Annotated in this window: 53 protein-coding genes, 2 tRNA genes and 3 pseudogenes (2 of these 58 only partly in view); 32 read left to right on the top strand and 26 right to left on the bottom strand. The window is 58.0% G+C overall.

The features are described 5' to 3' along the window. The 4 genes in view from EGT36_RS20630 to EGT36_RS20615 are tightly spaced (at most 45 nt apart) and all read left to right on the top strand, a layout consistent with a single transcriptional unit that may run on beyond the window. A protein-coding gene (locus EGT36_RS20630) for a restriction endonuclease subunit S (RefSeq protein WP_210211235.1) crosses the window boundary here: on the top strand, window positions 1-332 show its 3' portion. The gene continues 949 nt to the left of window position 1, outside the view; 332 of the gene's 1281 nt are visible here — the last part of the coding sequence; its start codon lies off the left edge, out of view; its stop codon occupies window positions 330-332. Next, on the top strand, window positions 329-1072 hold the full coding sequence (locus tag EGT36_RS20625; RefSeq protein WP_125270952.1) for a DUF6615 family protein: 744 nt from the start codon (window positions 329-331) through the stop codon (window positions 1070-1072). Before EGT36_RS20630 ends, EGT36_RS20625 begins: the two co-directional genes overlap by 4 nt. A gap of 45 nt (window positions 1073-1117) precedes the next feature. Beyond that, complete coding sequence (locus EGT36_RS20620) at window positions 1118-3250, top strand: GmrSD restriction endonuclease domain-containing protein (protein ID WP_125270951.1); 2133 nt, start codon at window positions 1118-1120, stop codon at window positions 3248-3250. Between the two features lie 20 nt (window positions 3251-3270). After that, complete coding sequence (locus tag EGT36_RS20615) at window positions 3271-6465, top strand: type I restriction endonuclease subunit R (protein WP_125270950.1); 3195 nt, start codon at window positions 3271-3273, stop codon at window positions 6463-6465. A 24-nt stretch (window positions 6466-6489) separates the two neighbouring features. On the opposite strand, the gene EGT36_RS20610 is transcribed toward EGT36_RS20615, so the two are convergent. The 3 genes from EGT36_RS20610 to istA all read right to left on the bottom strand — a co-directional run bounded on the left by EGT36_RS20610 (window position 6490) and on the right by istA (window position 9743). Further along, window positions 6490-7269 carry an HNH endonuclease gene (locus EGT36_RS20610; protein ID WP_125270949.1) on the bottom strand — a complete coding sequence of 260 codons (780 nt, stop codon included), beginning with the start codon at window positions 7267-7269 and terminating at the stop codon, window positions 6490-6492. A gap of 157 nt (window positions 7270-7426) precedes the next feature. Continuing rightward, complete coding sequence (gene istB / locus EGT36_RS20605) at window positions 7427-8221, bottom strand: IS21-like element helper ATPase IstB (protein WP_125270475.1); 795 nt, start codon at window positions 8219-8221, stop codon at window positions 7427-7429. Further along, window positions 8211-9743, bottom strand: a complete 1533-nt coding sequence (gene istA, locus EGT36_RS20600; RefSeq protein ID WP_125270476.1) for an IS21 family transposase — start codon at window positions 9741-9743, stop codon at window positions 8211-8213. Before istA ends, istB begins: the two co-directional genes overlap by 11 nt. A 50-nt stretch (window positions 9744-9793) precedes the next feature. Here istA and EGT36_RS20595 point away from each other — a divergent pair, with 50 nt between their 5' ends. After that, window positions 9794-10213, top strand: coding sequence for a hypothetical protein (locus EGT36_RS20595; RefSeq protein WP_286084233.1), 420 nt, complete (start codon window positions 9794-9796; stop codon window positions 10211-10213). Next, window positions 10210-10413 (top strand): phage tail assembly chaperone, encoded by a 204-nt coding sequence (locus EGT36_RS31340; protein WP_125271429.1) that lies wholly within the window; start codon window positions 10210-10212, stop codon window positions 10411-10413. The genes EGT36_RS20595 and EGT36_RS31340 overlap by 4 nt, the downstream gene beginning before the upstream one ends. On the opposite strand, the gene EGT36_RS20585 is transcribed toward EGT36_RS31340, so the two are convergent. Continuing rightward, entirely contained in the window at window positions 10410-10895 is a 486-nt protein-coding gene (locus EGT36_RS20585) for a YbjQ family protein (RefSeq protein WP_286084232.1), read from the bottom strand. The two genes, EGT36_RS31340 and EGT36_RS20585, sit on opposite strands and share 4 nt — an antisense overlap. A gap of 14 nt (window positions 10896-10909) precedes the next feature. Here EGT36_RS20585 and EGT36_RS20580 point away from each other — a divergent pair, with 14 nt between their 5' ends. Together EGT36_RS20580 and EGT36_RS20575 are read left to right on the top strand one after the other, a co-directional pair. Next, a complete protein-coding gene (locus tag EGT36_RS20580; protein WP_125270948.1) occupies window positions 10910-13255 on the top strand; it encodes a phage tail length tape measure family protein in 2346 nt (781 codons plus the stop codon). A gap of 97 nt (window positions 13256-13352) precedes the next feature. Further along, complete coding sequence (locus EGT36_RS20575; protein WP_125270947.1) at window positions 13353-14375, top strand: DUF2806 domain-containing protein; 1023 nt, start codon at window positions 13353-13355, stop codon at window positions 14373-14375. A 218-nt stretch (window positions 14376-14593) separates the two neighbouring features. Here EGT36_RS20575 and EGT36_RS20570 read toward each other — a convergent pair whose 3' ends face one another. Then, complete coding sequence (locus tag EGT36_RS20570; RefSeq protein WP_111788264.1) at window positions 14594-15088, bottom strand: YciE/YciF ferroxidase family protein; 495 nt, start codon at window positions 15086-15088, stop codon at window positions 14594-14596. An 84-nt stretch (window positions 15089-15172) separates the two neighbouring features. Here EGT36_RS20570 and EGT36_RS20565 point away from each other — a divergent pair, with 84 nt between their 5' ends. From EGT36_RS20565 to EGT36_RS20535, 7 genes are read left to right on the top strand one after another with little or no spacing between them, the layout of a single operon-like run. Next, window positions 15173-15817: a hypothetical protein gene (locus EGT36_RS20565; protein ID WP_125270946.1), complete on the top strand. Its 645-nt coding sequence runs from the start codon at window positions 15173-15175 to the stop codon at window positions 15815-15817. A 9-nt stretch (window positions 15818-15826) separates the two neighbouring features. After that, complete coding sequence (locus EGT36_RS20560) at window positions 15827-16492, top strand: hypothetical protein (RefSeq protein ID WP_125270945.1); 666 nt, start codon at window positions 15827-15829, stop codon at window positions 16490-16492. Next, window positions 16492-16920: a GNAT family N-acetyltransferase gene (locus EGT36_RS20555; protein ID WP_125270944.1), complete on the top strand. Its 429-nt coding sequence runs from the start codon at window positions 16492-16494 to the stop codon at window positions 16918-16920. Before EGT36_RS20560 ends, EGT36_RS20555 begins: the two co-directional genes overlap by 1 nt. A gap of 58 nt (window positions 16921-16978) precedes the next feature. After that, on the top strand, window positions 16979-20125 hold the full coding sequence (locus EGT36_RS20550; RefSeq protein ID WP_286084225.1) for a phage tail protein: 3147 nt from the start codon (window positions 16979-16981) through the stop codon (window positions 20123-20125). 18 nt (window positions 20126-20143) lie between these two features. Beyond that, entirely contained in the window at window positions 20144-20365 is a 222-nt protein-coding gene (locus EGT36_RS20545) for a hypothetical protein (RefSeq protein WP_125270943.1), read from the top strand. Beyond that, entirely contained in the window at window positions 20365-22164 is a 1800-nt protein-coding gene (locus EGT36_RS20540) for a pyocin knob domain-containing protein (protein WP_125270942.1), read from the top strand. Before EGT36_RS20545 ends, EGT36_RS20540 begins: the two co-directional genes overlap by 1 nt. Before the next feature lie 2 nt (window positions 22165-22166). Continuing rightward, on the top strand, window positions 22167-22679 hold the full coding sequence (locus tag EGT36_RS20535; protein ID WP_125270941.1) for a hypothetical protein: 513 nt from the start codon (window positions 22167-22169) through the stop codon (window positions 22677-22679). Here EGT36_RS20535 and EGT36_RS20530 read toward each other — a convergent pair. Continuing rightward, window positions 22676-23803 (bottom strand): acyltransferase family protein, encoded by a 1128-nt coding sequence (locus EGT36_RS20530; protein ID WP_125270940.1) that lies wholly within the window; start codon window positions 23801-23803, stop codon window positions 22676-22678. The two genes, EGT36_RS20535 and EGT36_RS20530, sit on opposite strands and share 4 nt — an antisense overlap. A gap of 337 nt (window positions 23804-24140) precedes the next feature. On the opposite strand from EGT36_RS20530, the gene EGT36_RS20525 reads away from it, so the two are divergent. The 3 genes from EGT36_RS20525 to EGT36_RS20515 all read left to right on the top strand — a co-directional run bounded on the left by EGT36_RS20525 (window position 24141) and on the right by EGT36_RS20515 (window position 25765). Then, window positions 24141-25067: a glycoside hydrolase family protein gene (locus EGT36_RS20525; protein WP_125270939.1), complete on the top strand. Its 927-nt coding sequence runs from the start codon at window positions 24141-24143 to the stop codon at window positions 25065-25067. After that, window positions 25064-25303 (top strand): hypothetical protein, encoded by a 240-nt coding sequence (locus EGT36_RS20520; protein WP_125270938.1) that lies wholly within the window; start codon window positions 25064-25066, stop codon window positions 25301-25303. Before EGT36_RS20525 ends, EGT36_RS20520 begins: the two co-directional genes overlap by 4 nt. A gap of 117 nt (window positions 25304-25420) precedes the next feature. Beyond that, on the top strand, window positions 25421-25765 hold the full coding sequence (locus EGT36_RS20515; RefSeq protein ID WP_125270937.1) for a hypothetical protein: 345 nt from the start codon (window positions 25421-25423) through the stop codon (window positions 25763-25765). A 373-nt stretch (window positions 25766-26138) separates the two neighbouring features. Here EGT36_RS20515 and EGT36_RS20510 read toward each other — a convergent pair whose 3' ends face one another. Beyond that, a complete protein-coding gene (locus EGT36_RS20510) occupies window positions 26139-27173 on the bottom strand; it encodes a porin (RefSeq protein ID WP_125270936.1) in 1035 nt (344 codons plus the stop codon). A 371-nt stretch (window positions 27174-27544) separates the two neighbouring features. On the opposite strand from EGT36_RS20510, the pseudogene ligD reads away from it, so the two are divergent. Together ligD and EGT36_RS20500 are read left to right on the top strand one after the other, a co-directional pair. Further along, window positions 27545-28598: pseudogene (ligD, locus tag EGT36_RS20505) on the top strand (non-homologous end-joining DNA ligase). Window positions 28599-28628: 30 nt separating this feature from the next. Next, window positions 28629-28895: a DUF982 domain-containing protein gene (locus tag EGT36_RS20500; protein ID WP_125270935.1), complete on the top strand. Its 267-nt coding sequence runs from the start codon at window positions 28629-28631 to the stop codon at window positions 28893-28895. Window positions 28896-29296: 401 nt separating this feature from the next. On the opposite strand, the pseudogene EGT36_RS31100 reads toward EGT36_RS20500, so the two are convergent. The 6 genes and pseudogenes from EGT36_RS31100 to EGT36_RS20470 form a co-directional block, all read right to left on the bottom strand. Beyond that, window positions 29297-29572, bottom strand: a pseudogene (locus tag EGT36_RS31100) (flagellin); the annotation flags it as partial. A gap of 1014 nt (window positions 29573-30586) precedes the next feature. Continuing rightward, window positions 30587-31147 (bottom strand): annotated as a pseudogene (locus EGT36_RS31095) (flagellin N-terminal helical domain-containing protein); the annotation flags it as partial. Between the two features lie 236 nt (window positions 31148-31383). Next, complete coding sequence (locus tag EGT36_RS20485) at window positions 31384-31755, bottom strand: hypothetical protein (RefSeq protein ID WP_286084222.1); 372 nt, start codon at window positions 31753-31755, stop codon at window positions 31384-31386. 94 nt (window positions 31756-31849) lie between these two features. Then, window positions 31850-32050 (bottom strand): dehydrogenase, encoded by a 201-nt coding sequence (locus EGT36_RS20480; RefSeq protein WP_125270932.1) that lies wholly within the window; start codon window positions 32048-32050, stop codon window positions 31850-31852. 73 nt (window positions 32051-32123) lie between these two features. Next, window positions 32124-32363: a hypothetical protein gene (locus EGT36_RS20475; protein WP_125270931.1), complete on the bottom strand. Its 240-nt coding sequence runs from the start codon at window positions 32361-32363 to the stop codon at window positions 32124-32126. A 185-nt stretch (window positions 32364-32548) separates the two neighbouring features. Next, window positions 32549-32803: a helix-turn-helix domain-containing protein gene (locus EGT36_RS20470; RefSeq protein ID WP_125270930.1), complete on the bottom strand. Its 255-nt coding sequence runs from the start codon at window positions 32801-32803 to the stop codon at window positions 32549-32551. A gap of 119 nt (window positions 32804-32922) precedes the next feature. On the opposite strand from EGT36_RS20470, the gene EGT36_RS20465 reads away from it, so the two are divergent. From EGT36_RS20465 to EGT36_RS20460, 3 genes are all read left to right on the top strand, one after another. After that, entirely contained in the window at window positions 32923-33240 is a 318-nt protein-coding gene (locus EGT36_RS20465; RefSeq protein WP_125270929.1) for a hypothetical protein, read from the top strand. Between the two features lie 242 nt (window positions 33241-33482). Beyond that, window positions 33483-33560: transfer RNA gene (locus tag EGT36_RS30370), tRNA-OTHER, on the top strand. A gap of 181 nt (window positions 33561-33741) precedes the next feature. Continuing rightward, on the top strand, window positions 33742-33939 hold the full coding sequence (locus EGT36_RS20460; protein WP_125270928.1) for a hypothetical protein: 198 nt from the start codon (window positions 33742-33744) through the stop codon (window positions 33937-33939). A 219-nt stretch (window positions 33940-34158) separates the two neighbouring features. On the opposite strand, the gene EGT36_RS20455 is transcribed toward EGT36_RS20460, so the two are convergent. After that, a tRNA-Gln gene (locus EGT36_RS20455) sits at window positions 34159-34232 on the bottom strand. 122 nt (window positions 34233-34354) lie between these two features. Continuing rightward, a complete protein-coding gene (locus EGT36_RS20450; RefSeq protein ID WP_006698144.1) occupies window positions 34355-34792 on the bottom strand; it encodes an Lrp/AsnC family transcriptional regulator in 438 nt (145 codons plus the stop codon). 130 nt (window positions 34793-34922) lie between these two features. Here EGT36_RS20450 and rocF point away from each other — a divergent pair, with 130 nt between their 5' ends. Together rocF and ocd are read left to right on the top strand one after the other, a co-directional pair. Next, complete coding sequence (gene rocF, locus EGT36_RS20445; RefSeq protein ID WP_006698143.1) at window positions 34923-35843, top strand: arginase; 921 nt, start codon at window positions 34923-34925, stop codon at window positions 35841-35843. A 13-nt stretch (window positions 35844-35856) separates the two neighbouring features. After that, on the top strand, window positions 35857-36912 hold the full coding sequence (gene ocd, locus EGT36_RS20440; protein ID WP_034500187.1) for an ornithine cyclodeaminase: 1056 nt from the start codon (window positions 35857-35859) through the stop codon (window positions 36910-36912). 23 nt (window positions 36913-36935) lie between these two features. Here the strand turns inward: ocd and EGT36_RS20435 are convergent, their stop codons facing one another. The 5 genes from EGT36_RS20435 to EGT36_RS20410 all read right to left on the bottom strand — a co-directional run bounded on the left by EGT36_RS20435 (window position 36936) and on the right by EGT36_RS20410 (window position 42405). Next, on the bottom strand, window positions 36936-37817 hold the full coding sequence (locus EGT36_RS20435) for a DMT family transporter (RefSeq protein WP_004437576.1): 882 nt from the start codon (window positions 37815-37817) through the stop codon (window positions 36936-36938). Window positions 37818-38109: 292 nt separating this feature from the next. Further along, window positions 38110-39102, bottom strand: a complete 993-nt coding sequence (gene iolG / locus EGT36_RS20430) for an inositol 2-dehydrogenase (RefSeq protein ID WP_112637385.1) — start codon at window positions 39100-39102, stop codon at window positions 38110-38112. A gap of 232 nt (window positions 39103-39334) precedes the next feature. After that, entirely contained in the window at window positions 39335-40585 is a 1251-nt protein-coding gene (locus EGT36_RS20420; protein WP_125270927.1) for an adenylate/guanylate cyclase domain-containing protein, read from the bottom strand. Between the two features lie 231 nt (window positions 40586-40816). After that, on the bottom strand, window positions 40817-41047 hold the full coding sequence (locus EGT36_RS20415; protein ID WP_004437583.1) for a helix-turn-helix domain-containing protein: 231 nt from the start codon (window positions 41045-41047) through the stop codon (window positions 40817-40819). 248 nt (window positions 41048-41295) lie between these two features. Further along, window positions 41296-42405: an RHE_PE00001 family protein gene (locus tag EGT36_RS20410; protein WP_108081731.1), complete on the bottom strand. Its 1110-nt coding sequence runs from the start codon at window positions 42403-42405 to the stop codon at window positions 41296-41298. Window positions 42406-42697: 292 nt separating this feature from the next. Between EGT36_RS20410 and EGT36_RS20405 the strand changes: the two genes are divergently transcribed. Further along, window positions 42698-44002, top strand: a complete 1305-nt coding sequence (locus EGT36_RS20405) for an MFS transporter (RefSeq protein ID WP_006698138.1) — start codon at window positions 42698-42700, stop codon at window positions 44000-44002. A gap of 61 nt (window positions 44003-44063) precedes the next feature. Here the strand turns inward: EGT36_RS20405 and EGT36_RS20400 are convergent, their stop codons facing one another. The 5 genes from EGT36_RS20400 to EGT36_RS20380 all read right to left on the bottom strand — a co-directional run bounded on the left by EGT36_RS20400 (window position 44064) and on the right by EGT36_RS20380 (window position 49413). Next, window positions 44064-45401, bottom strand: coding sequence for a sensor histidine kinase (locus EGT36_RS20400; RefSeq protein WP_125270926.1), 1338 nt, complete (start codon window positions 45399-45401; stop codon window positions 44064-44066). Between the two features lie 21 nt (window positions 45402-45422). Then, window positions 45423-46076, bottom strand: coding sequence for a response regulator transcription factor (locus EGT36_RS20395; RefSeq protein ID WP_004437591.1), 654 nt, complete (start codon window positions 46074-46076; stop codon window positions 45423-45425). Between the two features lie 66 nt (window positions 46077-46142). Further along, window positions 46143-47810 (bottom strand): phosphoethanolamine transferase, encoded by a 1668-nt coding sequence (locus tag EGT36_RS20390; protein ID WP_125270925.1) that lies wholly within the window; start codon window positions 47808-47810, stop codon window positions 46143-46145. A gap of 186 nt (window positions 47811-47996) precedes the next feature. Then, the gene (locus EGT36_RS20385) at window positions 47997-48260 is read right to left on the bottom strand and encodes a spike base protein, RCAP_Rcc01079 family (protein ID WP_125270924.1); all 264 of its coding nucleotides are present in this window, start codon (window positions 48258-48260) and stop codon (window positions 47997-47999) included. 241 nt (window positions 48261-48501) lie between these two features. Continuing rightward, window positions 48502-49413 (bottom strand): LysR family transcriptional regulator, encoded by a 912-nt coding sequence (locus tag EGT36_RS20380; RefSeq protein WP_125270923.1) that lies wholly within the window; start codon window positions 49411-49413, stop codon window positions 48502-48504. Window positions 49414-49600: 187 nt separating this feature from the next. Between EGT36_RS20380 and EGT36_RS20375 the strand changes: the two genes are divergently transcribed. The 6 genes from EGT36_RS20375 to EGT36_RS20350 all read left to right on the top strand — a co-directional run bounded on the left by EGT36_RS20375 (window position 49601) and on the right by EGT36_RS20350 (window position 56743). Then, a complete protein-coding gene (locus tag EGT36_RS20375; protein ID WP_125270922.1) occupies window positions 49601-51733 on the top strand; it encodes a TonB-dependent siderophore receptor in 2133 nt (710 codons plus the stop codon). 28 nt (window positions 51734-51761) lie between these two features. Next, a complete protein-coding gene (locus EGT36_RS20370) occupies window positions 51762-52664 on the top strand; it encodes an iron-siderophore ABC transporter substrate-binding protein (protein ID WP_172965681.1) in 903 nt (300 codons plus the stop codon). Then, window positions 52661-54625, top strand: a complete 1965-nt coding sequence (fhuB, locus tag EGT36_RS20365; protein WP_125270920.1) for a Fe(3+)-hydroxamate ABC transporter permease FhuB — start codon at window positions 52661-52663, stop codon at window positions 54623-54625. Before EGT36_RS20370 ends, fhuB begins: the two co-directional genes overlap by 4 nt. Window positions 54626-54659: 34 nt before the next feature. Beyond that, on the top strand, window positions 54660-55469 hold the full coding sequence (locus EGT36_RS20360; protein ID WP_022563412.1) for an ATP-binding cassette domain-containing protein: 810 nt from the start codon (window positions 54660-54662) through the stop codon (window positions 55467-55469). A 249-nt stretch (window positions 55470-55718) separates the two neighbouring features. Beyond that, window positions 55719-56246: a DUF992 domain-containing protein gene (locus tag EGT36_RS20355; RefSeq protein ID WP_004437608.1), complete on the top strand. Its 528-nt coding sequence runs from the start codon at window positions 55719-55721 to the stop codon at window positions 56244-56246. A 98-nt stretch (window positions 56247-56344) separates the two neighbouring features. Next, a complete protein-coding gene (locus EGT36_RS20350; RefSeq protein WP_172965680.1) occupies window positions 56345-56743 on the top strand; it encodes a c-type cytochrome in 399 nt (132 codons plus the stop codon). 2 nt (window positions 56744-56745) lie between these two features. Here the strand turns inward: EGT36_RS20350 and recX are convergent, their stop codons facing one another. After that, on the bottom strand, window positions 56746-57180 hold the 3' portion of the coding sequence (recX, locus tag EGT36_RS20345) for a recombination regulator RecX (protein WP_004437614.1). It continues 156 nt past the right edge of the window; only the last 435 of its 591 coding nucleotides appear in the window; its start codon lies off the right edge, out of view; the stop codon is at window positions 56746-56748.

Here is a 57180-nt window from a genome sequence, read left to right as displayed (position 1 = left end):
TCCTGCGATCCAGGAAGGGTGTTCCTGCTCCTTTCGCCTATCTACTTGTTCGACATCCCGAGTTTCGCTCTGCAGCGATTGCAAGCATGACTGGGACATCGGGGCGACAGCGGGCTCAGGTCGACCAACTGGAAGCTTTCCCCTTTGCTGAACCGCCAATGGAATTGCTTGGAGAGTTTGGCAAATTCATCTTGCCTATGTTCGACAAGATCACCGCGAACGGTTGTGAAGACCGGACCCTTGCAGCCACCCGCGACCTGCTCCTCCCTAAGCTAATGTCTGGGGAAATCCGCCTGTCCGAGGCGGAAGACCTGATGGAGGCGGCGCAGTGAAGCCGTCAGCTAAATCGCTATGCAGAACTTTTCTGGAGCTTGGGGATGCCGTCTCCAGAAACCTGCATCTGGCTTACGGATCGGCCATTTCTTACGGCGAAGAGACAATCACGGAGAGCACGCTGCTGGAGATATGGCGTCGCCACTCAAAGATAGTGAAGATCCGAACGTTCACAAAACGACAGGAGGCACGCAACGGTGCCGACTGGGAATGGCACCTGATAGGCCGTAAATATACGCTGAAGATGCGGGTGCAAGCAAAACGCCTGCCAAAGAATACACTGCAGTTTCCAGGACTGTTTACCTACAAGGCGAAGTCGGCACCGCATCCGCAGGTTGATGTGCTAATCGCAGAAGCCAAGCGCGATCGATTGCTGCCCATCCTGTGCTTTTACTCAGAAGAGAGCGCGAAGTCGCGTTGGCGAAAATCAGCCATGCCATCACCTTACGAGGCGGGATGCTTAATCGGCCCCGCTCGCACAATCAAGAGACATGGCCATCAAGATCTTGCCTCGTTGGAAGCGCGATGCGTGCCTTGGCATTTCCTGGTTTGTTCGCAGCAAGGCAGAAGTCTCTTCATTCCAAGTGTAGGGAAACTGAATGGCCAGACACCTATGCGTGACGGGACACTTCCTCCCTATATCGTTCCAACCGATGGATATTTCTCTCGGCCTATTCGAGAGCCAGAGGGCGAACACGGTCCAATAGGATTGGTGACAATCGATTGTCGAAATCCGTGAGCCGGCTTGCCACCAACGAATTTTGATTAAGGATCAACTCGCATCATGAAAATCAACAGCATTCTGGAAAAGATCGACGAACGGCAGCTCTTCGTGCCGGCGTTCCAGCGCGAATATGTCTGGAAGAAAAAAGACGCCAAGCTGCTGATCGACTCGATGATCAAGGGCTATCCGACAGGCACCATCCTGACTTGGGATACCAACCAGCCGCCGGAGTTAAAGGGCGAGCACGTCTATGATCCGCTTCAGGGAGCCATCAAGATCCTGCTGGACGGTCAGCAGCGCGTGACGACGCTTTACATGCTGATCCGCGGCGAACTGCCGCCTTACTACACGCTCGAGGAGATCACCGAGGATACCCGCGGGCTGCATGTCCACGTTCAGACGCGCGAGGTCGAATATCGACAGAAGCGCATGGAAAACGATCCGCGCTGGATCAACCTGACCGACATTTTCAAGAAGAAGGTTCGGGCCAAGGACGTTGATAAAGCGTTGGGGGAGGCGGGACGGCAACTCTCAGATGAGGACTATGACCGCATCGACGATACGTTCGCCGCGGTGCAAGGCATATTGGACCGGGACTTCCCCGAGCAGAATATTCCGATCAAGGCGTCACTGCGTGAGGCCATCGACATTTTCTACATCGTCAACGCAGGTGGCGTGGCGCTGACGGACGCAGAACTCGCGCTGGCGCAGATCTCAGGATACTGGCCACAGGCCCGCGAGGCCTTCAAGAAGAAGCTCGATACCCTGAAGGCAAACGGCTTCATCTTCAAGCTGGATTTCATCGTCTACGCGCTGCTTGCCATTCTGCATCAGGGCGGCTCCGACATGCGCAAATTGCATTCGGCGGAGAATAACGATGCGATCCGCGGCGTCTGGAAGGCGCTTGACGGCAAGGTCTTGGACTATGTGGCGAACCTGCTTCGCGGCCATGCCTTCGTCGATCATACTGACGAGATAAACTCGATCTATGCGGTCATCCCGATCGTAGCCTATTGCCACCGAACGAACTGCAATCTCAGCCATAACGACATCCAGAAAGTGGTGAAGTGGTTCTACTATTCCCAGGTTCGCCGGCGCTACGTCAGCCAGCTTCCGCAGAAGCTGGATCATGACCTCAAGATCGTCGCGACATCAGAAACGCCCTTTGATCGATTGCTGGATGTGATCCGCGAGGATCGCGGCGGCAACATCGCGATCACACCGGACGAGTTCGTAGGCAGCGCCGTGCAAAATCCTCTGTTCGGCCTGTTGCGCTGGCATCTGAAGAGCAGAGGCGCAAAGTGCCTCACGACAGGCGTCTCCATTCACCAGCCGATGGGCGAGAAATACAAGCTGGAATATGATCACATCTTCGCCTTCGCCAACTTGAAGGCAGCCGGATATGGCCAGGAGAACAGGCTCCGCTATCAATTGGCGCAGGAACTGACAAACCGCGCCATTCTGACCCAGACCGCCAACCGATCCAAAGGAGCGAAGGAAACAGAGGCCTATCTGTCCGGCGTCGCGGAGAACCAGCCGAAAGCGCTTGGCTTGCAGCTCATCCCGGAGGATCGGGAACTGTGGCAGATCGACAATTACGAGCTCTTCCTCAAGACGCGCCGTAAAATGCTGGCGGACAGCTTGAATACCTGGCTCGAGGCTCTGGCAGAGACCCATGCCGTTGCCGAAAAAATCTCGCTGGAGGACTTGATCGCGGAGGGGGAGAACGAAGAGGTCGAATTCAAGCAGACCCTGCGCTGGGATATCAAGCTCGGCACCGTGAACAAGGAACTGGAAGGCGTGATCATGAAAACGATTGCGGCTTTCGCGAATGCGCATGGCGGCACGCTCCTGATCGGCGTTTCCGACAATGGCGAGATCACGGGTCTCGACAATGACTACAAATCGCTCAACGGCGGCAATCGCGACAAGTTCGAACTCCATCTCAAGACGCTGATCATCAACACCTTCGGAGAGGCCTTCGCAGCAACGAAGGTCAAGCTTGCCTTTCCCGAAGTTGATGAGAAGGAGATCTGCCGGGTCGACATCCTGCCTGCCAACAAACCGATCTACATCAAGCTGGCCGACAAAGGCGGCGCTGTGCAGGATCGGTTCTACGTCCGTAATGGCAATTCCTCGCGCGAGATGACAGGTGACCAGGCGATTGCCTACATCAAGGAGCGCTTCGTCTGAGTTAGGCGGCGGGGGGAGCCATGGAAGACATTCTTTATCAGCAATCTTCGTCATCACCTTCGGGCTTTTCCGAAGGCCTTGTTGAAGAAGTCGTTCTCTCGACCTTCCAGGAGCTAGGCTACCTCTATCAGCCTTCGCAGGTCATTTCCCCGGATGGCTCGGCTCCAGCCCGTCTAGCCTATGGCGATGTGCTGCTTTCGGATGTGCTGGCGGTTGCCGTGGAGCGATTGAACCCGAACATTCCCGCAGATGCCCGCGACCAAGCCATTCGCCAGCTTTCCATCAGCGAAACGCCATCTCTGGTCGAAGAAAACCGCCGCATCCATCGCCTGATCACCGAGGGCGTCGATGTGGAATTCGGCATTGGCGATGGGGAGGTGAAGGGCGACAAGTTGTGGCTGATCGACTTTGAGAAGGCTGAGAACAACGACTTCTGGGTTACCAACCAGTTCACCGTGGCCGAGGGCAAGTACACGCGTCGCCCGGACGTGATGGTTTTCGTCAACGGGCTGCCGCTCGGCATCATCGAGCTGAAGAACGCGGCGAGTGAGAACGCCACGATCCATGAAGCCTATAACCAGCTCCAGACCTACAAGGAGCAGACCCCGTCGCTGTTTCGAACCAATGCGGTGATGGTGGCGTCCGACGGTATGCTGGCGCGGATAGGCTCGCTGACGGCCGATGAAGAGCGTTTCATGCCTTGGCGGTCGGTGACCGGCGCCGACGGGGATTTTACGCCTCATGGTCCCTATGAGATGGGCACGCTGCTGCGTGGTGTCTTTGACAAGGAGCGCTTCCTGGCCTTGATCCGTGACTTCACGGTGTTTGGCGATAAGGGCGAAGGTCCGTTCAAGATCATTGCCGGTTACCACCAGTTCCACGGAGCCCGCAAAGCGATCAACAGCGCGATTGAGGCGGTGAAGCCGGAAGGCGACCGCAAGATCGGCGTGATCTGGCATACGCAAGGCTCCGGTAAAAGCTTGCTTATGGCTTTCCTGGGTGGCCTTATCGTCCGCTCCCGTGAGCTCGAAAACCCGACGTTGATCGTGCTCACCGACCGCAATGATCTCGACGACCAGCTCTTCGGCACCTTCAGCCTGTGTAAGGATCTGATCCGTCAGACGCCCGAGCAGGCGGACAGCCGGGACGATCTGCGCAGGCTTTTGAACCGCGCCTCTGGCGGCGTCATCTTTACCACGGTGCAGAAGTTCACGCCGGAGAAGGGCGAGGAAGTCTTCCCGATCCTGACCGAGCGCCGCAATGTCATTGTCATGGCGGACGAAGCACACCGCAGCCAGTATGGGTTTGACGCGAAGCTTAATCGCGAGACGGGTGAGCGCCGCTACGGCTACGCCCATTACATCCGTCAGGCTCTGCCGAACGCGTCGTTCATGGGCTTTACGGGAACGCCGATCGAGGCAGCCGATGTGAACACACCGGCCATTTTCGGTGAGTACATCGACATCTACGACATCAGCCGTGCGGTGGAGGACCGGGCGACAGTACCGATCTATTACGAGAGCCGCCTCGCTCGCATCGAACTGAACGAGGATGAAAAGCCGAAGATCGACGCCGAGATCGAGGCTATGCTCGAAGACGAGACGCTGACCGAGCAGGAGAAACAGAAGGCGCAGTGGGCAACTGTTGAGCGGCTGGTCGGCTCCAAGAAGCGTCTGGCTCAGATTGCCTCCGACTTGGTCGAGCATCTGGAAAAACGTATTGAAGGTCTGCCGGGCAAGGCCATGGCGGTCTGCATGAGCCGGCGCATCTGCGTAGACCTCTATAACGAAATCGTCGCGCTCAGGCCCGACTGGCATTCCCTTGATGACGACAAGGGCGCAATCAAGATCGTGATGACCGGCTCGGCGTCCGATCCTCTCGATTGGCAGCCGCATATCGGCAACAAGAAGCGCCGCGACTATCTCGCCAAGCGGGCGCGAAAGGTCGATGATCCGCTGAAACTGGTCATCGTGCGCGACATGTGGCTGACGGGGTTCGATGCGCCCTGCATGCACACGATGTATATCGACAAGCCGATGCGCGGTCATGGGTTGATGCAGGCGATCGCCCGCGTCAACCGTGTCTTCAAGGAGAAGCCAGGCGGCCTCGTTGTCGATTACATCGGCATCGCCACCAACCTGAAAAAGGCGCTTGCCCAGTATTCCCAATCCGACCGCGACAAGACGGGCATTGATGAGGAGGAAGCCGTCGCCGTCCTCCTGGAGAAGTACGAGATCGTCCGCGGTATGTTCACTGGGCATGACTACAGCCTAGGTGTCACGGGCAAGCCGGTTGAACGGCTGAAGGCGCTGGCAGACGGCATCGACTGGATCTTGAAGTGGCAACAGGCGGAAGCAGCAAAGGTCGACAATCCGGAGGCCAAGAAGCAGGCGCATCGTCGTTATCAAGATGCGGTTCTGGAGTTGAGCAAGGCCTATGCCCTCGCCTCAGCCAGCGATGCGGCAACCGAGATCCGCGATGAAGTGGGCTTTTTCCAGGCCGTTCGCGCCGCTCTGGTGAAAACGACCGCAACCGGGAAGATGTCCGACAAGGCCAAGTCGCTCGCCGTGGAGCAGCTTCTCAACCAGGCTGTGGCAAATGCCGAGATCGTGGACATTTTGAAAGCGGCCGGCCTGCAGTCGCCCGACATCTCCGTTCTCTCTGACCAGTTCCTGATGGACGTCCAGAAGATGGAGAAGAAGAACCTCGCGTTAGAAGCACTGAAGAAACTTCTGAACGGGGAGATCAAGAGCCGCTCCAAGACCAATGTCGTTCAATCCAAGACCTTTTCACGACGCCTTGAGGAGGCCGTGGCCCGTTACCACGCCAATGCGATTTCGACGGTCGAAATGATCCAGGAACTGATCGCACTGGCCAAAGAGATGCAGGCGGCGGCCGCACGTGGTGATGAGCTCGGCCTCTCTCCGGAGGAGATCGCCTTCTATGACGCGCTGGCTGGCAATGAGACGGCCGTCGAGGTCATGGGCAGCGAACAGTTGCGTGTGATCGCCCACGAATTGGTCGAGAACATGCGGGGCTCAGTCACCGTTGATTGGCAGCACAAGGCAAGTGCCCGTGCCAGGATGCGCATCTTGGTGAAGCGCATCCTTAAAAAATTCGGATATCCGCCGGACCTGGAGCAGGAGGCCGTGCAGATGGTTCTCGCCCAGGCCGAGCTTCTGTTGAAGGAAATTTCATTCGGCCATGGAAAGTGAGGCGCGGAAATCATTTCCGCGCCATCATCCCTTAAACACCCCCCTGCGGTGATACTGCAGAAACTGCGAGTGTGGCCGTTCCTCGGGGCGTGACGGCACCAGAAGGCGTCGCTCCGGATTGATGAGGCGGGTGATGGTGTCCGGAACGCCGCCGCTGGCGATCAGCAGGTAGTAATCGTCATCGACGGAGATCAGGCCGCGATCGAACATCCAGTGCACGGTGCCGGAGAGCGCGAGGCCGTTGCGGACACTGTCCGGGCCGCGGTCGGCGACGGGGCGGATATGGGCTGCCTGAACCTCGGAACGGCCGCCGCCATTGATCAGCTTGAGGCCCGTGACGGCGCACGTATCGTGATAGGCCGCCTTGATAGCCACGGAAAACGCGCGCTCCCGGAACGGACGTTGCACGATCTGGGAGACGATCCGGCGGTCGATGCTGTCGATCTCGTATGGCATCTGCGGATTATCGCCAAAGCCGAGGCGCGCTTCTTCGGCTGGATCGGGCGCTGGGCGTTCTCTAGCTCGCTTGCCGAGGACGTGGGCGAAGCCAGCGGCGAGGATCAGGTCATACTCAGCGTCGGAAATGTTGCGCACGGCACGCCCGAAGGCGCCTTTGTTGGTTGAGCCATCTTCTTTGCGAAGACCGCTCTCATAATAGTGGTCGGCCTCCTTGAACGGCACGGCATGATCGAAGTGCAGAAAATCCTCAATCAGCGCATAGAAATGGTCTGCCTTCGACGGATCCTCGATGATGTCGGTGATCCTGGCTGTTGCGAAATATGCCTGTTTGCCGCCCGTCTTCATCAGGTCGCCGCTTGGCCGTCGTGGCTCGTAATAGACGATCCAGTCACCGCGCGCGGCCTCGACCTGACGCAGATATGTGCGCGGGTGTTGGTTTCCGCGCAGAAGTGAGCCGGTTTTTCCACCGAGAAGTGAGCCACCTCTAAGTATGGTTTTCTGATCAGGCTTTGGTCAAGGGATTGGCCTTTTCTCCTCTCTTCTGTGCTGCTGCGGCCGAGCTGGCCTTGAAGCGGAAGCTGTCGTTACCGGTTTCCAGGATGTGGCAACGGTGGGTCAGGCGATCGAGCAGAGCTGTCGTCATCTTGGCGTCGCCGAAGACGGTGGCCCATTCGCTGAAGCTGAGGTTGGTGGTGATGACGACGCTGGTGCGCTCGTAGAGCTTGCTCAACAGGTGGAAGAGGAGCGCTCCGCCTGAAGCACTGAACGGAAGGTATCCGAGTTCATCGAGGATCAGCAGATCGAGACGAACCAGCGTCTCAGCGATCTGACCTGCCTTGCCTTTAGCCTTCTCCTGCTCGAGCGCATTGACCAATTCGATGGTCGAGAAGAAGCGGACTTTTCGGCGATGATGCTCGATAGCCTGGACGCCGAGGGCGGTCGCCACATGTGTTTTGCCTGTGCCCGGTCCGCCGACAAGCACGATATTCTGCGCCCCGTCGATGAACTCGCATCTGTGCAATTGGCGCACCGTCGCTTCATTGATCTCGCTGGCGGCGAAGTCGTATCCGGAGATGTCCTTGTAGGCAGGGAAGCGGGCAGCTTTCATGTGATAGGCGATGGACCGGACCTCACGCTCAGCCATCTCGGCTTTCAGCAACTGGGACAGGATCGGCACGGCTGCATCGAAGGCCGGAGCACCTTGCTCGATCAGGTCCGTGACCGCTTGAGACATGCCATACATCTTCAGGCTACGCAGCATGATGACGACGGCGGCGCTGGCCGGATCATGACGCATGGCGACCTCCCACGATCCTGACACGTAGGCCATCGTAACGTTCGACGTTGGCCTTGGGTTCACGTACCAAGGTCAGCGCCTGCGGCGTGTCGATGTCGGGGCCGTCGGTCGTTTTGCCGTCAATCAGCATATGCAGCAGATTCAGCACATGCGTCTTGGTCGCCACGCCTTGATCCAGAGCCAGTTCCACAGCCCTGACGACAACCTGTTCGTCGTGATGACGCACCAGAGCGAGGATGTCGGCCATCTCCCGATCACCACCGGCACGGCGAAGCATCTGGTCTTGCAGTTGTCGAAAGGCCAGCGGTAATTCCAGGAAAGGCGCACCATTGCGCAGAGCTCCGGGTTTGCGCTGGATGACCGCAAGGTAATGCCTCCAGTCATAAATCGTCCTCGGCGGCTTGTCGTGGCTGCGTTCTATAATCCGCGGATGTTCGCAGAGGATATTTCCCTCGGCTGCAACGACCAGCCGCTCGGGATAAATCCTCAGACTGACAGGACGGTTCGCAAACGATGCCGGCACGCTGTAACGATTACGCTCGAAGGTGATCAGGCATGTTGGTGAGACACGTTTGCTTTGCTCGACGAAGCCGTCAAACATGGCGGGCAATGCCATTAAAGCAAGCTGTTCATCACCCCAAACATCCGCGATCGAACCGGGCAGACTCCCGTGCGCCGTGTCCCGCCATAGGTCCTGGCAATGCTGCTCCAGCCAGACGTTCAAAGACAGCAAATCCGGAAAGTCAGGCATCTGTTGCCACAGCCGCGGCCGAGCATCCTGAACGTTCTTCTCAACCTGACCCTTTTCCCAACCCGCGGCGGGATTGCAGAACTCTGGTGCAAAGACGTAATGGTTCGTCATCGCGAGGAAGCGGAGATTAACCTGTCGTTCCTTGCCGCGGCCGACGCGATCAACTGCGGTGCGCATGTTGTCATATATTCCCCGCGCGGGCACCCCACCAAACACCCTGAAGCCGTGCCAATGGGCATCAAAAAGCATCTCATGCGTTTGCAGCAGGTAAGCCCTGACCAGGAAAGCCCGACTGTGCGATAGCTTGATATGTGCGACCTGAAGCTTCGTGCGCTCGCCGCCGATCACGGCATAGTCCTCACTCCAATCGAACTGGAATGCTTCGCCTGGGCGGAAAGACAGCGGGACGAATATGCCACGGCCCGTCGTCTGCTGCTCACGTTGCCGGTCAGCCCGCCAATCACGGGCGAAGGCGGCAACCCGACCATAGGAGCCGGTAAAGCCGAGAACCACCAGATCGGCATGAAGCTGCTTTAGAGTTCGACGCTGTTTGCGTGACCTCCCGGCCTCGGTCTTCAGCCAAGCCGCCAGCTTATCGGCAAAAGGATCGAGCTTGCTCGGCCGTTCCGGTATCGTGAACGTCGGCTCGATCGTACCGGCGTTCAGATACTTCGCGATCGTGTTGCGCGACAGCCCGGTGCGCCGGCTGATCTCCCGGATCGACTGCTTCTCACGCAGCGCCATCCGGCGGATGATGTTTAAAAGTCCCATGTGGATCACTCCGTTGCCCCCGTCGCTCACCGCGTTGGGGGAAGGTTCACATGGCTCAATTCTCAATGGAAATTATGCGCCTAACCGGCTCACTTCTGCGTGGAAACCAACAGGCTGATGCTGAAAAGCCGTTCCCGCTTGAAGTGAATGGCGCGCGGGGCGAAGTCGGCCTGTTCGTTGGCAAGGTGCCGCTGGTTATCGTTGCCGAGATGGGCGGTCTTGCCGCTGTGTCTTCGCGCCTTTCCTGCAAGAGCATGTCTGATCTGTTTCTTCGCCTTTCAGGTGTCGAGCCGGCCGCTACTGTGGCCGCACTCGACCTCCTTACCGTGCGCGGCGATAAAGTAGCTGCTATTGGAGCGCTGAAGCTCAAGCACTTCGGCGCCGTCGCCAAGGCGATCTCTGAGGCGTTGTCTCATCATTTCGATGAGGACGACGAGGGAAACGGGGAAGCCGCTCAAAAGGCGGCATAGAAGAACCTTTCCCTTGGCGCGATTGGCAAAAGATCGCATTCGGCGGCCTCGGCTGGACCCCAGGAATATTCTGGGCGTCTAGCTTGACCGAGTTCACCCTTACGGTGAAGGGCAAGGCCGAAGCGAACGGAGCCAAAAAGTCCGTGGCCCCACCATCTGACGAAGAGATGGATGAGTTGATCAAGAAGTATGGTGGTTAGGCTGGTTTCAGCTTGACCGCTGTACCCGTGGCGGCAACGAAAAGGATGCCACCGGTGCCGCCCGTAGCAAGTTGGTTATAATCGAGGTCGACGGAGATCACCGCATCAGCTCCGACCGCGTGAGCTTCTGACCTGAGTCCGTCCAAACACGCGAGACGTGCCTCCTTGAGGGAGGCTTGAGATGCATTTGACCGGCCGCCCACAAAGTCCCGCCAATTGTTGGCCACATCTTTGAAAATGTTCATGCCGAGGGCAGCTTCGGACGCGACGATCGATATGACGCTGTCTACTTCACGGTTGGGCACGTCAATCGAAGTCGTCATGATGATCGACTGCTTTTTGGCGTCGCCGTCGCTCTTCGCGACAGCTTCTCCACAGTCAACGCAGTGGCCGTCCTTGTCGCCCAAATAATAGTCCGTCCCGCATCGCTTGCACTTGGGCATATCCATCCTTCTCGGCTCGCCATTGGCGGGCTTTTTCACGTTAGGACACCGACTTGGCCGGCAACAACAGTGATGATCTGATTATCTCAATCAGCACCGATCTTGCAACCGTAAAGCGTGCGCTAAATCGGCTGGTGTCGGACGTAGGCGCAGCATCCAACGGCATTGAGAAACGTTTTGCCGCTACCGGTAAGTCTATCAACAATTCGCTCACCACCTCGATGCAGGATCGCATCAACAGCATGGTGGGGATAGGTACGACGGCAGCAAAAGAATGGAACGGGGTTCTCGCTGATCAGCAGAAAGAGCTTGATCGCCTCCGCGCCAAATACAGCCCGTTGTTCGCAACAATTTCGAATTATAAGAACGCGGTCGCCGAAATTCGGCAGGCCCATGCCGCCGGCGCAATTTCTGCCAACGAGATGGCGTCTGCGATTCAGAGGGAGCGACAGGCGGCGCTTGCGTCGACCGCGGCCATCAAGGGTCGCAATGCCGCTCTGAAGGCTACGGTCACGACGAGCAGCGGCAACAGCTTCAATACCGCAAACATTGCCGCTCAGTTCCAGGACATCGGCGTGACCGCAGCGATGGGGATGTCTCCCATCCAGATCGCCCTGCAGCAGGGCACCCAGCTTTCGGCCGTCCTGCAGCAAATTAAAGATAGCGGGCAGGGCGTCGGCCAAGGTCTCGCGGCAGCTTTCGCGTCGGTTATTTCTCCGTTGTCGCTGGTAACGATTGGCGTCATCGCCGCAGGCACAGCGGCATTTCAGTATTTTTCGACGATTATGAGCGAAGGCGATAAGTCAGCCGAAGTGCTCAAAGAGCAAGCTGCGCTAATTGCTGCCGTCGCCGAACGCTGGGGCGATGCCGTTCCCGCTTTACGCGACTACGCCGACCAGCTGAAACGGGCGCAAGACAATGCCGACCTCACCAAGGGCGCCGACATTGTAAATACCAACACGCTCGCTGACGTCCGCAAAGAGGTCGAAAGTACGCGCGCCACCATTGCCGATCTGGTTTCGCAACTTCAGTCTGCAGGTGAAGAAGCTGACGTTATCAAGAACCTCCAGTCAGCATTCAATGACTTCGCGAAGGCTGCCGAAGAAGGAAAGGCACAGACTGAAGATGTCGACCGTGTGCAGGCCGCTCTAAGTGCGGCGATCAACAGCACCGGCATCCCCGCGCTCGCTGAGTTCGCCAAATACTTCTCCACACTGTCGGCGGCAGCGCTGACTGCCGCGGATAGCGTCCAAAAGGTCAATGAAGTCACATCTGTTGCGACCTCCAGGATCAATGATCCGAGGACGTGGCGCGGAGCAGGCCAGCAAGATTCCCAATTCGGCGCTGACGCCACAATCCAAGGAACGCAGTTTCCACTACCGGATAGCGGCCCTACACCAGAACGCCGTCCATCCGATCTGGATACAGACAAAAACAGAGGTTTCGGTACGCCGAAGCGGGCACGGGCTCCCAAAAAGACCGCGTCTGACCGCTTCGCAGAAGACCTTCAGGCTGTCCGAGATAGGACTGAGGCGTTGCGCCAGGAAATGAACCTTATTGGGTTGTCCAATGAGGCTCAAGTTAAGCGCCGTACAGCGCTAGACCTGGAGCAGAAGGCGCTGGCCGACCTTCGCGAAGAGGCTCGCAAGAAGGGCGAAAAAGACCTCGAAAGCATCACGCTGTCGCCCGACAAGATTGCTGCAATCGAACAGGAGTCTGCCGCATATGCTCGGCAATCCGAAGCGCTTAGGAAAGCGCAAGAGGAACAGCAGAAGCTGAACGAGTGGAACAACGTCGCGAGAGACGCAACGCGCGGATTCATCGACGATTTGATCCATGGCGAGAGTGCCGCGGATGCATTTGCTGGCGCTCTCAGCCGCATTGCAGATGCCCTCCTGGACGATGTGCTCAATAGCATCTTCAAGGTCAACAACGCTGCTGGTGGCGGTGGCGGGTTCTTGAGCGGCCTATTCAGTCTGTTTGGCGGTGGGGCATCTCGGTATGCTGGCCTGTCAGGCGGGCTTTTCTCAGAAGGCGGCTTCACTGGTCCAGGCGGCAAATACCAACCTGCTGGCATCGTGCACAAAGGCGAGGTCGTTTGGTCGCAATCCGACGTGGCGCGGGCCGGTGGAGTAGGGGCAGTTGAAGCGCTGCGCAAAGGCTACGCCAACGGCGGCCCAGTCGGGATTTCCGTCCCTAGCGTGCCGAGCTTGCGATCGATGTCGGCGCAATCTGCGGGTGTCGTCGTCAACTTCAATCCAGTCGTCGACAACCGCGGCGCATCTGTTGAAGCCGTCGCGCGGCAGGAAAAGGCGCTGGCCAAGATGCAGGGTGAACTGCAAAGCCGCGTTGAGGCCGCCGTTCGGTCGGCCCAGAAACGAAACGTGAAGTTGGGGTAGGGCGAAGGGATAGTCTGTACACACGTAAGAGTGGTTTAGGACTCGCGTTAAGAGTGATTTTTTGATTTCAATGCCTCTGTAAACGGGGCGGGGAATCATGGCCGAAAATTCAGATCACTTGGACAAAGAAACATCGGTGTCCGTCGCTTACACCGACAACAGTATCAAAGCTGGCGCTAAAAGCAGATTTGTCGCGGCGATCGACAGGCTCGGCGGTAGCGTGGTGGATTCCGCGAACGCTGCGATAGAGTCGTACGCCGAAAAGCGGCGCGCAAAAACGAGAGGTGAGGTCAGGTTGATCGAGGCCATTACCGACTACGGTGTAGCTCAGCTTGGTGCCAACCCGCAAACTGCGGAGAGAGCCTTCCAACGGCATTTTCGTAAAGTCATCTCGCAGCAGGAAAATATCGACCACGTTTTGCTGGAGGCTAAAGCCGACCTCGAGTTAAATCCGCCAGCCGCCGATGATCCAGATCAGACCCAAGAGTTGTCGGAAGAGTTCATGGACCGCTTCGAAGAGTACAGCTCGACAGCGACCACTGAAGAGTTACGTCAGCGATGGGGTCGCGTCCTTGCATCAGAGGTTCGGAAGCCGGGCACTTTCTCAGGGAAAGTGTTGCGTGTGATAGATGAAATGGACAGCAACACTGCACACCTATTTGAGGAGGCATGCAAGGCTAGAGTGGACAACCTGATAATCAAGTGTGTGTCAGGTTCATTGCCATTCTTCACAACCGCGTCCTTTACGAGCTCTGGCTTGATGTTAGAGGCCGGGTTGGGGCAGAGCTTAGCGATGAAGAAAATTGAAGCCCCAGACATTGGCGAAATGTGGGGACTTGCTACGGAATGGGGGCTTATTGGGCTCTCTACGAATCTCGCCTTAAAGAATGAGTTCGATGATAACGCTTGCCTGCGACTTGAAAGTGGAACGCCCCGCATACCCGTTTATGTCCTAACCGACGTCGGAAAAGCAATTGCGTCGATCCTGCCAGATAATCAGTCAAAAGTATTCGAGCGGTATGCCGAAATTCTAGAGGCAGAAAGAGTTTCTGATTGGATCAGGAGATACAAACCAAACGGAAAAGGCGGGTTTTCCCTCGTGTCTGAAACCCGTTTCTAAGAGCATTGTTGCAAAAAGTCGGATTAGGCGCGTAAGCCACCCTTTTCATAAGCCCTCCTCCACGTCATCGGCTCTTTGCATCATCGGCTTTAACACCTTGAGATTCATTGACAGTCGGTGCGCTTACGCAATGCCGGCGATGGATTTTAGACTCGTAGTGGGTTCGTTTCTCCCCAAAAGAAAAGGCCTCCCTGTTTGGGAGGCCTTGGCAGCCTGCTTTAGGCGGCTTTCTTCGCAGCCGACGTCTTGTTGATTGACGTGACGGCGAGGTTGGTAAGCTTGTTGTTCGTGGCCTTTTCTTGGTCGAGGATTTCGCTCAGTATCTTGTGCGCTTCGTCGTGGCCGAGATCCTTGGCCCATTCGCGCAGAGATCCATAGCGAGCGATTTCGTAATGCTCCACGGCCTGGCAAGCTGCAAGGAGTCCTGCGTCGAGCGCGGTTCCCTCGGCTTCTTCCATCAGCCCCTCGGCTTCCTTAATCAAGCCTTCAATGGCATCGCATTTTTCGCCCGAAGCCTTCTTTCCGATGGACTTGAAGACCTGATCGAGCTTCTTGATTTGATCTTTCGTCTCGGCGAGGTGATCTTCGGCGGCCTTCTTCAACTCGGCGCTTTTTGCGGCCTTTGCGACCTTGGGCAGTGCCTTGGTGATCGCGTTCTCAGCGTAGTAGACGTCCTGCAACGTGTGCTCAAAAATCTCCGCAAGCGTTTTCATGGCTTCCTCCGGTGGTTGATTGCACCGGTGAAATGCGCGGTTGCGACCTTTGTTCCTTTGCGACCCCTAAACGGCGGAACCACAATGACAATCACATACCCGCTCCCAACTTCGTTTTTCGACGAGTTCCCAGGCTGGTCGACGGAGTTCAATCTGCTTTGGCGACAAGAACAGTCGCGCACAGCAGGCGGCCAGACGGTCGTCAAGGACATGGGCTCGCCGCTGTGGCAGATGACGGCACAATCGCGATCGATGAAGCCGAACGAACTGGATTACTGGCGTGCTCGGCTTACAAGCTTGGAAAACGGGCTCAAGACGTTCCGCGCATTCCCGAAGTCTCGCTGTTTTCCGGTGGCGTATCCGAATGGCAGTTGGCCAACCGGCGGAGCATTCGCCGGGGTGGGGCAGGTCGCCACGATTGCGAGTAACAGCAAGGCAATCTCGCTATCGGGCCTGCCTGCTGGCTACAAGGTCTCGGTAGGCGATTACATCCAGATTGGCGACAAAGACCTTCACATGGTCATGGAGGCCGTGACGGCCAGCGCAGGCGGCGTGACAACGCAGTTTGAGGTTCGCCCGCATCTGTGGCCGGGGGTAGTGGCGCCTGTAGCCGCTACGCTAGTCAAGCCTTCCTGCATTATGGCGATCGTGCCTGGCTCGATCTCGACGACAGCCGACATGGCAACGGGTCGTGGGACGGTCACGTTCCAAGCGATTGAAGCCCGCTAAGGGAAATCAATGAGAAACATCTCAGCAGAAAACCTTGCTGCGCTTGAGGCGCGGCAGCTGGTGGCGCGTGACTTCCTCTGGTTTGTTGCGCGCGATCGGGCGACTGGTGCGCCGGTCACCGACGGCATGTGGTCGGATGTCGGCAACGTGTCGGCGGCCGTAATTCATCCTGATACGGGCTTGCCAGTCACGCGTGACTGGTATGGCTCCGGCACGCTGGTGCAGATCGATGACATTCCTCTCGTCGCCAACCTCTCGGTGCAGAACGTCAATATCCGCCTGTCGCAGGTGAGCGAGCACGTGCAGACGCTGGTGCGGCAGTATGATTGCCGCCAGGCCCGCGTCGAGATTTACCGAGGCATGTTCGATCCGGACAGCCGCCAGATGGTTGCGCCGGCTGAATGCCGCTTTGTTGGCTTCGTCGACACCATCACAATCAACACGCCTTCCGAGAACGAAGAGGGCAGCGTGACGATGGTGTGCGCCAGTCACACGCAGGAAATGACGCGTTCCAACCCGTCGACGCGCAGTCACGCGACGCAGGTGCTGCGACAGGCTGGTGACGCTTTTTACACCGATGCAGACACATCGTCCGAGTGGGAGTTCTTCTGGGGCTCTGAGAAGGGCAAGGTTGCCACACAAAAGAAGCGCAAGAAGCTGTTCGGTATATTCTGATGGATGTCCGCTTCGCACAGCGCGAGGACCGCGACCGCATTGTGGCGCTCCTGCGTGAGAGCCACGCGGCCGCAGGGTTCACCTTCCCGTTCCAAGCAGCTTACGCCGATCAACTGTTTCAGCAGCATCTGGCGTCGGACAAGGCCTGCGTTCTCGTCGCAGGCGATCCAGCGCAGGGCGTTCTTATGGCCTGCGCTTTTGAACATCCCTTTGGTGCTGGCCGGATTGCCAAAGAGACGGTCTGGTACGTCACGACGGCGGCGCGCGGTCGAGCCGCAATCAAGATGCTTGATGCCTACGAGACATGGGCTCGCTCAGTCGGCTGCGTCTCTGCCGGCATGGCTTCACTGGCAACCAATGACGTCTCCAGCCTCTACGAGCGGCGCGGCTACAGCGCTGTCGAAACACATTTCATGAAGTCGCTCTAGCGGCATTCCTTCGGCGCCATCCGCGCCCCGCGCGCATTGCGCATCCCAAGGAAAATCGATGGCTATTTTCACGGCTATTGCATCCGTTTTTACGGCTGTGGGCAGTTTTATTGGCGGCCTTGGTGCGGTCGGCGCGTTCCTGCTGAAAACTGCGGTTGGCCTAGGCGTCAGCCTTCTGGCGCAGTCTCTCGCTGGGAAGCCCAAAGACCCGACGTTCTCCATAAACGGCACACTGCAGGGCGGCGGCGATGTTGCTCGCTCCTTCATCATGGGCCGCACAGCCACCGCTGGTTCGCTCGTGTTCGTCAATACCTGGGGGCAGGACGGCGATACGCCGAACGCCTATCTGACGCAGGTTATTGCGCTGTCGGATTTGCCTGTGCGTGGCCTTGCTGAAGTCTGGGTCAATGGCGAGCGTGTGACGCTCGGCGGGCTGACGGATCGCGGCTATGCGGTCAACGAGTATCCGGACAGTCTCTGGATCAAGTTTTACGACGGCACGCAGACGACGGCCGACAGCTTCCTGTTCACGTCGGTTTCTAACGGCAACAGGTGGTGGAACCCGGATCGTATCGGGCGCGGTGTTGCTTATGCCATTGTCACGGCTCGCGTCTCGAAGAACATGTTTTCTGGCGTGCCTTCCTTCAAGTTCCTGCTCGAGGGCCTGCGCCTCTACGATATCTCGCGTGACAGCACGCAAGGCGGCGTTGGTCCGCAGCGCTTCGCTGATCCAGCGACGTGGGGCGGCGACGGTGATTTCCTGCCGGCAGTGCAGATTTACAATCTACTGCGCGGCATCACCTATAACGGCCAGTGGTTCTATGGCCTGCAGAACCTTTCCTCTTCACGCCTGCCTGCCGCAGCATGGATTGCGCAGATCGAGAAGCATCGAGCCGGCACGCTTGAATCAACGGGCTGGGTAAACACCTACCGCAGTGGCGGTGAAATTCAGGTCGATGCACCGCTGACCTCCGCCGTCGAGGCGTTGCTGACGGCTTGCCAAGGCCGGATATCGGAAGTCGGCGGCGTCTATTATCTGCACTCCGGTGCACCTGATGCTCCCGTTATCGCTTTCACCGACGATGATATCCTATCCACAGAAGAGCAGGAGTTTACGCCGTTCCTCGGGCTGGCCGACACGATCAACGGTGTTTCGGCAAACTATCCTTCGCCGGCAGATGGCTGGGTCGCCAAGACAGCCCCGCCGCTCTATCGGACAGACCTTGAAGCGATCGACGGCAATCGCCGCCTGATGGCTGATGTCGACCTGAACTTCGTTCCCTACCCGGAGCAGGTTCAGCGCTTGATGAAATCTGCGCTTGAGGAGGCTCGGCGCTTCCGCAGGCATACGATTGTCCTGCCGCCAAAGTTCTGGGCCTACGCCACGCCGGGAACGGTGTTTTCGTGGACGTCAGAGCGCAACGGCTACATCGCCAAGCTGATGCGTATCGACGGTGTTGCCGATCGCGCCAATCTCGACGTGATGATCGACATCACTGAGATTGATCCGGCCGACTATGATTGGAGCAGCGATACCGAATTCAAGCCGCCTGTTGACGGCCAGCTTGGTGTCATTCGTCCGACACCACAGCCGATCGTCGACTGGTTTGCGGAACCGGCCACGGTCAAGGACAGCTCCGGTGAAGATCGCCGACCGGCTATTCGGCTGACCTGGGATAACAGCGATGGGCGCCTCGATGACGTGATCGGCATCGAATACGAGGTGAGACTACAGGCCACGCTGGAGAAAATCTCCGAGGGCCGAACCGACCAGCCCCAGGTTGGCTCTATGCTCATCTCGCAAAGCCTGCTGCCGGCTGAAAGCTACGTCGTCCGCGGGCGATACATCCCCGGCGGCGATAGGCCTGTCTTGTGGTCTGGGTTCATTCCCGTCATCACGCCTAATGTCTTGCTGACCGACAAGGATGTGTTCGTCGATGTCGACTTCTCCGGCATCGATAAGCAGCTCTCGTGGCTCTACGACAACGCGCGCACGTCGCGAGATCGCATTCAGGCTCTCATCACTGCCCAGCTGGAAATGCCAGCTGCAGCAATGGAGCACAGCGAATCCATCAGGCGCGACTTGTCGCTGGCGCTGGGCAATGCTCGTGCAGACTATCGCGAGAAAATCGAGATAGCGGTCAGCGAAACGGCGGCCGTTGGCACGAAGCTGGAAGAGTTGACCGTCAGTGTAGGGCAGAACATTGCTTCGCTTACCAGCCAAGTACAGGTCGCTGTTGATGGTACGCAGGCGGTTGCCACAAGGGTTGACAGCCTTGAGGTGGAGTTCGACGACGCCACTGCCAGCCTGACAAGTCAGATCATCGCCGTCGCCAATGCCAATGAGGCGCTCGTAGGCAGGGTTGACGAAATCGAGGTGGATTTTGGCGCGGCGACTGCTCAGCTGTCTACCGACATTCTCGCGGTGGCGAATGCTACCTCGGCGCTGGCCACTCGGACGGATACGCTCACTGCGGCCCTCGGCGGGAACAATGCCCAGGTCAACGTGAAGTGGGAAGCGAGCGCAGGGCCGTCTGGCTACGCCGCTCGCTACGCAATTGTTGCGGCCGTGAACGATGCATCGTTCCGGTCAGCAGCGTTAATGCTGGATGTTCCATCAAACCCGGCCAGCCCGACGCGTGTCATTCTGAAGGCGCAGCAGATCATTATCGGCAATGATGACGCTTCGATAGTCCGTAACCCGTTCGTATATCAGGGCAACGTCCTCTATCTCGATGACGTCAGGGTTAACAGCCTGTCCGCGTTGTCGGGCGAGCTGGGCAATGTCAATATCGAAAATGCGATTGTTGGCAATCTTCAGGTCGGCACGTCCAATATCGCTCCCGGCGCTGTCAGCGTCGCCGTGTCTGCATCCTCTGGAACCCTGGTGGTCGACCACGGCGCAGGTGCTCCAAACGTCCTGATAATATGGAAAACAAGAGGAACCATGTCCACTACGGTCAATCCTCCGGGGTTGGCGACCGCGTCTATGACATTGTCGGAAAGCGGCAACATTATCGACACCCAGCACAGTTCTTCTGTCCAGGGTGGAGCAACCGCATATGTGGCTTCCTCTGTGAACTTCATTCCGCCATCTGGCAGAACGCAGACGACATTCACGATTGGAGGCGCTTCTGGCCCTTCGGGAAGCCTTCAAGGCGGAAGTTTGGTCTCACAAATCACGGCGCTGGTGTTCAAGCGCTAACCCTCGAATAGGTGAAGAATGACAACCGGCAACACGATGCAGGTCGATCCGAGGGTCGCCCTGCAAGAAGCGAACGCGCGCGAAGAATTCTTTAAGCAGCGCAACCTCTTTCTTGCTCAGTCGCACGCCTCTGCTGCGGCTGAAATCGCTCGGCTGAATGCGAAAATCGACGGCTTGGAAGCTGATCTTCGTTTTGCGCGTGGTGAGGAAGCCGATCCCATTGATGGAGGCTCCGAATAATGGCTGGCGAAGCTTACTATAACACCGGCACGGCGACTGTTGCGGCAAATTCCAAGACCGTAACCGGAACCGGCACGAACTGGCTGTCTGCCGTAGGTGGTTTGACCGCCATTAAGGCTGGCGACAAGTTTGGCATTCATGTCGGCCGGCCGATCATCATTGCGTCGGTCGACAGCAACACGCAGCTGACGCTTGAGGACAATTGGCCCGGTCCGGCGCAGACAAACGCCGCTTACAAGATCGAGGTTACTAACCCGGACGTGATCGCTGTTGAGGCGATGCGGCGTTTGCTGGGTTCGCTCGGCTCTGGCGTTCTGTATGGCTTGTCACAGCTTCCCTCTACGCCAAGCCGCCTGCTTGGTATCGATGAGAACGGTTTGGCCGCACTGCTTGCGACTATTCCCAATGCGCAGCTTCCGGGGCGGCTGCGTGAGCTTTCTCCAGCTGTAACGGACGCTGACACCGTTCTGGCAAATGGTTCATATGCCGTTCTCGGAACTGCCGCCAATATACCTGAAGCCCTTCCGGGGATGCTCGTGGTCGATGTGTATTCAACCACAACAGCGGCCATTCAGTATTACGTTAGAGCGTCCGGAACGGTTCCTAACATCTGGTACAGAGTTAGAGCAGGAGGAGCATGGGGAGCGTGGGTGCGCATTCCCAACTTCGGTAGTGATAACATTATTCCTGATGGGTCTTTGCCGTCGCGGTTGAAAGAAACGGTTCCCGTCATCACCGACGATATGGACATTGATCGGCCAACGGGTTTCTACACCGCAAACTCTCCGGCCCTAAATCGCCCATTAGGCACAAATTCTGTGTTTATACAGATAAGGCATACAGCCAATTTTCAGGTTCAAATTGCCGTCCACCACACGACAAGCCGAACCTTTATTCGTAATAAAATATCTGGAACGTGGCAGGCTTGGACGAGGATAGACGGCGATTTGTCAGGCCCCGGCGCTGCTGTCGCCAACAACGCCCTTGTCGGATTTAATGGCACATCAGGGTATCTAACAAAGGCCCTTACCACGCTTGAGGCGTTAGGGAACCTTGGCCCCGTATTCGGCGGCGTGGCCCCGGAACCTGCTGCAGCCGGCGTTGGCATGGCCAATGGCGATTTCGACACGGTCACCTTTCCAGGCATATACACCATAGCCGGGTCTTGGACGAACGGGCCAAACGGTGCGGCAGCATCAACGTATGTTGGCGTCCTCGAAGTGCAGGCCAGATCGTTCAACAACCTTTATATCCAGACACTGAGGGTTGGCGCGAACACATGGAAAAGAACGGCGGGTAGCGGGCCTTCTTGGACGGCGTGGGCAAGGATTGAGGCAGAAGACACGGCGGCATCGCTGGCGCTTTCTGCACTCACTCCAGCTGCGGACAGGTTGCCATACTTCAACGGCGCATCTTCGGCTGCGCTAGCCACACTCACATCGTTCGCCCGCACCTTGCTCGATGATGCCGACGCAGCTGCCGCTTGGGCCACCCTCGGCGCAGGTCAGTCATTGGCGGCAAACGGATGGCAGCGTCTGCCGAGTGGGCTGATACTTCAATGGGGTAGCGCAACATCAACCGGTAACGTGACGGTCGCTTTCCCAACGGCGTTTCCTAATGCTTGTTATGGCGCTTTTCCAAATGTCACGCAGCCACAACCGTCGACAACCGTTATGTATTCTGCATGGGCGGATAATATCACTCTCAGTAATTTCGCGTTGCGAACGAGGTACGCGCTCAACGGAGGCACCGTGGCGGCTGATACCATGAGCGCGTGCTTCTGGGCACTAGGGAGATAGAAATGGAAGATAAAAATATAGAGCCTGAAATTACTGGCCATGATCTCCTAACGTCAGTCGGAACGTCGCCTGATATAATTGAGATGCCGGAAGCGATCTTCGCTACCTTCGCGGATGACGGTTTCCCAACCGGATTTTATTCGACCATCGTTGTGGGCGACGACTATCCTGCCGAAGCCATCGAGATCACGAACGAGCAGTGGCTTGAGTTCATCAACAATTCCGGCCGGCGCAAATGGGTTGATGGCGAAGTGGTGGAATATACGCCTCCGCCATCTCCCGAACCCATCACGGTCGTCAACAAACTTGATCTCTGGTCGCGCATGACAGACGAAGAGGCCGATCAGGTTGGTGCCGCGATGGATACCCAGCCCTTCCGTGTTCGCAAGATATTCGAAAGCGCCAACACCTACCGTGCCGACCATGAACTGTGGCCGCTCTTGGTTCAGATCGCCAGCACGCTTTTTGGTGAAGGGAGGGCGGCTGAAATTTTGGCGCCATCAGCGGCGAGCTAGATTCGACTAGCGAGACCTTCATGATCCACGGAAACCACCTTCGGACGCGATACCCGCTTACTCATTCCGTGAGAGGGCAGTTCTACCCACCTGTGTATGATGTAAGCCGCCAGGATCGCCGCGAACGTGGTGATCGCAAGAGAGGCAGGCGTACTAATGCCATTCCCTAGAAGCCAAACAAGAAGAGTGTATCCAGCCACGCCGTGAACTGCGTAAAGCGGGTAACTGATGTCAGCAAAGAAGTCGGTTACCTTGTTCCCGCGGAATAGACGAGGAAGCGAAAACGCCACGGTGAAAATCACGAGTGCCGAAAGGTAATTCCATATCTGGGTGAATGGTATCAGGGGTTCGTACCACCAAAGCCCTGAGAAGATCGCCAAAATGGCCGCTACTATCGCGAAAGCGAGGGATCGCGAGATGATCCCCTTTTGTGCGAGGAAAAGTGTCGAGCCGGCAAACATATAGATCACGAAGAGGCCGCAGAACATCAGCCTCCCTGCAAACGTGCTGTAGTTGGCGTCGACCAGAAACGGGGCGAGCAGTATCGCAGCAGCCAATGCGGCAGGGATGATGAGGATTTTAAGGGATAGATTTCGAAAGAGTGGCGCCCCCATTGCGCAAAGCAAGTAGAAAAACACCTCAATTTCCAATGTCCAAATAATGCCGTCGATATTCGCTGTGCCAGCGACAACACGCATCCCGGGGAAATAGTGAACAAGCACGTCAGCGACGGAGTATGGCCATTCACCGCCATAAGCCCAAACGTTAAACCGGATAGCCAGAAGGCACACTGTAAAGCCAGCAGCGTATGTGGGCACGATCCTCCAGAACCTGCCACAGAGAAATGGAACCGCAGCGGTCTTTGAAAGCGAGGCGGTGATAACAAACCCGCTGATCAAAAAGAACAGCGCAACACCAAACGCGCCGTAATCGACATAGGGATGAAATTTCAGCCACTCGACATATGGCGGGACGTCATTCGTGACGGGAGATTTCGAGGCGATCAGTGCGTTGACCGCATCTCGCCGCCTCCAAAACACATCAAAATAGTGAGCCAGCACGACGCTGAGGGCCGCTAGGCCACGCAAGGTATTCACGTACTGTATTCGATCATTGTCCCGCACGTAGAGCCCTCCCTTTAGCTACGCCTAATACAACTTCTGGAAGGAGGCGTATAGGCGGAAATAGAGAGCTTTCGCGAAAAGCACGCGCGAGACTACAACCGCTTGATCATAAGAGGCCCGTCGCTCCTCGTAAGCGCCAGGCCTCCGTGCCTCGGCCCGTTATGAGCGTGGCGCTTCCCCCATATCTGCAAGTATCGGCTGTATCAATAGCAGCAAAAGACCCGCGCAGCTGGGGGACGTTTGCGCGGGTCTTTAGGCCATGGAATTGGGGACATGGCGCCGTCTAAACGCGCCGACCGTTCGAACGTTCCCAACAATACCCAACTAGGACATCCAAATGCCAATCACCCAAATCTCCACACAGGGGAGGGCTTTCGTGCGCCTGCATGAGGGCAATCCGCTGACCGCCTATCTCGATCCTGTCGGGGTGCCGACGATCGGAACCGGCTTTACGATGCGCAGCGATTCCGTTCGCCGCGAGCTGGCTAAGATAGGCATCACAAAACTCGTGCCAGGCAAGACCAAGATCACGGCCGCCCAGAGCGACGCCATACTTGATGCGGTGCTTACGTCTGAATACGTGCCAGCTGTCGTTGCCGGTTCTCCCGCCGACCGCAAGCAGCACGAGCTCGACGCGGCCACTTCTGTCACGTTCAATCTCGGCGTCGGCGCCATGAACTGGACATGGGCCGAATATTGGCGCAGAGGCCAGATCAAGAAAGCCGCCGCTCATCTCGCGGCCAATTACAACACGGCGAAAGGCAAGAAGCTGCCGGGGCTCGTACGCCGCCGCAAAGAAGAGGCCCTGCTTTTCGAGAAGGGCATCTACACCGGCGTAGCGAGCGCGACGAAAGAGGCTACCGCTGAGCCGCCTTCCCAGCCGGATCCGGTTGTGAAGGAAGCGCAGGAGCTGCTGACTGCGGCTGGCCTCAATCCCGGTGCTATCGACGGCTGGATGGGCGAGAAGACCAAGGCCGCAGTGATTGCTTACCAGAAGGCGCACCCGCATTTGATCGCCGACGGCATCATCGGTCCTGCTACACTCGCGCAGCTTCAACGCGACGCGTCGGCAGCAAGGGAAGCCGTTACTAAGGGTGTAGGCTCAGCTGCAAGCTCAGGCTTGCTCGCTTTTGTCGCCGGCCTTCCTTGGGGTTGGATTGTCGCCGGCGTCGCTGTCGCTGCTGTTGCCTATGTCGCCTATCGCAATCGCGATGTCATCGCCCGCCGATGGAATAGCTGGCGCGGCAAGGAGGTGGTGGTTTGATCCTCTTGTGGGCAAAACTCAAAGGCTATCTAGCCGCAATCGGTACGGCGCTCGCAATCCTCGCGGGCGTCTTTTTGTATGGCCAGAGGGCAGGGCGCTCCGCGGCAAAAGACGAACAGGCCGCAGCAAATGCCAAGGCCATCAAGAAGGCCGGGGATGTCGAAAATGAAATCAAGAATCTGGATGACGCTGGCGTTGATGACGCTCTTGGCAAGTGGATGCGCGACAAGCGGTAGCTACTGCGACATCGCCCGGCCGGTAAGGCCGTCCATCGATGACCAGATGACGCCAGAAACAAAGCGGCAAATCCTCGCTGAAAATGAGAAGCTGATGAAGCTTTGCGGGGTGAAGCCATGACCGGCGCCGAGATCATGGGCGCCGTCGGTTTCTTCGTGCTGGTGTTCGGCTTTATCTTCGGTCTATGGAAGTACGTTGACGCGAAGATCAGCACGGCAAAAACGGAGGCATCCGCAGCGGCGTCTGCCGCCTCGGCGATGGCTTCTCTGGCGAGGGAAGAGCTCGCGGCTCACCGGCTGCACGTGGCTGAAACGTATGTTTCCAAATCCGGCCTGCGCGAGCAGACGGAGCAAATCATGGGCGCTATCGGCACCGTGAAGGATGCGGTCGACAAAATGACGATGCGCGTTGATCGGATTGTTGAAAACCAGTCGAAGCCAAGGACGACGCGAAACACATAGAGCAGCATCGTGGAGAGATGCTGTTAGAGCCAAAGTAGAAGGCCTGCCCACTACTGGAGGTAGCGAGCAGGCCGGTTTAAGCCCCTCCCACAGGAGCGAATGTATTCAAACACTACCTTGTCGCGAGATCAAGGTGGCGGAACGCTATTTTAAGCTTGCGTTGGGTGGAGGGTGTTGCCCGTCCTCCTCGACCCAGGGCCGGGCCGAGGAGGGTGACTGGGATCACTAGCGAAAGCCTTGCGGCTGTGGATCTTCGCCAGAACATCGAAAAAGAGAATACAATCTTTTGATGTGGCTGTCTCGCAGATTCTTCAAGCAAAAAAAGCCCCGGCATTTCTGCCGAGGCTTCCATCACTGACAATGTCAGATCAGATTAGAACGAGCGCTGAAGGCGGAAGAAGCCCTTAACCTGGTCGTCGCCGTTGTCTTCATCGAAGTAGTTAACAGCAACCTTCGTGGAGAGGCCCTGCGTGATCTTGTAGTCGACCGTCAGGCCAACCTGCCAAGCGTCATCGTTGGTCCAGTCATTACCAACCAGACCGTAATTGCCGAAGTACTGGCCGCCGGGGGTGATGGTCAGCTTGTCGGTTACCTTGATGGCGTATTCAGCAGCAACTGCCCATTCAGATTCGGCATAGTAAGCGTTCGCGCCGGAAGCCCATACGCCAGCCAGGCCAAGTGTGCCAGGACCAACGTCGGCCGTTGCGATCAGGCGAACAGAGCCTTCTTCGCGGTCAGTGTCGTAGCCGCCGATGAGCTGGAAGGAAGCCGCTCCGAGCTTGGCACCAACGCCAGCAGCGATACCAACGTTGTTGTCTTTGTCTTCGTAGCCGAGGGTGATGCCTTCGAGTTCGTCAACCGAAACACCTGCCCAGAAGGAACCGGCGTCGTAGGTGTAACGGACCGAGTTGAACAGAGCGTTCGTGGAGAGAACGTCAGACTCGCCAGAGAGGCCATCGTCCCACCAGCTGTAGAACTTACCGACCTTCAGGCCGCCGAGTTCGATGAAGGCCTGATCAACGAATACGCCAGAACGACCGGACGAGCCGTTGTCAGCATTGCCGCGGAAGCCGATGAAGCCACGCAAAGCGCCGAGCTCGGTGTCGGTGCGGGTGTCAACTTCGAACTGAGCGCGGGTAAAGGCGTCCCAGTCAGAGTAACCGCCAGCGCCGGTGCCGATAGAATTGCCGTTACCGCGGTTTACATCAACCTGGAAACGAACGTAACCGCCGAACTTCAGGCAGGTTTCGGTGCCGGGGATGTAGAAGAAGCCGGTGCCGAAAGCGTCGCAAACGCGAACGTATTCCAGGGGCTCGGGCTCAGCAGCGACGATGGCGTCAGCGGCCTGTGCGCCGGATACTGCTGCGAGAGCCGCAGCGGAGCCGATCAGAAGGCTCTTGATGTTCATGGGTTGACCTCCAGTCAAAGTTTTTATCCACCAACGCAGAGGCCCCGAAACCGGTTGTCCCCGCCTCATTGGCCCTGCGTTGATTCACAAAAGACAGAAAGTCGCCCAATTCCGCAATCCGGATTCGCTGTTTTAGTGTGATTGAATGGAGACGAAGCGCAGAAGGTGTGTCCAATAAGTAACAGAATCGCATCTGGCCTGTTGAAAACGTTAAGCTCTCATTAGGAAATTCAAGCAGTTCGGCGGAAGTCTGGTCTTGCTGGGAAGGAACATGAGGGAATCGGTTGGCAATCTGTCTGTGCCGTTTCGTAATAAGAATCGCCGCTCATCCATCGAACATTTTGTAAACGGTTCGCCTGTAGGCTTCGCCCATGAAGAAGCCCAGAACAATCAAGCCTCTTCTGAGGCAAGACGAACCCCTCCGCTCTCGGCCACGGCGTCGTCGGGACCCGGCTCAGCCGGCATTGCCACTTGAACCAATGCCGGCACGCGTTGAACCCGCCCTTGCGCTACTGAAGCAAAAGCCGCCTTCTGGCGACAAGTGGGGTTGGGAAATCAAGTGGGACGGCTACCGGCTGACGGTCCATGCCGATACCAACGGTGTCCGAATATTGACACGCGGCGGCTATGATTGGTCGGCGCGCTTCCCGGCTATAGAGCAAGCGGCTCGCGACCTTGGCCCTGCCTCTCTTATTATCGACGGCGAGGCGGTCGTTCTGGACGAGCAAGGCCGGTCGGACTTCAATGCGCTTCAGAACAGCTTGGGTGCAGTTGGCGCGCGCAGCGGCAAGAAAGTGGCCGGGGACGCCATTCTCTGCATTCGACCTTCTGTATCTCGACGGGCGCGATCTGCGCGAGCTGCCGTACCGCAGCCGGCGGCACTTGCTTGAAGAAATGCTGACCGCCGTCGATGGCGCCATCCGACTATCGGAAGAGGTGGAGACCGACAATCCCGGCCTGATGCTTGAACATGCCTGCCGCCTCGGGCTGGAAGGTATTGTCGGTAAAGACCGAAACAGCCCATACCGCAGCGGTAGAACCGGTGACTGGATCAAGGTGAAATGCGTCCAGTCAGAGCCGTTCATGATCGTGGGCTACGAGCCGTCCATGTCAGCAAGCGGTGGCTTTGCCTCGCTGTTGCTGGCCGCCTATGACGGCGATGACTTGCGCTATGTCGGCAGCGTCGGCACGGGATTTAAGGAGCGCGCCGCAAACGACCTGCGGCGGATGTTGGATAAACTTCCATGGCGTAGGAAAAAGCCGCCCGTTGCCTATGCCGGCCGGAGAGAGGTCGTTTGGGTTCAACCTACGCTTATTGCAGAGATTGAGTTCCGCCAGATGACGCCGGATCGCAAGCTCCGTCACGCGGCCTACAAGGGCCTCAGAGAGCGGCAGGATAACGCGGATGTGTACCAGCTTGATTAAACGCCGCCGCTTTTAGTGTAAGCTCTCCTGATGAGCGAATTCAGGATAGAGCCGATTACGATCAATTGGGGTGAATTCGAAACCCTTGAAACTGTCACAGACCTCGCGCGGGTTCTCCTTCACAAGTGGCCAAGCAGAACAGAAGCGCAGGCGTACGTTACCGCTCTCATGGTTTGCTCTGCTGTCCTCGAAAATGGGTTGGACGACCGACCTGAAGACGCGCGCCTCGCATTTGTCGAAGCCGCTCATGAGGCAGGGCTGTCGGTTTCTCCGGATGATGACGAGCTCGACTTGTGAAGGAAGGTCGTTTTATTGGGGCTTCAGTCTCCTACCACCTTCAAATCCGGCGGCGCGCCTTCTGCCCTAAACGTCCGGATATCGAACTGCTTCATATCTCCCCGCGACGTTAACATCGTCAGCTCCATGATTTCCACGTCGAGGCCGCTCTTGTGGAGGTCCTGACAGCGTCATTCAGTTGACGTAGAGCAATCGACAGCCGCTGTTTTGCGTCCTTCTGTCGAGTTATGCGGGTTATCATTGGGGCCACACCTTGAATGGATAATGCTCCCAGCAATGCCAGGATGACTTTTCAACCTTGTTTCGGCTAAAGCCGAAGGCTCCCCATTTACGACAGCCCGGATGCTCGCACCAGTGATTTTCGTGAATTCCTTCAAAAACCAAAGCGAGGCGGTGGGCGATTACCGAAATAGGGCTAAGATGCTCTCTGGATCACTGTTCGCAATCTGCAGCGATTGAATACCAAGCTGTTGCTGGGTCTTGAGAGCCTTAAGACGGGTCGATTCCTCATTCATATCCGCGTCTACTAAGCGGCCGACACCGCGCATAACAGAATCCGAAAGGCGCGACGCAAAATTAAGCTGCAAATCAATTCTCTCCACTGTAGAGCCAAGCATTGCCGCACCTGAGATCGCGTTAGCGGTCACGGTTTCAATGTATGTAATGTACGATCCGAGCATGTCAGGATTCTTGGCTATATCAAGATCGAGAAAATTCAGGATAGAACGCGGTTCATTACTGACACGTATTTCGCTGAAGTTGATCCGAGTTCCGTCACCCCATTGCCTGTCCACCGCTGGATCTGATTTGATCACAACTTTCCCAGCATTTGCTTCGATTATAACATCCGGCCAATCAGCTTGTAGCAGTGATTGCATCAAGGTTGCCATATCTTCTGCTGACGACACTTTACCGTCATCGCGAGACAGAAGTTGGTTCACGTAAGCACGGTCGAAGGAGTAAGCTTTCGGTGCCGTTCCGTTCACCGAAAAGGTGAAATTGACGCGGATTCCTTTATCATCGATGCCGTCTCTGAAGACGATAAATGGTTCAAAATCGAGGGCAAGCCCTGAACCTCTACTGCCGAAGTCGGCAAGTGGCGTGAGGCCGCCTGCGCTCACCCCCACGTTCGACACTGCTGCAATCTGGACGTACGACCCGTATCCGTGCTGCGGAAGTTGCAGTGTTGTAATAGAAATCTTTTCTGGATCATGGACGGGGGGGTCGCCCATTTTAAAGTTTGCCGACGCATAAGCGCCATGAGAACTCAGTTTTGAGCTCAGCAGTGCTGCGTACTCTTTGTTTGTAGATATTACCCCTCCTAAGGCTGGATTATACGCGTCCACATCGGCTTTAGTGATTGTCACTGTTGCGGAGTAACCGTTGAAGTACGGTCCTGGGAGATCCTGAAGATCTCCGCTTACCCCAGCGTAGCCGTCTGGATTTGAGGCCTCTTTATCCAGAACTATGGTAAAGCTGATTTCAGCACCGGGCAGATTGAAATCGAGCGGCGCGCCGACCGGGAAATCAATTACGACGGTGCCGGGGCTACCTGCGTTCCACACCGGTGTCATGTATCCGCTTGAGCCGTCGATCCCGTCATAGGGAGTGTAATCTGTGCCGAGGGAGCTGGGATCTGATGTGGATTGTAGGTTCCTAAGGCCGCCTATGGTTTTTATATCCCGCGCATCCTGCTGAAGAAGGCCGCCGCCAGTACTGTTGAACAGGGATACCCGCGAAAGATCGACATCAATCGTTCTAACGCCAACGGAAGTAGCGGTGCGGACAAAAGAGGAGACAACAGTGGAGCGATTAAACGCGCTGTCGTAGATGTCGACAATATCGGTATTCAGCCAATTTTGGCTGCTGAAGCTCGCAGAGGTAGCAATACTCACAACCTGCTGCTTCAGTTGTTCCAACTCAGCCTGAACCTTGGCTTTGTCTACGCCTTTCTCTGAGGCTGTTACAAGTTTCGATTTGAATTCGTTAAGAACAGCGATGACTGAATCCATTCCGGAATAGGCGGTATCAACCTTTGCAGCGCCGAGGCCCAGCGCGTCTTGAACTGCTGAAAGAGCACCATGGTCGGAGCGCATAGTCGTGGAGATAGACCAATACGCTGCGTTGTCAGACGCGGACGAAATCCGAAGTCCGGTCGAAACTGCCTTTTGAGAGTTTTGAAGTCCAGAAGAGATAGAGCGAAGTGTTTGCAGCGCCGAAATTGCCGCGCTGTTTGTCAAAATAGATGTCATGAGGACCCTTCACTAAAATGGATGCGCGCTCCTCATGAGCAATCAGTGATTGCATTGATATAAATAGTTTGTTGGTTAATGATTGGTTAATTGCGGATTGCCGAAAATCGCATTTCTACGCAGATTCCACTGACGGATGCGTTTAGAAAATGCCATGGACGTCCCCTCTGGATTGAGGCCGGCCATTTGCGTCGCGTTTCTTCACTCGTCTTCCATCCGATACAGATTACACATGCTCACCTCGGCATCTTGGCTGTGGTGATTTTTACGTCACCCCTCACGCTGCATCGTTTGCATTTCAGTCGCTTGGCAATTTCGTCCACCGTAGTGTCCGTCTTCGCCGCGCGGTTCAGTTGCCAGTGCGGGATATTTGAAACGTGGCCGCAGTAGTTGCACTTGGCAACGACAATCTCCCAGTTTCGAATTTCCTTCACTCTAACGGCCGGCGGCTTCGCTTGTTTCAATGCCTCGATCTGGCTGCCGGATCGCGCGTGGTAATGAAGCATGCAGCGGCCGGAATAGCCCTCCATTGGCTTCGCGCATTTGATCACCTCTTGAGAAATGCGCCGCAGCATCGTCGGCATCGATAGGTCGCCAAACTCAATCATGAGCTCGCCCGAGCTTATGAATTTCAGGAGCTCGCATTCCTCGCATATAACGCCTACAGGCTCGCCGCCGTGGTCCGAAAGCAGATAAGCTCCTTCACCTGGCATTTCTGTCGGCGTCCGGCTTCCACCCTCTCGTGAAACCGGTTCCCATCGCTGCGGTCGCCAGCGCAAGCTGCAGCCGCAAGTGCTGGATGTCTTCCATCAGCGTCTCAATCGCGGCACGGCTGTCGCCGTCGTGCCAGGCAATGATGTGGTCAACCGGATCGGCTTGCGGTTCTCTCTGATGTGGGCGCACGTTCTCATTCTCCTGTTTCAGAGCCTAAATTTTTCCCTGTGTTGAAGTGGTGCACGCCCCTCGCGCCGTTAATTCAGTCTGGTATTAAATCGGCGATTTGCCCATGCGAGACGAGCAGCCGTGGGCTTGCCATAGTGCCGCTTTCCTCGTCGACGGTCACGGCATAAGCCGCAACCCCTACGTGGCGCGGTGCCATCGCGCTGGCGATTTTCTCAGCGGAGGCTTGATTGGAGGCTTGCCGCATTTCTCCGGGTACGACTCCGCCGCGGCTGTTTTTGAACTGCACGACAATGATTTTCTCAGTGTCTGCCATTTTGCGCACTCCTCATTTGTTCTACAAATGTTCTTATTTCGGAAAAGAGTCAAGGAGGGAGGTGGCGAGACTTTTTTGTAGCGCTTCTAACCGGCGACTATTGAATTCATTCCACGCTACCTTACCCGCCCCAGTCAAAAACCCAGTTATTGTATGTGTCGTCGCGGTCGATCTCGGCGCGCCCCTCAAGGGCGATCGCGCAATCGAACGCCAGGGCCGTTGCCGTTAGACGGGATGAAGATAATTCCGAAGTCGAGCAAAGCCTGCACTACAGCAGCGACGTTGTTGGGCATGCCTGACATCGGGCCGGTGGACGCCTCCATGCGTCTAAGTGTTGGGAGCGATATGTTTGCCGCCCTCGCAAGATCCGCCTGAGAAATGCCAGCCAAAGCCCTTGCCGCCGACACCTGCCGACCGCTAATCTGATATTTTTCTATCATAGTGATATTAACCTATTGACATGCGTCCAAGTTGATATATTCCTATCACCACGATAGATAAATCGCAATACGGAACCGATATCATGGTAAACAACGTCATAACGGCGAGCGCCGAAGGCATGCCTGAATCCTTCATATCACGCATGACCCGCCTTTATGTTGAGCTCGACACGATTGGCAGTCGCGTTGGAAACATGCCAGACGACGCCATGGACCATATCACCGAAGCGGCGAGCATAGTGCGTCGGGCGATTATTAGGGCGAAGGTCAAGACCGAGGCTGACATTGCCGGGAAGTTTCGCTTTGCTGCCATGCTCATTGAGGATCCGCACGGGATCATCTGTGATGAGGAGGAAGCCGCAGAGATCGCGGTTCGAGAACTCTTCAAGTTCCGCGAAGATGAATGGGCCACAATGCGTGCGGGGGCCCGGTCATGAAGTACACCTTAGACCCTGGCCCACTCGCTCTGGATGACGCCGCTACTTTGCTCGGCGAAGTCCGCAAGGTTGTTCATCTGATATCTATCGCGGCGCAAGGCGCGGACCCTGCGAGCACTGTGGCACTAGGCGCTATATGCGCTACGGCCGATTTAGCCGGTGAAAGGCTTGAGGAGATTGAAGCGCGTCTGGACGTCCTGAGGGAGGTTTGGATGAAGGAGCGCAAGAAGCAATAGATTTTTGCCCCTGTATCGGTCCGGGTCTTCTACCCCGCGAAACCGTAGAGGATGACGCCCGTTCGAATCGGGCCAGGGGCTCCACTTTTCCAACTCGCCTTATGACATGCAAGGCCAGCCACCTTGCCGCAGCGCGCCTTCGGGCAGCGCGCGGTCCTTTATTCCAGTTGCCGATACCCCCGGCCTAAGAGGCCTCACCAGCTGCACCACGCGCTCCACCACTGCGCGGGCCGGGGGTGGTATTCAATCAACCGAGGAGACCTTCGTGATTTCAGCGATCCTATGCGTGACAATTGCGCTGGTTGTCGCAGCCTCAATCTTGATGATGATATTGATGGTTGCCGACGAGCACCCGAACGCCGCAACGGTTAAGGCGAGCATGTGGACAATGATGGGAGCGGCGACGATATCCGGCGGCCTATTGATTGGAATGATTCTTGTGCAGGCCGCGAGCGTCATCTGATTTTCACACGAACATGAAGGCCTGCCAGAATCACCAACTGGCAGGCTTTGTCGCAAACCATGTCGCAGTAAACTGCCTTGCAATGGTTTGTAATCGTTGTGAAATTGGTTGTAAGTGATTGAAATTGCTTAGTACTGTGTCGCAACAATTAAAAATGGAGTGCGACAAGGAATTTCAGGCGCCCCAGCTGGCAAGCTATTGATTTCGTTGAGAGATTGTTGGCTGGGGAACCTGGATTCGAACCAAGATCGACGGAGTCAGAGTCCGCTGTTCTACCATTGAACTATTCCCCAAATGCCTGAAACGCGTTGTCGCGTTCGCTTTGGTGGGTCGTCATATAGATGATTTATTCCGGGGCGCAAGTCGAAAAAATCGAAAAATGCGTTTTATCCTGCTTTTGCGTTTCGTCTCTGTGTCAGAGCCTTGCGCGGGTGGAACGCGGGGTGGAGAGCAGCAGGCTGGTCTCGCTGCCGGTAATCCCGGGCACGAGGCGGATGCGGCGGAGCACGGCGTCGAAATCGCTAAGTGTCGCGGCATTCAGTTCCACGATCAGATCCCAGCGGCCGTTGGTGGTGTGGATTTCGGAGATTTCCGGAAAGCCGCCGAGTGTGCGGATGACGCGGTCCGTCACATGGCCTTCGATCTCGATCATCATGATGCCGCGGATTGCGGCTTCAACGGCGTCGGCGCGCAGGATAACGGTATAACCGATGATCGTACCGTCATTTTCCATTCTTTCGACGCGCGAGCGAACCGTCGCGCGCGAGGTTTCAGTCTCCACGGCCAGGTCGGAGATGCTGCGCCGGCCATTATGCCGCAGAAGGGTGATGAGGCGTTCGTCGAGTTTGTCCATACCTGCCATTTCGATAAAATGATTTTACCAAAACGGTAGCTTATTTCGATAATATTGCCAATCTTTGATGTTCGTTCTGCCATGTCTCCGTGGTCTAGTGAAGTTATCGGTAGGAAAAATGAGGACGGGAATGGATATCAGGCTTGTTGGTGCGCCGTTGCAGATCGGGGCCGGGCAATTGGGATGCGAAATGGGGCCGAGCGCCTATCGCGTCGCGGGGCTTGCCCATGCCCTCGAAGAACTGGGGCATCGGGTGGTGGATACGGGCAATGTGACGCCCGCGCCGCTTCGGGAATTTTGCCATCCGAATCCTGCCGTACACCATCTTTCCGAGACAGTGGCCTGGACAGAGGCGCTGACGGAAGCGGCCTATCGCGAAAGCGCGGACGCCGTGCCGATCTTCCTCGGCGGCGACCATGCGATTTCGGCGGGGACGGTTGCCGGCATGGCGCGCCGCGTGGCTGAGACGGGTCGGCCATTCTTCGTCCTCTGGCTCGATGCTCATACAGATTATCACACCCTTGAAACCACACGCAGCGGCAATCTGCATGGCACGCCGGTCGCCTATTTCAGCGGGCGTGACGGTTTTTCCGGTTATTTCCCGCCGCTTTCCCATGCTGTTCCGGAAGAGAATATCGGCATGATCGGCATCCGCAGCGTCGACCCTGCCGAGAGAGCCGCTCTGGAAAAAAGCGGCATCACCGTTCACGACATGCGTTCGATTGACGAGCATGGCGTTGCCGTGCTGCTGCGTGAATTCCTGGCGCGGGTTCAGGCGGCAAACGGGCTTTTGCATGTCAGCCTCGATGTCGATTTTCTGGAGCCGTCCATCGCGCCGGCTGTCGGCACCACGGTTCCGGGCGGCGCGACATTCCGCGAAGCCCATCTTGTCATGGAGATGCTGCATGACAGCGGGCTGGTCTGCAGCCTCGATCTCGTGGAACTCAATCCGTTTCTCGATGAGCGCGGCAGGACCGCGACGCTGATGGTGGATCTTGCCACCAGCCTGATGGGCAAGCGGGTCATGGACCGTCCGACGCGGGCCGGCTGAAAGGGGTGATGTGATGACCGTGATACCAAACCTCAATATCGTGCCTTTCGTCAGCGTCGATCACATGATGAAGCTGGTGCTCAAGGTGGGCATCGACACGTTCCTGCGTGAGCTCGCCGATGTGGTGGAGGAGGATTTCCGTCGCTGGCAAAGCTTCGACAAGACCCCGCGCATCGCCTCCCATTCGACGGAAGGTGTCATCGAGCTGATGCCGACCAGCGATGGCACGCTTTACGGCTTCAAATATGTCAACGGCCACCCGAAGAACATGAAGGAAGGCCGCCAGACCGTGACGGCCTTCGGCGTGCTTTCCGATGTCGGCAATGGTTATCCGCTGCTTCTGACCGAAATGACGATCCTGACCGCGCTGCGCACTGCCGCCACCTCCGCCGTCGCGGCGAAATATCTCGCCCGCCAAAACGCCCGTTCCATGGCCATTATCGGCAATGGCGCACAGAGCGAATTCCAGGCGCGGGCGTTCAAGGCCATTCTCGGCATCGATACGTTGCGGCTGTTTGACATCGACCGCTCCGCCAGCGAGAAATGCGCCCGCAATCTCGCCGGGCAGGGCTTTGCCATCAAGATCTGCGACAGTGCGGAAGAAGTAGTGGAAGGCGCGGATATCGTCACGACGGTCACTGCTGACAAGCAATATGCGACGATCCTGACTGACAACATGGTCGGCCCCGGCATCCACATCAACGCTGTTGGCGGGGATTGTCCCGGCAAGACGGAATTGCACCGGGATATTCTGTTGCGATCCGACATTTTTGTCGAATATCCGCCGCAGACGCGTATCGAGGGCGAAATTCAGCAATTGCCGCCGGATTACCCCGTTACCGAGCTGTGGCGGGTCATAACGGGTGAACAGCAAGGCCGGGCAAACGACAGGCAGATCACACTGTTCGACAGCGTGGGTTTCGCGACTGAGGATTTTTCGGCGCTGCGTTATGTACGCTCAAAACTGCCGTCCACCGGGCTCTATACGGAGTTGGACCTGCTGGCGGACCCGGATGAGCCGCGGGATCTTTTCGGCATGCTGCTGCGCTGCGAGGCGGCTCTCGTCTAGGCCGGCTCCGGCCGGCAAGCATATCAGCCTTGCCGGCGACCCTTCCGCGCGGTCATGTGTTCCCGCCAGATGGTGAAAAGACCGGCTGCTATGACGATGGCCGCGCCGATCACCATATTGGAAGTCACGACCTCGCCATAGATGGTAACGCCGATGATGGAGACGAGCACGAGCTGGTAATAGGAAAAAGGCTGCACGGAAGCCGCATCCGCCAGTTCGAAGGCTTTAATCAGGCAGTAATGGCCGCTCATGCCGGTAATGCACAGGGCCAGCATCCATCCCCAGTCATGGGGCGCCAGACTGACCCAATAAAACGGGCCAACCAGCGTCAGGGCGGCCGCGCCCGCCACGCCGGTATAAAAGAAGCTTGTCATGGCCGTATCGCTCCGGCTGCCGAGCCGCGTCAGCACACCATAAAGCGCCAGCATGAATGCGGCGACGAAGGTGATCAGCAGGCTCTTGTCGAAACCTTCGCCATCGGGTTTGAGAATAACGAGAACGCCGATGAAACCGACAAAAATAGCGCACCATCGCCGCCAGCCTACTTTTTCTCCCAGCAGCGGCACGGAAAGCGCCGCGACGATGAGCGGGGCGGAAGCGATGATGGAATGGCTGTGGGCAAGGCCGACGATTGCGAAGGAGAAAATCGAAAAGACGATCTGTACGGCAAGGAGGACACCACGGCTGATCTGCAACCAGGGGCGATTGGCGATGGCGGCACCGCGAATGCCGCCTGAAGACTTTGCCGCCATCAGCAGAACGAAAACGGCAAAGGCCCAGTAGCGCAACATGGCGACGAAGACCGGTGGATAGGCGCTGCCCAGATGTTTCGATATGCCATCCTGCGCCGCAAAGATCGTGAAGGCGACAAGCGCATAAAGAAAACCGGTCTTGGCTGATGGCATGGAAAAACCGCTGTCCGGAGTTTGCCGGCAAAAAAAGATTCGGCGTGAATGAGATGGATATGGCCATATGTTATGGCCGCACCTTGTCAGACAACCTTATTTTCCGAATAGCAGCCATGCAAGCCCGGAAGCAGCCTGTTGTGGATTCGAGCGCCGCGGATCAATGTGGGATCTGGACGATGTGCCCGATATGCCCGCTGGCGAGGCCTTGGGAAAGGCACGGCTGTCCGCCGTCGACAATTGCGCGGCGGACAGAGAGTTCGGCAAGACGCGCGGCGCTACGGCCGCTACCTCAGGCGATCGTCACGACCGTTTTCGACGTTGCGGATTTCAGCGCCGCATCGGCGAGCTTCAGCGCGATCAAACCGTCCTTGATGGAAGGAGAGGGCGCGGTGTTATTTTCAATGCTGTCGATGAAAGCAGTGATTTCCGCAGCATAGGCTGCCGTGTAACGCGTCATGAAGAAATCATGCAGCGGTGGCCGGGTGTAGCCATCCGCATTGGCGATTTCGATGGAAACCGGGCGCTGGTTTTCTGCCGCTGCCGAACCGAGCGAACCGTGTACCTCGATGCGCTGGTCGTAACCATAGGTCGCGCGGCGAGAGTTTGAAATAATCGCCTGCCTGCCGCTTTTCGTCGTCAGAATGATGCTGGCGCTGTCGAAATCACCGAGTGTGCCGATCTCCGGATTGACCAGAACGGAACCGGTGGCGAACACGCTTTCCACTTCCTCACCGAGCAGGAAACGGGCCATGTCGAAATCATGAATGGTCATGTCGCGGAAAATGCCGCCGGAAACCTTGATATATTCGGCCGGGGGCGGGCCGGGATCGCGACTGGTGATTGTCACCATTTCAACCTTGCCGATGCGGCCGTCGTCGATCGCCTTGTGAACAGCCTGAAAATGCGGGTCGAAACGCCGGTTGAAACCGAGCATGACCTTCGCACCGGTCTCTTCCACCACCTTGGCGCAGGCTTCCGCGCGGGCAACATCGAGATCAACGGGCTTTTCGCAGAAGATCGCCTTGCCGGCGCGGGCGAAACGCTCGATCAGATCCGCATGGGTGTTGGTGGGCGTGCAGATGATGACCGCGTCGATCGTTTCGTCGGCCAGAACCTCCTCGATTGTGCTGACCTTGCAGTGGGCCTCCCGCGCGATTGCTTCCGCAGCGCCGGCCATGGCGTCCACGACAGCCACCAGCTGCGCGCGGCTGTCGGTGGTGATCGCCTTTGCATGGACCTTGCCGATCCGTCCGGCGCCAAGCAGGGCCAATTTCGTAACCATTTTTCCTCCGGTTCCTTCACACGTCCGCCCGTCACTCCCGGAGAGGCAGAATATGAATGCAAACAATGTTTCGATATAGAATATATGTTCCATTTTGCTAGATCGACAGGCATGGCGTGTCAAGCGATTTGACGTCGCGAAGGGCAGCCGAAATCACGGCTCCGGAGGGTGTCGGAGAGATGCCGTTCGGCTTAAAATGGGCCGTTACAAGCTGGGCAGCAGGCGCAGCCCATCAGGCGGCGACGGGCGCCGATGCGGGATTTTGCGGAAGAGCGTAAACTTCGACCGGGGTTTCGAGGCCGCGCAACAGCCAAGGGCCCAGACTTTCGAACCCGGTCCCGTTGCCAGCCATGCGCACGAATTCTTCGGAGAAGAGAACGTTGCGCCCTGTTTCCTTGGTCAGCGTCTCAAGCCGCGATGCGATGTTGACGGCGGGTCCGATAACGGTGAAATCGAGCCGGGTTTTCGAGCCGATATTGCCGTACATGACATCGCCGACGTGAACGCCGATGCCATAACCCAAGGGGTCATGGCCTTTTTGCCGGTTGATCTCGTTAAGTGCGATCAGGCTCCGTTGCGCCCTGGCAATGGCCTTCAGGAGGTTTCCGCAAGCATCCGGGTTGCTGAGCGGGAAGATCGCCAGCAGCCCGTCGCCCATGAATTTCAGGATTTCCCCGCCAAATTCCTCGATCGGATCACACATGGCGTCGAAATAACCGTTCAGAAGCTCGATCACATCGTCACGCGGCCATAGATCGGAAATATGGGTGAAATTGCGCAGGTCGCAGATCAGGATTGCTGCTCCCACCGTCATGCCGCTGCCGCGTGTCGTGGCGCCGTTCAGGATTTTTTCGCCCGCATGTGGTCCCACATAGGTTTCCAGAAGGGTGCGTGTCATCCTGTTCTTCAGGCGTATCTCGCTCACCAGCGCGAGCGCGGGCAGGAGGTTTTTCAGCGCGACGATCTCTTCGTCGGAAAAGCCGCCGGGGCGATCGCTGGAAAACGATGCGACGTGGCGTTTGCCAAACGTGTGCTCGATAGGCCAGGCGCAATAATCCGTCAGCCCTTCCGACCGCAGCTCCTCATAGATCGTGTAACCTGTTTCGTCGATGGCGTCGACGTTCAGGCGATGCCGGATTTCGCTGGCGCCTTGGTGAATGTCCCTGATCGGGCTGTTGAGATATTCGGGGGTGTTTTCCGAGCCGTAGCCATAAGTGACGATCTCGGCTTCGGACATGCCGGCTTTCCATAAAATCCGCGCGCCCAGCCATTGCGGATGGCGGATACGGAAAGCCAGAACGCCGCGCGCCACCGAAATTCCGCTTGCCCGCAAGCGGTTGCAAAGCTCCACGAAGATTTCGTCGATGAAGCGTTCGTCCTTGGTGCCGGTGACCAGCCAGTAGAGAGTCTCGGTTTTCTCCGCCGGCCACAATTCAGCCAATGCTGAAGAAACCCGTTCTTCGGTGTCGAGCGTAAATGTCATGGCAGGATTCCGGAGGTTGTTGCTGCTCTCGGCGGGCGGGATACATGTCGAATGTCGCTGAACGTCCCCGCTCGCGAATTGCATGTGGTGCCGGATAACGAAAATGTTAAGGGAGCGGATGCGGAAAATGTTCCGAAAGAACCGGCAGCCTCCGGGCTGCGTGCGCCGCCTCGATGTTCCCGGGAACATCTTCCCGGCGGCGCTGAGATTTTTCGTGATCGATAGGAAAGATCAGATAACGGTTTCGACCGGAATATGCAGCGCGGCGGCAACACGCCGGATGCGCAGGGGATCGCTGTCCGTGCCGTCTTCCAGGGCACGTATTTCGCTCGTGGTGAGGCCACAGGTCACGGCAAGCTGCTCGATCGTATAGCCGGCAAGATTACGCGCTGCCAGGACCTTTTTGGCGAAAGGAGCATCGGTTTCGTGATCGGAATCGGGTTGTGAAACTGAAATTGTCATTATTGCATCTCCCTGATGATGGACACTTAAATGCGGGCGGCAGAGAAAAGTTGCCGGGCCAAATGCGACCGCGTTGCCGGAGAAGAAATCGGTGTTGCAACGCAGCGAGGAACATAGCCGCTTCGTTGACCTACGCAATAGTTAAATTTTGTTAAGATTCGTGATCGCCGAATTGACGAGGCACGTTTCCATGCGAAAGCGGCTGCGAAACGGTCCTTTTTACCTTCCGGATCGTCTGCGAGGGGCCGCTACAGCATGCCCCAGGCGCGGAAACGGCCGCGACCGGTAACCTCCCGCAATTCCAGCTGGTTGGCTAGTCCGATTGCGCCCTGTGGCGTAGTGCCGAGTTCCTTCACGATCATGGCTGCCGAGACCACGGGGCGGGAGACGACCAGCTCGACGAGTTCGGGCAATCGCGAAGAGGAACGGCGGCCGGCCAACTTGCGCATCATACGCTCCCGCGCGTGGCTCAGCCGGTCGTGTTCCTTCATGCTGGCCAGCGCCGCCTCATAAAAACTGTCGAGAAGCGCGAGGATGCGCTGTGTCTGGTTCCTGGCGTGCCGCCGCTCCCTCGGGATGGCACGAAGACCGGCGCTCAGGGCCGGCAGGTGATCGGGCGTGACGGCGCCATCGCGCAGAAAAGCGGAGGCCAGAAGCCGCCCAAGCCAGGGGCTGCGCTGGAGCACCTCTATCATGTTCCAGGAATCAAGCAGGATGGCGGTGCGCAGAATTGCCGGCAGTTCCTCCGTCCGCGACTGCACGTCCCACCATTCTTTCAGCCGTTCGTCTTCGTCCCAGTCAGGCTCGTTGATGAGCGCATGGCTTTCCTCCCTGTGCATCGACGGAAGCGCGTTTCCCGTGGTGATCGCATCGAGCGTGGCTGCGCTTCGCGCCAGAAGGGCGTCGAGTTCGGAAAAAGCGCCGTCCAGCGATGTCTCAGCCTCATGTGCCTCCTCACCCGCAGGCTGATCGACGGTCTGCCGTGCGGGCAGCATCTCTTCGGCGGCGGGCGACGCCCTGCCGCGCAGCCGGGAAAGACCCGGTGCAGTGAAAGCCCAGCCGGCCGCATTGGCAAAGATCAGCCGCCGCGAGCGGAGGATTCGGTGTGCCGCCGTCATTTCATGGCTTGGCGCACGCACATCCATATGGGCGTCATGCAGCACGAGGTCTTCCATGTGCACGAGTTCGCCGTCCACCCACATGGAGGAGATGGCGTCGGTGAAATCCTGCCTTTCGATGAAGCCCTGTTTCATCGGCGATCTGCTTATCCGCTCGTCCAGCCGCGCCAGCGCTTCGCCCGCGCGGGCGGCGGCGATGAGGAGCTTTTCGAGCTGGATGTCGGATATGTCGTAAATCATTGATATATTTTAGTTTGAGCTGGCGCGGCTTACAAGGCGGTTCAAGGTCGTCCAGTTTTCCTTCGATGGTTTCTGCCCAGCAATCGTGATAAAAACGGGTGGCGAAAATGCCGGGGAGGAGGAAGTCTTTCAGACGCCACGGCTGCTTTTTCAGCAATATTGCAACGCGGTATAAACTTGCGCATCGCAGCATGGCGGGTATATACCCTCGACAGGAGCGACAAATTATCACACCTTCCGTTCGCCCTTCCATCTCCAGACGAAGATGAATTGGAGTCAACCCGTGAATATTATGGCAAATGGTCCCGCCGCCGCGCCGGACCAGAAAACCCGTTTGAAATCCATTATCGGCGGATCGGCGGGTAATCTCGTCGAATGGTACGACTGGTATGTCTATTCGGCTTTCACCCTTTATTTCGCGCCAGTGTTCTTCCCCTCGGGCAATCAGACGGCCGAACTCTTGAGTGCCGCTGCCGTTTTTGCCGTCGGATTTCTGATGCGGCCCATCGGGGCCTGGTTCATGGGCACCTATGCAGACCGCAAGGGCCGCAAGGCGGGTCTGACCCTGTCCGTCACCTTGATGTGTCTCGGTTCGCTGCTGATCGCGATTACGCCCGGCCACGAAACGATTGGCATTGCCGCCCCCGCCATTCTGGTATTTGCAAGGCTGCTGCAGGGCATCAGCGTCGGCGGCGAATATGGCGCAAGCGCGACTTACCTCAGCGAAATGGCCGGCAAGAACCGCCGTGGTTTCTTCTCCAGCTTCCAGTATGTGACGCTGATTTCCGGCCAGCTCCTTGCGCTGGCGGTGCTTCTGGTGCTGCAGCGGGTCCTGACGCCGGAACAGCTCGGCTCCTGGGGCTGGCGCATTCCCTTCTTCATTGGCGGCCTTCTGGCGATTGCGGTGTTTTATATCCGCCGCGGCCTTGTCGAGACGCAGTCCTTCGAAAATGCCAAGACCGGCGCTGCCGACAAACCGAAGTCCAGCGGATGGGCGCTGTTCAAGCACTATCCAAGGGAAGCGCTGATGGTCATGGCGCTCACATCAGGCGGCACGCTCGCCTTTTACGCCTACACCACCTATCTGCAGAAGTTCCTCGTCAACACCTCGGGCTTCAGCAAGGAAAGCGCCACGGAAATTACCACGGCGGCGCTTTTTGTCTTCATGCTGTGTCAGCCGCTTGCCGGTGCGCTGTCGGACAAGATCGGCCGTAAACCGCTGATGGTGGGCTTCGGCATCCTGGGAACGCTGTTCACCTATGTCATTTTCAGCACGCTTTCGACCACAACCGATCCGATCATGGCTTTCGGCCTCGTGCTGATCGGCCTGCTGATCGTCACCGGCTATACCTCGATCAATGCGGTGGTGAAGGCGGAAATGTTCCCGGCCCATATTCGCGCGCTCGGCGTGGCGTTACCTTATGCGCTGGCAAACACCATATTCGGCGGAACGGCGGAATTCGTAGCCTTGAAGTTCAAGCAGATCGGCCACGAGAACTGGTTCTTCTGGTATGTGACGATCATGATCGCGTTGTCGCTGGTGGTTTACGTGAAGATGCGCGACACGCGCGACCACAGCCATATCCACGAAGACTGATCGGCTTACACAAAAACCAGCAAAGCCCCGTCCTTCCGGCGGGGCTTTTTCTTTTTTGCGTTCAGGCGGCTTCGCTAGGAATGATCACGCGGGCTTCAAAACCGTCCTGCTGACCTTCTGCGGGAGAGGAAAGCACCAGTTTTCCGCCGGTCTGTTCCACCAGGCTTTTGACGATGGCCAGACCTAGCCCGGTGCCGTCAGCCGTAGACTGGCCTCTGGTGAAACGTGTCGTCAGCTTGGGCAACAACACCGGATCGACGGTCGGCCCGGCATTTACGACGCGGATCGCGCCGTCTGTTTCCGCAATCACCTGCACGGGGCTTTTCGGCGGGCTGTGAATCAGCGCATTTTCGAGAAGGTTGCGGATGATGATACCGAAGGCATCCGGACCGATCCTGCCGGACAGGGCGCCTTCACAGCGATTGGTGAAGCGGATGCGAGACGCCCCTATCGCCGTCCTGCTCATATCGTCGATAACGAGTTCGAGCACGGGGATGAGATCGCTTGTCTTATCCGTGAGCCCGATCCTGGCTTCAGCCCGGGACATCTGAAGCAGTTTCTCGGCGAGGTGGGCGAGGTGCTGCAGGGATTTCTCGATGTTTTCAACGCGTGGCGCAAGCTCCGGGGGGATATCGGCGTGCAGCCGCTGCGCCTGCGCCAGCGCACCGGCAATCGGGGTTCGCAATTCGTGGGCGCTATTGGCGGTGAATTCCCGCTCGGCCTCGATTGTCGAGCGCAGCCGCCCAAGCAGCAGGTTGACCGATCGCGCAATGGGGTGCAGTTCGGGCGGGAAGGGCTGAGTTGCAAGCGGCGCGAGATTGCCGCCGTCCTTCTTGCCGATTTCGTCGCGTAAGGTTTGCACCGGCTGAAGCGTTCGCCGCACGACGACGATGACCGCAAAAATGCTGGCAGGAATGAGAATGAGCACGGGCAACACCAGCGCGGTGCCTGCCTCTACGATTGCCTCGCGGCGATTTGCGAAGGCATCGGCGACCTGCAGGAAATAGTTGCCGTCGGGTGAGGCGACCGTGAAGATGCGCTGCGACGAGGTTTCTGAAAAACCGGGGTCGAGCGAGACTTCGAAAGGCTCCGTCGAACTGTCATGCGAATGCAGCACGACCTGGCCTTCTCGGTCGCGAACCTGATAGGTCAGATATTCCGCTCCCTCCGCCGACTGGTTGAGCTTCTGCGAGGCCGGGGCGGTATTGTTCTCACGCAGGTCGTCGAGCAAAAGCGGCAGCAGTCTTTCCGCGGTTTCCTCGAGACCGGCATCGAAAATCTCAGCGAACTCGTCCTGCATCACCATGACGCCCAAACCGCAGGCGAGAAGCCATGATATGGCGACGACGCTGGTCAGCGCCATCACGAGTTTGCGGGTCATGCTGGTCGGTCTGGCCATCTGTATCTGCCTGGGGTTCGTCTATTTGATCGTGTAGCCAACGCCACGCACCGTCTCGACGCGGTCATGGCCGATTTTCTTGCGCAGCCGGCTGATATAGACTTCGACCGTGTTGCTCTCTATTTCCGCGCCGAATTCGTACAGAGTATCGTGCAGCTGCGCTTTCGAGACGACTGCGCCGGGATGCTCGACCAGTTTCTCCAGCACGGCCCATTCGCGGGCGCTGAGCGTCTGCGCCGTGCCATCGACCGTGATGTTGCGCGCTACCTGGTTGATCTCGATGCCGGGCAGGCGGATGACGGGGGCGGAACGCCCCTCGTAACGACGCGAGACCGCCAGCATGCGTGCTGAAAGTTCGTTGAGATCGAAAGGCTTGACCAGATAATCGTCCGCGCCGGCATTGAGCCCGGCAATCCGGTCGGAGACCTGGTCATGCGCCGTCAGAATGATGACCGGCGTGGCGTCGTCGCGCTTGCGCAGGCTTTGCAGAAGGGTGATGCCCTCGCCGTCAGGCAGTCGCATGTCGAGCAGGATCAGGCCGTAACCCATCGTCAGCGTCGCCGCCATGGCGTCGCCCAGCGTCTTGAACCAGTCGACAGCGTGACCCGCCGCGGCCACATGGTCCCGCAGCGCCTCCCCCAGCACATGATCGTCTTCAACAAGCAGAACCCGCAAGACAGCTCCCTCTATCGCGTCGTCTTGCGTATCTTGTTCTCCGGATAAGCGTCAAGCACTGTCTGTTCAGCTCGTCCGGCGTTGGGTACAGCGGCTGAAGACATCGAGCGAGGGATCGTAGACCGAGGTGGAGACGTTCATCATTCCAAGGATGCTGTGGAAATAATTGTCGTGCGAGCGCCCGCCCTCTGCCGCGCTTTTCGCAAGGCAGGCCTTGTCCAGTCCCATGGATTTGGCAAAATCGTCATCGAACCACACGAGAAACGGCACATGGGTCTGCTGGTCGGGCGCGAGGAGATAGGGCGCGCCATGCAGGTAGACGCCGTTCTCGCCAAGCGACTCGCCGTGGTCCGAGGCGTAGATCATGCCTGTTGCCAGCTTGTCGGAACGCGCCTTCAGCTTGTCAATCACGGTCGAGAGGAAGTGGTCGGTATAAAGAAGCGTGTTGTCGTAGGAGTTGACGATTTCGGCGTCGCTGCAATTGCCAAGCTCGGCGGTGCGGCAGTCCGGCGTGAACTTGCGGAACTCGTCGGTGTAACGCAGGTAGTAGGTCGGACCATGGCTGCCCATCTGGTGCAGCACGATGACACTATCCTTCTTGACGTTATCGAGCCAGGCGTCGAGCTTGTCGAAAAAGATGTCGTCGCGGCATTCCCCGCCGGTGCAGAAGCGGCTGTCATTGGTGGAAGGCAGGTCGAAATAGGGGATACGGTCGGCGACGTCCTTGCTGCCGGTATTATTGTCCAGCCAGGTCGCGCTGACCCCTGCATGGACGAGGACATCCATGACATTTTCATTCGCAAGCGCCTTCTTGTGGCTATATTGCGAGCGCGTGAATTGCGAGAACATGCAGGGAATGGAAATCGCCGTCGCGGTGCCACAGCTCGTTGTGCTGGGGAAATAGACCACATCGCGCTTCTTGAGCTCCGGATTGGTTTCCCGCCCGTAGCCATTCAGCGAAAAATTCGCCGCGCGGGCAGTTTCGCCCGCAACGATGACGGTAATGCGTGGCTTATGCACGTTACCCAATGCGGGCAGGACTTTGGCGTCCTTGCCGATTGGGCTGACCTGAATATCGACTTCCTTGCCGGCCTGCGTGAAATAATGCACCGTCGACATGATCGGTGACAACGGATTGACGCTCTTGACGATATCCTTGTGCTGGCGAATGGCGGTGGTGAAGGTCTTGGAGTTGGCGAAGCTGATGATGCCGGTTATGGCGAGGCAGACCAGGATGCTGATCGTGTTCCACAGAAGCTTGTCGAGGATCGGCCGGTGCCGGATGCGGACGGCGACGACGACGAGAGACGGCACCAACCCGTAAATCGCCATATGCCAGAGAAAGCCGGGCGTGATCAGATTGCCCGCTTCCGCCTGCGTCGTCTCCATGGCGTTGCGGATCATGTCGCTGTCGATGACGATACCGTAGCGATCCATGAACCAGGACGACGCCGCCGCCGCGAAGATCAGGACGATCAGAAACGGCCTGAGGAGATATTTGGCGGAGAAAATCGTGATGAGCGCGCCGAAAAAGGCGATCATGGCAACATAGAGCGCGACGATGGCGACCGGATAGGCGGAAAGATAGGTATGAACCTTCGACCAGAATGTCCGGTTCGTGAAAAACAGGAGATAAGCCGCCGTCAGCAGGCTCAGCGCCACGCTGCCGATTTCCGGACGATAAGTTGTTGTTCCCGTCGCTTTCGCGGTAAAAAGAGCCACTGCCAGATCCACCAAATTTTCGATAGGCCGGCGGCAAAGACAAGCGAGCGCAAACGCCCCTTTCCGGTTTGCCGCATGGGCCGGTCAATGGCGCATGCAGGATTTTGCTGACATCAACCTGAAAGCTTGTCATGAAAGTGTCATGTTGCATGGCATTGCCTCCATAGTGTGTGTGGCGCTGTTGCCGCGGAAAGACCATCAGTTGAGCCCGACAATGCCGGTTGCGGTGGTGCGCGTCGAAAATATCCGCGTTGCGCGGGCCGGCAGCAGGCTGCCGGCGGGCAGGTTCTGGAAGGTCACGGTTGCCCCGGAAAGGACAGTCAGGCAAAGATGTCCGCCATTGCCCACATAGATCGCGCGTGTGGCGGAAGGAAGCGGCTTTGCATCGTCCGGAACGACGTCAAAAGCGTGGGAAGCCGGTGATTCGAGGCCGGCGGCGTAGTGGTCGTAAATCTCAGCCATTGCTGTCTCCCATAAATCGAAATCTGTCGCGATTATGCAGTGGGCCGGGGCGGCGGGGAGATGCGGGGAAGGAGATTTTTGCCCCGGTCGCCGGGACGACGTCCGGCAGGCAGCCATCTGCCCGGCAATTCCGGGCGTTGCGGCGCACCGTTGTCGCTCCATCAATTCCGCGCGACGGAGGGCGGCGGATTTTTCGTCCCCGGCGAACAAGGTGCGACACGGATATTTCCTTCCACGCGCCTCAATTGCGGGCGTGGAGAATGAAGGCCCTGACGGCGGGGGAGGCTTCGGTTTTCCGGTGGGCGATGGCGAGGTCCGACGTCGTGGCGCTTGCCGCAAGCGGTACGTAGCGCACGCCGGGCAACCGCAGGCAATCAAGCGAGCGCGGCACCAGCGCAATGCCAAGGCCAATGGCCACCATGCTGACAATGGTCGTGTAGTCCCTGCCTTCCGGGCTGATTGCCGGCTGGAACCCGGCTTCGTTGCAGGCCTCGATGGTGTTGTAATGAAAGCCGACATCCGGCGGCTGCCTCGGCGTGATGAAGGTTTCACCGGAAAGATTTTTCAGATCGACCTGCGGGGCAAAAGCCAAAGGATGGTTTTCCGGCAGCGCTGCCATCAAGGGCTCCCGCAACACCACGTGGGTTGTCACACCTTCCGGAACAGGGGCGGGCGGGCGGATAAAGGCGAAATCCAGATTGCCGTCGGCAATCCTGGCCAGTTGCAGCCGCATTTCCATCTCGATCAATTGCAACTCCACATCGGGATGGGAGGCGCGGAAACTGGCGATCGACTGTATCATCAACCCGGAATAGGCGGCGGAGGCGACATAACCGATGGAGATGCGCCCGGTTTCGCCGCGGCCGACACGCTTCAGCGTTGCAAGCGTCGCCTCGGCATTCGAAAGGATTTTCCGGGCATCCTCATAAAGAAGCTGGCCGGGCATGGTGAGCTTCACCGACCGCCTTGTGCGATCAAGCAACGGCATGCCGACGATCTGTTCAAGCGCCATGATCTGCTGGCTCAAACCCGGCTGGGCAATGCCGAGGCGGGCAGCGGCGCGCTCGAAATTGCGCTCGTCCACCAGCGTGGTGAAATAGCGCAGATGCCGCAGCTCGAACACGTCAGCCCGGTTCGCCGGTTTTCTGCCCATTGTCAGCGCCTTTTTGGCAGGTTTTGAATAATTCCAAACTATTATGGAGAGAGATTTCATAACCAAAAATTATGAAAAAATCCAGTTTCACTTATTGGATCGAAATCCACACCTTGCGTAATAAGATGACTTTAATTCTCCAGTAAATGACTGCCTATGGCTGGTGCGGGTGACGAGGGATTTTGGCGTGCAGGGAAAAATCAAACACATTTCCATTCTGGCTGGTGGCTGCGCCGCCATTGCTTATGTGGCGTTCCTGACCCCGGCTTCCGCCCTTGCTCAGGACGCCGGAACCACGGTGCTGCAGACCATCACCGTTGACGGCGCGAAAAATCAGGACCCCAAGGCGCCCGTGAAGGGTTATGTGGCAAAAACCAGCGCCAGCGCCACCAAGACAGGGCGATCCCTGATCGAGACGCCGCAATCGGTATCCGTCATCACCAGAGATCAGATGGATGCGCAGGATGTCCGCAATCTCGGCGAGGCGCTGAATTACGTCCCGGGGGTGGTTGCGCAGCCGTTCGGCGCCGATCCGCGTTTCGATGCGCCGCGCATTCGCGGCTTTCAGGGGAATCAGCTGCAGTTCCTCAATGGTCTGCGGTTGATGCGGACGGCCGGTGCGCCTTCTTTTGAGGTCTACGGTCTGGAGCGCGTGGAGGTCATTCGCGGGCCCGCTTCCGTGCTCTACGGGCAGGGCAATCCCGGCGGCCTTATCAATCTCAGCAGCAAACGGCCGACCTTCGAACGGTTCGGTGAAGTCGGTGCGCAGATCGGCAGCTTCGATTATTATCAGTCGATGTTCGATGTTGGCGGCCCGGTGGCGGATAGCGACAGTTTCGCCTATCGCCTGACCGGCCTTGCGCGCAACGCCCATGCCCAGACGGACAATTTGCAGAACGACCGTTATTTCATCGCGCCGGCTCTCACATGGCAGCCGGACGAGGATACGAAGCTGACTGTTCTTGCCTCCTATCAGCACGACAATCCGAGTTCGCCCTCCGGCCTGCCGCCGGCGCTGACCTATTTCAGACCCGGCAATATGCTGGACCGCAGCTTTTATGTCGGTGATCCGTCCTTCGATACATCAAACCGCAAGTTCACCAATATCGGTTATGAATTCGAACACCGCTTCGATGAGACCTTCACCTTTCGTCAGAATGCGCGTTATTCCAATTTCGACTGGTCCTACCGCGCGCTCGGCATGTCTTCGACCAGCGGCGGCATGATAGGCAATCTCATCCGTCGCAATGCGACGTTCCAGGACGAGCTGCTGAACACCTTCAACATCGACAACAGCCTCCAGGCGGATTTTTCCACGGGGCCGATCGATCATACCCTGCTTGTCGGGCTGGATTACCGCTATTTCGACAATAACGTCAAAACCGAGTTCTGGGCCGCAACGCCGCTCAATCCCGTCAATCCTGTTTATGGCGGGCCGATCAGCCTTACCTCGCGCACGCTTTATGCCGATGTGAAGACCGATATTTCCCAGATCGGCCTTTATGCGCAGGACGAGATGGCGATCGAGAACTGGCGCATCACTGCCGGCCTGCGGCAGGACTGGGCAAGCACCAGCGGCACGACCTTCAATGGCACCACCTATCGCACGCTCGACAAGGATGACCACAAGCTGACCGGTCGTGTCGGCGTCAGCTATCTGTTTGATGGCGGGATCGCGCCCTATGTCAGCTATGCAACCTCCTTCGAGCCGGTGCCGCAGCCGGCTGTCGGTGATGCGCCAAAACCGACCACCGGTGAACAATGGGAAGCGGGTGTCAAATACCAGCCGGAAGGTTTCGACGGTTTCTTTTCGGCGGCGATCTACGATCTGAAACAGAAAAACGTCACAACGACGGTGGGTGGCGTGACGCAGCAGATGGATGAGGCGCACGTGAAAGGCCTAGAGCTTGAAGGCGTTGCAAGCCTTGTCGACGGGCTCGACCTGCGCGCGGCCTATACCTACATGGACAGCGAGGTCTCCGGCCGTGTGAATAATGGGAACGAGCTTGATAGCACCCCCCGGCACGCCGCCAGCCTTTGGCTCGATTACACCTTCCCGGAAGATACCGCGCTCGAAGGTTTCGGCATCGGCGGCGGTATTCGTTACGTTGGAAAACGTTATGGCGATGCCGCCAATACCTTTGAGATGAAGGGGCTCGCCCTGCTCGATCTCGGCGTGCATTACGAGAAGAACGGCTACCGCGCCTCGCTTATGGTGCAAAACTTGACTGATAAAGAATATATTTCTAGTTGCTCCACTTTCGGATGCTATTACGGTGACGGAAGAACGGTCATGGGCAAGCTGACCTATCGTTGGTAACGCCACATCTAAGTGAAACAGCAGGGGCATGACGCGCAAGGATCGATGGATGTCTCCCGTTTGGGGACGGCGGGAGTTTTTGGCCCTGCTCGCTGCTGCGGCCTTTGCTGGCGCGACGCGGGCACAGTCGACCCCGCGCATTGCCGCCATTGACTGGGCGATGCTCGAAACAGCCGTGGCCCTTGGCGTCATGCCGGTAGCGGCGACCGAGCTTATCCAGTTCCGGGCGGGTGCGGTGGAGCCCGAAATCCCGGAAACCGTCGCCGATCTCGGCCTGCGCGGCGCTCCGAATTTCGAGCTCCTGCAACTGACCCGACCCGATCTCATTCTGATCTCGCCCTTCTACACCCGCTACACCGGCAGGCTTGAAGCTATCGCGCCGGTCTTCTCGTTGCCCTTTTACGCAAAGGGCGAGCCGCCTTTCGCAAAGGCGCTGGCGGCAGTCACGGCGCTTGGTGAAAAGCTCGGGCGGGCCGAAGAGGCGCGCAGGGTTCTGGGTGAAACGGAAGCGGCGCTGCACGCCATGCGGACCCGCCTCGCCGGATTTGCGGCGCGGCCGACCTATGTGATCAATATCGGCGACGCGCGGCATTTTCGCGCTTTCGGTGCGGACAGCATGTTCGGGGATGTTCTTGGCCGGCTGGGGCTCGCCAATGCCTGGGTGGATCGCTCGCAATTCACTTTCGCGGCTCCGGTCCCGATTGAAAACCTCGCGGCCTCGCCGGATGCCCGCATCGTCGTCGTCTCCGATATTCCGGTCGAGGCACGGGAAACGTTGCGCAACAGCGCAATCTGGCGGGCACTGCCTGCCGTGCGGGAAAACCGCGTTGTGACGCTTGCCAATGTCGCCCCCTATGGCGGCATCACCGCCGGCATGCGTTTTGCGCGGCTTCTGACCGAAGCGCTTTCGGTGCGGGGGGAAGCCCTGTGACGGCGCGCCCTCTCCAGATTGTCCTGGGGCTGCTGTTCGCTCTCGCCTGCGGGCTCTCCTTGCATGCAGGGCTGCTCCGGCTGCCGTTCAGCGCATGGCCCAGTCCACCGTTCGATGCTGCCAGCCTGTCGATGGATCAGGTGATTTTCGCCTTCAGCCTGATGCCCCGCGTGGCGGTTTCCGTTCTGGCGGGCGCGATGCTCGGTCTGTCCGGGGCGCTTTTCCAGCAATTGCTGCGCAATCCGATTGCCGATCCTTCGACGCTCGGCATCTCGGCCGGCGCGCAACTGGCCATCGTCATCGCCACCCTGTTTTTTCCGTCTGTTCTGGACGGCAACCGCGCCCTGGTGGCGCTTGCCGGGGCCGCTGCGGCCGCGGGTATTGTCTTCCTGCTTGGCTGGCGGCGCTCCTTCGAGCCGGTGACCATGGTGGTGTCAGGATTGCTGGTCGGCATCACCGCCGCTTCCGTTTCCGCGGCGCTGACGCTCGCGCAGGGCGAATATCTGATGTCTCTGGTGGTCTGGAACGGCGGCTCGCTCAGCCAGCAGGACTGGTCGAACGCCCTGTCTCTCACCTGCCAGCTTCTGGCAGGGCTCGTTCTGACCGGCCTGCTGATAAGGCCTTTGACGGTTCTCGGTCTCGGCGATTCCGGTGCTCGATCGCTCGGCGTATCGCTGTTTTCGATCAGGCTCGCGGTTGCGGCCGTCGCGGTCATGCTGGCCGCCTTCGTTGCTTCTGCGGTCGGTCTCGTCAGCTTTATCGGTCTTGCCGCACCGGCACTCACCCGGGCGCTGGGCGTGCGGCGCTCGTCTTCCGTTCTGTTCGTTTCGCCGCTGCTCGGCGGTCTGCTTCTATGGTTCTGCGATAGTCTGGTCCAGCTTCTGGCAAGCACGACGGCGGAAGTTTTTCCAACGGGAGCGGTGACGGCCCTGATCGGCGGTCCGCTGCTTCTGTGGCTCCTGCCGAAAATCCGGCCGACAGACGTGCAGCGCGGTGAAGGCGTCGAGCTTGCGACAAGACGCCGGCTTACGTCCCTGCTGCCTGCACTGGCCATCATGGCGGTGCTGGTGTCTGCCGCACTCGCCGTTGGCAAGGGACCGGATGGCTGGGAAATGCTGAAGGCGGACGATCTGCAAAGCCTGTTGCCGTTCCGCTGGCCCCGGCTACTGGCCGCCATGGCCGCTGGCGGTCTTCTCGCGATGGCGGGTGCTCTTTTGCAGCGACTGACAGGCAACCCGATGGCGAGCCCGGAGGTGATCGGCGTCAGCGGCGGTGCGGGCCTCGGTTTTGCCGTCGCCATCACCATTTTTCCGGCAGCAGGCCTGCTGGAACTGTTTTGCGGCGCCGGCATCGGCTCGGCGGTCGTCATGATCCTTGTGCTCTTCTTCGCCGTGCGCAGGCACCTCCCGCCGGAAAAGATACTGCTCGCGGGCATTGCCGTCAGTTCGCTCTGCTCGGCGGTGCTTTCGGCGCTGCTTGCCATTGGCGACCAGCGGGCATGGCAGATTCTCGCCTGGCTCAGCGGCTCGGGTTCGACGGCAACGCCGGCTTCGGCGATCTTTCTCGCCGTTCTTTCCATCGTGCTTCTGGCGGGAGCGTTATCGGTCACGCGCTGGCTGACGATCCTGCCGCTTGGGCGGGATGTGCCGCTCTCCCTCGGCCTGCCGCTCGGCGCTGCGCGAACCGCCGTCATCGCCGTGGCCGGCATTGCCACCGGTGCCGCCTCGCTGCTGGTTGGTCCCTTGAGTTTCGTCGGGTTGATGGCGCCCCATATTGCGCTGCGCTCCGGTTTCACAACGCCACGTGACCATCTCTTCGCCTCCTTCCTGTTCGGCGCGGTGCTGATGGCGCTTTCCGATCTTGGCGCGCGGACGGTGACCTTTCCCTATGAACTGCCGCTCGGATTTTTTGCGGCGCTTGCCGGCGCGCCCTATCTGATCTGGCTTTCAGGCAGGCGATGATGAATTTTTTGAAAGATGTATGGAGATGAGAAGCATGGGTCAGGCAGCGCCCGCAGTCGGTTACGATGATATGCCGCTTTTTTCTCTGGATCGCGTCACCATGGAAGTGCCGGGCAGGACATTGCTGCAGCCGCTGACGGCCAGTTTTGCAACCGGCAAGACCATCGGCCTGATCGGCCATAACGGTTCGGGAAAATCCACGCTGCTGAAGATTCTCGCACGGATACAGGAGCCGACGGCGGGCCGGGTGTCCTTCGAAGGGAAGGCGCTTGCCGCCTGGGGCAATCGGGAATTTGCGCGAAAGCTCGCCTATCTGCCGCAATATACGCCGGCCGCTTCCGGCATGCTGGCCAAAGAACTGGTTGCACTTGGCCGTTATCCCTGGCACGGCGCGCTGGGCCAGTTTACGAAGGCGGATCAGGAAAAAGTGGACGAGGCGATCGAGCTTACCGATACCGTTGCCTTCCGCGACCGGCTGGTGGATACGCTTTCGGGTGGCGAGCGTCAGCGCGTCTGGCTTGCCATGCTGGTGGCCCAGAATGCCGAAAGCCTGCTTCTCGATGAACCCATCTCGGCACTCGACCTGGCGCACCAGATCGAGGTGCTTTCGCTGGTGCAGAGACTGTCGCGTGAAAAAGGCCTTGGCGTCATCGTCGTGCTGCACGACGTCAACATGGCGGCACGCTTCTGCGACGAGATCGTCGCGCTGCATTCCGGCCGATTGATTGCCCGGGGAACGCCGGAAGAGATCATGACGCCGGAGACGCTGGAGCGCATCTATGGCGTGCGAATGGACGTGATGACCCACGCCGCCACCGGCCTTCCCGTGGCCCTGCCGCTCTGATGTTGTTGCTGCAGAACCACGCCCGCCAAACGCTTGCTGTTGATGGTGATTCCGCACGCATTTCCCGCCCTAACAATGTCTTAATGGCATCCTACCGCCATCAGACATTGTTAACCGTTCGGCTTTCATCGCCTCCAATTAAGTTGTTTTGGATCGATTTCAGGGAACAAACGTTAACAGTGCGGAATTCAATATCCGGAGAGGGCAAGAAGGGCTGCTGCGGGTAGGAATAAAACAGGAGATAATCAGATGAAAAAGGCTGTTGCCGTAACTTTTGCCGCATTGACGATGGGCCTTGGCGGAACCGCATCCGCACTCGCTGCCGACCTTGCACGATACGAGCCGGCTCCGCAGGAGCAGGACGATCGCAACGGCGTCAAGATCGGTTACCTCACCTGCGATATCGGCGGCGGCGTCGGTTACGTTCTCGGCTCGGCCAAGGAACTGGATTGCACCTTCCAGTCCACGATCGGCGCACGTCGTACCGACCATTATAGCGGCGCTATCCGCAAGATGGGCGTTGACCTTGGTTTCACCACGCAGGGCCGTCTGGTCTGGGCCGTTTTCGCCCCGACCGCCGGTTACCACCGCGGTTCGCTCGGCGGCCTCTATCAGGGCGCAACGGCTGAAGTCACCGTCGGTCTCGGCGTTGGCACGAACGTTCTCGTCGGCGGTACTTCCGGCTCGATCCAGCTGCAGACAGTGAGCGTGACCGGCCAGGTTGGCCTCAACCTCGCCGCCACCGGCACCTCGGTGACGCTGACGGCCATGAACTGATCCGGCTGATGCCCGGAGGCTAGAGCCGGGCATTAGGTCGCATGACAAAACACGCCCTCTTCGTTGTCAGACGCAGAGGGCGTTGTATTATCAGGGGTATGATGTCCCCGATCAAAAAAGTCCCGGCCGCGGTCGCATTCATCCTCCTCCCGGCGTCGAGCGCTTTCTCCGAAGGCGATGCTGCGCATGGCGAGAAGGTTTTCAGCCGCTGCTCCACCTGCCACAGCATCGACGCGCCGCGCACCCGCATGGGGCCGCATCTGATGGGCGTGGTCGGAAGACCCATCGCATCTATCGCTGACTACAGCCACTATTCACAGGCGCTGAAGGATGCTGGAGCGGCAGGCAGGGTTTGGTCGGAGGAGGAGTTGCAGAAATTTCTGTCCAGTCCGAAGAAGGCGCTCCCGGGAAATGCAATGCGCTTTTTCGGCCTCTGGAGCGAGAGTGATATCGCCGATCTCATCGCTTATCTGAAAACCCGTCCGCTGCCACAATAACGTCAGAGCGGTGCTTCCGATAAAATATCTTCCGCTTCTTCCGTCGTCATCGACATAACCTTCGACCCGATTTCGAAACCAAAACCATTGCGGGCAAATGCCGAAAACTCCTTTGCCTTGCGCTTCTCATCAAGCTCGACCCGACGGTAAGGGCCAAAAGCGCGTTTTCGCGCAAAATTGATGGCTGCGACCAGATCGTCGGTTTCCTGAAGGGCGACGGCTGCGGTCTCCCGGTCTATCCCCTTAAGCTGAAGCTTTTGCGCCAGCCCCCGTTTCGATTTGCCGCTGCGCTGCCCGCTTCGCACGGTGATTTCCGCAAAGGCTGTATCGTCAAGCGCCTTGATCTCATAAGCGAAACGCACCGCGAAATCGCCAAGCGCCTTTATCTGCGCGGCGCCGATATCCTCGAATTTTTCCCGTGCCTTGCGCATGATGGC

It is taken from the genome of Agrobacterium sp. FDAARGOS_525, from assembly GCF_003938925.1.
GTDB lineage: Bacteria > Pseudomonadota > Alphaproteobacteria > Rhizobiales > Rhizobiaceae > Agrobacterium > Agrobacterium pusense.
This window is presented reverse-complemented; position numbering and strand designations above follow the sequence as displayed.

What these genes read in the sequence shown, in the direction of transcription:
- iolG (WP_112637385.1), bottom strand. Translation starts at nt 39,102, where the DNA reads ATGGTTACGAAATTGGCCCTGCTTGGCGCCGGACGGATCGGCAAGGTC.
- EGT36_RS20560 (WP_125270945.1), top strand. Translation starts at nt 15,827, where the DNA reads ATGAGAAACATCTCAGCAGAAAACCTTGCTGCGCTTGAGGCGCGGCAG.
- EGT36_RS20350 (WP_172965680.1), top strand. Translation starts at nt 56,345, where the DNA reads ATGATGTCCCCGATCAAAAAAGTCCCGGCCGCGGTCGCATTCATCCTC.
- EGT36_RS20610 (WP_125270949.1), bottom strand. Translation starts at nt 7,269, where the DNA reads ATGAAGACGGGCGGCAAACAGGCATATTTCGCAACAGCCAGGATCACC.
- EGT36_RS20435 (WP_004437576.1), bottom strand. Translation starts at nt 37,817, where the DNA reads ATGCCATCAGCCAAGACCGGTTTTCTTTATGCGCTTGTCGCCTTCACG.
- EGT36_RS20595 (WP_286084233.1), top strand. Translation starts at nt 9,794, where the DNA reads ATGGCTCAATTCTCAATGGAAATTATGCGCCTAACCGGCTCACTTCTG.
- EGT36_RS20620 (WP_125270951.1), top strand. Translation starts at nt 1,118, where the DNA reads ATGAAAATCAACAGCATTCTGGAAAAGATCGACGAACGGCAGCTCTTC.
- EGT36_RS20555 (WP_125270944.1), top strand. Translation starts at nt 16,492, where the DNA reads ATGGATGTCCGCTTCGCACAGCGCGAGGACCGCGACCGCATTGTGGCG.
- EGT36_RS20465 (WP_125270929.1), top strand. Translation starts at nt 32,923, where the DNA reads ATGCCTGAATCCTTCATATCACGCATGACCCGCCTTTATGTTGAGCTC.
- EGT36_RS20355 (WP_004437608.1), top strand. Translation starts at nt 55,719, where the DNA reads ATGAAAAAGGCTGTTGCCGTAACTTTTGCCGCATTGACGATGGGCCTT.
- EGT36_RS20510 (WP_125270936.1), bottom strand. Translation starts at nt 27,173, where the DNA reads ATGAACATCAAGAGCCTTCTGATCGGCTCCGCTGCGGCTCTCGCAGCA.
- EGT36_RS20515 (WP_125270937.1), top strand. Translation starts at nt 25,421, where the DNA reads ATGACCGGCGCCGAGATCATGGGCGCCGTCGGTTTCTTCGTGCTGGTG.
- EGT36_RS20475 (WP_125270931.1), bottom strand. Translation starts at nt 32,363, where the DNA reads ATGGCAGACACTGAGAAAATCATTGTCGTGCAGTTCAAAAACAGCCGC.
- EGT36_RS20360 (WP_022563412.1), top strand. Translation starts at nt 54,660, where the DNA reads ATGGGTCAGGCAGCGCCCGCAGTCGGTTACGATGATATGCCGCTTTTT.
- EGT36_RS20410 (WP_108081731.1), bottom strand. Translation starts at nt 42,405, where the DNA reads ATGATTTACGACATATCCGACATCCAGCTCGAAAAGCTCCTCATCGCC.
- EGT36_RS20420 (WP_125270927.1), bottom strand. Translation starts at nt 40,585, where the DNA reads ATGACATTTACGCTCGACACCGAAGAACGGGTTTCTTCAGCATTGGCT.
- ocd (WP_034500187.1), top strand. Translation starts at nt 35,857, where the DNA reads ATGACCGTGATACCAAACCTCAATATCGTGCCTTTCGTCAGCGTCGAT.
- EGT36_RS20470 (WP_125270930.1), bottom strand. Translation starts at nt 32,803, where the DNA reads ATGATAGAAAAATATCAGATTAGCGGTCGGCAGGTGTCGGCGGCAAGG.
- EGT36_RS20450 (WP_006698144.1), bottom strand. Translation starts at nt 34,792, where the DNA reads ATGGACAAACTCGACGAACGCCTCATCACCCTTCTGCGGCATAATGGC.
- EGT36_RS20370 (WP_172965681.1), top strand. Translation starts at nt 51,762, where the DNA reads ATGACGCGCAAGGATCGATGGATGTCTCCCGTTTGGGGACGGCGGGAG.
- EGT36_RS20525 (WP_125270939.1), top strand. Translation starts at nt 24,141, where the DNA reads ATGCCAATCACCCAAATCTCCACACAGGGGAGGGCTTTCGTGCGCCTG.
- EGT36_RS20500 (WP_125270935.1), top strand. Translation starts at nt 28,629, where the DNA reads ATGAGCGAATTCAGGATAGAGCCGATTACGATCAATTGGGGTGAATTC.
- EGT36_RS20615 (WP_125270950.1), top strand. Translation starts at nt 3,271, where the DNA reads ATGGAAGACATTCTTTATCAGCAATCTTCGTCATCACCTTCGGGCTTT.
- EGT36_RS20545 (WP_125270943.1), top strand. Translation starts at nt 20,144, where the DNA reads ATGACAACCGGCAACACGATGCAGGTCGATCCGAGGGTCGCCCTGCAA.
- EGT36_RS20550 (WP_286084225.1), top strand. Translation starts at nt 16,979, where the DNA reads ATGGCTATTTTCACGGCTATTGCATCCGTTTTTACGGCTGTGGGCAGT.
- EGT36_RS20405 (WP_006698138.1), top strand. Translation starts at nt 42,698, where the DNA reads ATGGCAAATGGTCCCGCCGCCGCGCCGGACCAGAAAACCCGTTTGAAA.
- EGT36_RS20535 (WP_125270941.1), top strand. Translation starts at nt 22,167, where the DNA reads ATGGAAGATAAAAATATAGAGCCTGAAATTACTGGCCATGATCTCCTA.
- EGT36_RS20385 (WP_125270924.1), bottom strand. Translation starts at nt 48,260, where the DNA reads ATGGCTGAGATTTACGACCACTACGCCGCCGGCCTCGAATCACCGGCT.
- EGT36_RS20380 (WP_125270923.1), bottom strand. Translation starts at nt 49,413, where the DNA reads ATGGGCAGAAAACCGGCGAACCGGGCTGACGTGTTCGAGCTGCGGCAT.
- EGT36_RS20575 (WP_125270947.1), top strand. Translation starts at nt 13,353, where the DNA reads ATGGCCGAAAATTCAGATCACTTGGACAAAGAAACATCGGTGTCCGTC.
- EGT36_RS20415 (WP_004437583.1), bottom strand. Translation starts at nt 41,047, where the DNA reads ATGACAATTTCAGTTTCACAACCCGATTCCGATCACGAAACCGATGCT.
- EGT36_RS20570 (WP_111788264.1), bottom strand. Translation starts at nt 15,088, where the DNA reads ATGAAAACGCTTGCGGAGATTTTTGAGCACACGTTGCAGGACGTCTAC.
- EGT36_RS20540 (WP_125270942.1), top strand. Translation starts at nt 20,365, where the DNA reads ATGGCTGGCGAAGCTTACTATAACACCGGCACGGCGACTGTTGCGGCA.
- rocF (WP_006698143.1), top strand. Translation starts at nt 34,923, where the DNA reads ATGGATATCAGGCTTGTTGGTGCGCCGTTGCAGATCGGGGCCGGGCAA.
- EGT36_RS20400 (WP_125270926.1), bottom strand. Translation starts at nt 45,401, where the DNA reads ATGGCCAGACCGACCAGCATGACCCGCAAACTCGTGATGGCGCTGACC.
- EGT36_RS20485 (WP_286084222.1), bottom strand. Translation starts at nt 31,755, where the DNA reads ATGATTGAGTTTGGCGACCTATCGATGCCGACGATGCTGCGGCGCATT.
- istB (WP_125270475.1), bottom strand. Translation starts at nt 8,221, where the DNA reads ATGCGTCATGATCCGGCCAGCGCCGCCGTCGTCATCATGCTGCGTAGC.
- istA (WP_125270476.1), bottom strand. Translation starts at nt 9,743, where the DNA reads ATGGGACTTTTAAACATCATCCGCCGGATGGCGCTGCGTGAGAAGCAG.
- EGT36_RS20565 (WP_125270946.1), top strand. Translation starts at nt 15,173, where the DNA reads ATGACAATCACATACCCGCTCCCAACTTCGTTTTTCGACGAGTTCCCA.